We start from the raw sequence: 43,705 nt of genomic DNA on the forward strand, positions 1-43,705 counted from the left end.
TCCTTGTTTTCCCTGAATTCACTTCTTGGCAACCTTGTCAATGCGTAAGTCCTATACACTTTAATTGTTCTCAAAAAGAAAGCCCCGGCTTCTGACGGGGCAAAACGTGCTATTTTTGCTTATAGAACAATTGTACTACTAAAAAATAGTATTAATCGAGGTAGAAGCGTGTAGAGTTTTCCCTAAAATCGAAGTCTTTTGGTTGATTTAGTTAACGAGTTTCTCTCCTTTGAGCATTCGCGCTGCGGCTTCAAGTAGAGCTTCTTCGAGATAGGGCTTGGTAAAGTAGCCACTAGCACCGAGTTGAGCGGCAATTTGTCTGTGCTTGTCTGCACCGCGCGAGGTGAGCATTGCGATCGGTAAGTGGTTGAGGTTAGAGTCTTTCTGGATGCGAGAGAGTAATTCCAGACCGTCGCAACGGGGCATTTCGATATCGCAAAATACGATATCGCAAGGCAGACCAGAGCGGAGTTTATCCCAAGCTTCCTGACCGTCACGTGCCTGTTCTACGCGATAACCTGCTTTGTTAAATGTCAGGGATAGCAATTCTCGAACTGTAATTGAGTCATCGACAATCAGCACTGTTGGGTCAATCTTCGCAGGAGAGGTATCTGGAGGAGTCAGTTTTTGTTGCCAAGAATTGCCACCAGCTTGTGTAGAAATCCGTCCCTGGAAGATGTCAATTATTTCCAGTACGTCAGCAATCGGCATAATCCGACCATCACCCAGGACTGTAGCACCAGCTACACCAATGGGTTTAGGTGCTGGGCCTTCAAATTGCTTAATTACAATTTCTTGTTCGCTTAACACCAGGTCAATCTGTAGAGCAATCAGGGTATTTGCCGATCGCACCACAACCACAGAAACCATATCATCATCTCTGGTGCCGCCATAGACATTACCGCGACTGATTTGGCGATTGAAGGTTAAAAGTTCCTTCAGGGGTCGGAATGGTAGCACCGTATCGCGCCAGGAAATAAATGATTGCCCATTGGCATCATGCTGAATATTTTTGACTGGAATATCTAGCGTATCTTCTACACCATCCATTGGGAAGGCGATTCTAGATCGATCGGAGACGCAGCAGAGAGCTTTACAAATACTTAGAGTCAGTGGTAAACGAATGGTGAAGGTGGTTCCTTTGCCGATCGCAGAATCGGTGTTAACTGTTCCCCGAATTTCGCTAATTTCGGAGCGCACCACGTCCATACCCACACCACGACCAGAAATTTCATCGGCTTGGTCTTTAATCGTAAAACCAGACTGGAACAGCAGATCGTAGACTTCCAAACGAGACATCGCTTTTGCCTGCGCTTCTGTAATCATACCAATCTTCACAGCCTTAGCCTTAACCTTTGCCGAATCGATGCCTGCACCATCATCGCCGACAGAAATGATCGTTTGGTTCCCTTGGTGGAAGGCACGGATAGTAATGATTCCCGCAGGTGGTTTACCAGCAGTTTGCCTTTCTTCTGGCGTTTCAATACCGTGAGCGATCGCATTATTCAGCATGTGAGTCAACGGATCGGTCAGATGATCCAAAATCATCTTGTCAATTAAGGTATCGCCACCTTCGATCACCAACTCTACTTGTTTGCCACACTTGATGGCGTTGTCGCGCACTCCTCGCCGCCAGCGATCGATAGTTTGAGCAAAAGGCACCATTCGCGCTCTCGTTAATCCCTCTTGTAACTGGGTGGTTACTTGGCGGAACTGCCTTGCTACGCGCTCGGTTTCTTCGGTAACAAAATCAATGTCACTAGCCGACTCACGTACTCGTACAATGCGCTCAATCATCTGCTGTGAGAGTGTGTGAAAGGGAGTAAAACGATCCATTTCTAGTTCGCTAAAACCCCTGTCGGCATTGGAATCAGACGTTTGTAACCCAGGGTCTTTCTTTTTACGTCCAGCTAATAGAGAAGCTTCCAGTAGCGATCGCTCGTACAACTCCTGCATCCTTGCGCCTACATCTGAGAGTTGTTGTACCTGAATTAGCAAGTTATCTAATGACTGTCGCAGTCGTTCATGATCCTGCTCTAAAGTATTGCGGTTTACCACCAACTCCCCAACTAAATTACTCATATCGTCCAGTTGCTTAACTGGAACCTTCATCGTTTCTTCAAATCTCGCAGCCCGACGACTAGAGGGACGGGTAGCTTGGCTGGTGTTCGATTTTACTACAGTAGAATGGGATATTGTTTGATTCGCTTCTGCCAGCAATTTCTCTAAGTCACCAAATTCATCTTTTATGGCTGGTGATGGAGTAGCATTTTTAGCTGAGACTGGTTGAGTGTTGAAGGGCTGGCGTTGGCGTAGACCGTCGTAGACATCGTTGTTGTTATCTGTACTTAGCAAGTCTTCCAAGGCAGCAAAATCTACTTCTGGTATCTTCTTAACTTTAGGGATGGGTGCTACGTCCTCTCCTAATAATGCTGCCAAGTCTGCAAATTCATCTTCTTGAGCAACTATTTCAGTGGTTTCTGTAAACAATAAATTATTTTCAACAACTGTGTTTTCTCTTGTATCAAAGGTAGTTTCTAAATTATTATTTTCCTCAGTCTCTAAAAGTTCTGGGCTTGTCTGGGCTGAATCTGAATTTTCCTCAAAACTAATAGTTTCTGATAGTTCATCCACAGTATTCTCTGTGGTTTCCATCTGAATATAGGTCAATTCATTTGTCGTGACATCTTCAAACAGCAGTTGCGGATTTTCATCGAGAGAGCCGAACAAATCACCTGGCTGTGCTTCGGATAATGCTGATTCTGAATTTTCCTCAAAACTAATAGTTTCTGATAGTTCATCCACAGTATTCTCTGTGGTTTCCATCTGAATATAGGTCAATTCATTTGTCGTGACATCTTCAAACAGCAGTTGCGGATTTTCATCGAGAGAGCCGAACAAATCACCTGGCTGTGCTTCGGATAATGCTGATTCTGAAGTTTCCCCAAAACTAATAGTTTCTGATAGTTCATCCACAGTATTCTCTGTGGTTTCCATCTGAATATAGGTCAATTCATTTGTCGTGACATCTTCAAACAGCAGTTGCGGATTTTCATCGAGAGAGCCGAACAAATCACCTGGCTGTGCTTCGGATAATGCTGATTCTGAATTTTCCTCAAAACTAATAGTTTCTGATAGTTCATCCACAGTATTCTCTGTGGTTTCCATTTGAATATAGGTCAATTCATTTGTCGCGACATCTTCAAACAGCAGTTGTGGATTTTCATCGAGAGAGCCGAACAAATCACCTGGCTGTGCTTCGGATAATGCTGATTCTGAAGTTTCCCCAAAACTAATAGTTTCTGATAGTTCATCCACAGTATTCTCTGTGGTTTCCATTTGAATATAGGTCAATTCATTTGTTGCGACATCTTCAAACAAAAGTTGCGGATTCTCCTCAAAAGAGTCTAATGAATTAACTTCCAGATCGACAGCAGATATATCTGGGCTTCCATTAGTAAATTCTGGAACAAAATCTAAAGATTCTGGTTGTTGTGGCCTGAGAATTTCTTCTCCAGGATGCTGCGCGAACAAAGGCGTTTCAGGCGTGGAGGTATTGTTGATTATAGGAGAAATAGTTAAGTTACTTGATGTTAATTCATCAAATAAATTATCTCCAGAGTCTGATGATAATATTAAATCTAGCTGTTCTTGCTCCTGCAAATTAATATCAAAATCTTCTTCTATATCAAAACTGGCTATAGGAGAAGGTATGGACTGCTGATTATCAGCAAAAATGTCATCAGCCGCCGCAGTAAACAAACTTTCATCTAACGCCCTTTCTACATTCTGCTCAATTAAGGAATCGAATTCGTTCTTTTCCTCTGTGGTTTCCTGGTTCCAGAAGTTGCTCAGATCGTTTTCTGATTGAGAAAACTCAGGTTCTGTTACTGGAGGCGTATCAAATAAATCACTGATTTCTGGTTCACTTGTCGATAGTTGTGGCTGTTCTTCCATTTCAGCAAACAAGTTGTCCAAAGACAAGTCTGTTGGCTGGGGTAATTCTATGTAGTCACTAGGCGTAATTTCTTCTACCCAATTTGCATTTTTAGTTTCTAAGAATAAGTTATCAAAATTATTTTCTTGGTTAGTAGATAGTTCTACACTGGCGAACGGCTCAGTTTCTGGTTGAGTGACATTGCTAGTTGGCAATAGTTCATCATCATCTAACCCCAGTGTCAATAAATCTTCGACTACACTATTTTGGACAATCTCGCTATTAGTCTGGTTTGTATCACTAGAAATATCAATAAACTCTTGTAAAATTTCGTAAGAAGATGAGTCTAAATTTATCTCAAATTCGTTAATATCGCTCAACTCTAAAGGCGTAGCAGATGTTTGTTGATTTTGCGGTTCTGAATTATCTTTTTCTAGGAAATGGTCGCCAAATAACAAGGATAAATCTTCTGTTTTCGCGGTGGTTGTTGGGTGTAGCGCGTTGCTTATATCCTCATTAAAGGAGAGTAAGTCAGATAAATCGTTATGAGCGTCTTCAGCCTCAGTGCTGCTCAAATCAATTCCAAAGTCATCGATAGTAACAATATCTAAGGTTTCTTCTTGATGCCAGCTTTCATCTAGTTCGGGAGTCTCACCGTCAAATAAATCGGCAAGGGTATTTAACTCAGCTATTCCTACCTCTGGACCATTGGGATCGAGATTGTTACTGATTGGGTGTGCTTCGTCATGTGTGGTGAAAGTAAGACTAGTGTTTCTATTTTCGTTTAGTGGTATTCCTTGTAACTGAAGGGAGGGGCGTTCGTCGGAGACGTTGGCGTAGCTATCGCTACTATCTTTGTCTAGATTCAGTTCTTCAGTTGTCTGGGCTAACACCTTGGTGTCACCAGATAGAATTGGCTCTGATTCTGTCAGAACCGGAGATTGTTCATCAAATAAATCAGGGGTAATTTCTAATAACTCAATTTCTGCAAAGCTTAAAAGTGCCTCTAGTTGCTGACTAATTGCAATTTCGGCTTCTCTACCTTGCAGAACTAATTCTTGAGCTTGTTTGATTTCGGTAATGACAATTTTAGCTAAAGTCAGATAAGTATTTTCGGGATTGCCGATCGCACTGGCTGCTGCTTGACACAAACCACACCAGTTGGGCAAATTCCAAGTTTCACCAAGTTTGACTAACTGGTGACAGCATTGCTGGAGGTTTTGCCGAGTTGAAGGTGTTGTAGTTTGCTTAAATAATTGCAACATTTCCCGTAGTGTTTGCAGCACTTGGGCTTGAAACTCGCTCCAGTTATTATTTTCTTTAGCGGTGACTGGCGATAGCGCAGCGTTAGCGAGTCCGCGAGTGTCTAGGATCTCGTGGGGTGCTACCGAGTCTGGAGATTCCTGATGGGTGTCTTCTTCTGCCAGATCGGGAATATCTGGCCGCATGAAAATTCCTGTAAGTGTGGAGACATTCTCTATAGAGGTTGTAAGTTCTGTTGCGTCAGAACTGCTGGCTACTCCACTCTTTGCTTGTTCTACAAGTAGTTCCAGATGCTGATACAGCCATTGAAAAACTGGCTCAGTTTCTGACATCAAAGTATTAGCTGCATCTTCAGAAAGACCATAAGGCCCACTCAAATGCTCTAAAAGCGATTTTAGGGTATCTGAGACACCAAGAAATAAAGACTCTAACTTTTGGTCAATCTGAACCGGATTATCTTTGAGAATTTTGAAACAATCTTCCAGACGGTGGGAGGTATGCTGGATGCTAGTCAATCCAAGCATCGCCGCTCCTCCTTTGATGGAGTGAGCCGCCCGGAAGACCTCACTGATCATTTCCGGATCGTTCAGGGTACCCTCTAAATTCAGCAAGCCCTGCTCAATGGTATTCAGGTGATCCCTGGCTTCTTCGATAAAGTAACCCAAAATCCGCTGTTGTTGTTCCGGCAGCATAGTTTTTTAGTCAAGAGTCATTAGTCATTAGTTATTAGGCATTAGTCATTAGTCACTTGTACTGAGCGTTGCCGAAGTATTGGTCATTAGCAAATAACAAAGAACAAAGGACAAATGACAATTTATCTGGTTTCCATAGTTTCCACTCGGAAACGTTCAACGGAGGCGATCAAGTCACGGGATACACCTACTAAGTGTTGTAGGGCACCTGAAACTCGCTGTGCTTCTTGGGAAGTTTCTTGAGCGGTCAGTTCTACTGATTGCATTACATGAGCAACGGCGCGGGAGGTTTCCGTTTGTTCCACAGTGTCGCTAGTAATAGATCGCACAAGAATATCGATGCGATTCGCCACTTGAATAATGTTTTCGAGCGATCGCTTGGCATCTTCTGCCAATTTTGTACCTTTAATTACTTGTTGTGTGCCTTCTTCCATCGCGGTCATTACAGAGCCTGTTTCGCTTTGGATTTGCATCACAATTTGTTCAATTTCTTTCAGGGATTTGGCAGATTTATCTGCTAGCTGGCGCACTTCATCTGCAACGATCGCAAACCCGCGTCCCGCTTCTCCGGCTCTTGCCGCCTCAATACTAGCATTGAGTGCTAACAAGTTTGTTCTGGAAGCAATTTGAGAAATCAACGCCACAATTTTAGAAATTTCTTGGGAAGATTCCGCCAACCGCTTCACTTTGCGAGTGGTTTCGGCAACGGTTTCTCGAATTTCTAAAATCCCTGCTACGGTATTTTCTACTGCTTCGCCACCTTTCAAGGCGATCGTACTAGCATCACGAGCAACGGTTTCGGCTTCCCGCGCTGCCTCTGCTACCCGTTGAATCGAGTCGGTCATCACCTGTACAGAATTCAGCGTTACTGCCAACTCTTCTGCTTGCCGCAAAGCATCACTAGATAAAGCTCTCGCAAAGGTTTCAGAGTTGGTTGCACCTTTTGTCACATCCTTCGCCGCCACTTTTACCTGTTGCACAATATCCCGCAAGTTTTGAATTGTCAGGTTAAAGGCATCAGCTACGGCTCCTAGTACGTCGGCTGTCACTTCCGCTTGGACTGTTAAATCGCCTCTAGCAGCTCCTTCCACATCATCCAAGAGCCGAATCACCTGACGTTGAAGGTTTTCTTTGGCTTCTTCTTGTTCATCGGCTTTGCGTTGGGCTTCACTTGTGGTTGTGAAAATTACCCGCGCCATTTCATTAAAGCCAGTGGCTAAATGCCCCAATTCATCTTCGGAAAACACTGTGGCTTGAGCATTCAGATTTCCTTGACGTACAGCCTCAAACTGAGCTTGGAGGTCATCAGTTGTGCGCCGAATTTGTTTAAGCGCCAGATTCCCCATGAAGCCTGCGGTAGCAAAACCTGCAATCCCAGCGGCTAGTGACATTGCCCAACCTGTGTTTCGTACTGATTCTCGTTGTTGGGGTGGCGAAAATGTGGTAGCGACAAAACTAACTGTGGCTACAACCAGCGCCGAGACTATGCCCACACTTCCAGCAATTAGCCATTGTTTTCGTTCAATGGAGGCATTTTCTAATGGTGCTAACCATCCCTGCTCGATGCTGACGTTGGGTTCTAGTTTGGAGATATCTGTTTGGCTAAAGACTGGAACGGCTTCATGGGAACCAGTCATTGAGAAAAGTTCTTCTTCGCGATCGGCTGAATTACTTGCAAAAGCCTCTGCTACTTGAGGGCGTCCAGTGTCACTAGTTTCTGCTGGAGCAGAATGCATTGTGACATTACCGAAGTTAGAATCTCCTTCGATTAGGTCAAACCCTGGAATATTGCCTAAATCGTCAAATTCCTCAAAGTCATCTAAAAACTCGATATTGCTCTTAGAATTTTCTCCATTCAGTATATTGCTTGAGTCTTCATAAGAGTTTAAACCATCTGAGCCAAAGGCAGACTCAAATGCTTCCATATCAAAATTTTCATCATCATCGAAGCTATTTTTACCACTGAATTCACCTGATTTAAAATGCTTTTCTTTTCGAGGTAAATTACTATTAAAAGCTGATTCGTTATCGGGTAAATTCGACTGAGAATCTGATTTTGCTTCAATTTTTTTTGGTGTTAACCAGCTATGGGATTCGGTTTCAGATAAGTTATTTTGACTGCCGTATTCCAAGTTATTTGTTGTTGGCGAATCATTTCTCGGTTCTTCTGCAACAATCAGTAAAGTTTCGTCTCCAAAATTAGATTTTTTATATTCTAAATTTCCCATACTCTGATCTGGAGACTTTGGCTCACTCAACAAATCAGGGAAATGATTCTCGTTATTATCAGTTTGTGAATTAGAAGATGAAGAGTTATTATTATCAATAGTTGAATTTCCGTAAGGAGAATTTATCCCATTATCTGAGAATTGACTATTTGCTAATGATTCTTCAGAAATATCTTCTGAGATACTTTCCTGCCAAAAAGCAGGCAACTCTAATTCTGTGTTTTCCTCCCAGTTTTTATTTGGCTCTTGTTCCTGTGATTCTTCATTCATGGCAAAAGGGTCATCACCAAAAGCTATAGAAGAATCTGATATTTTTTCTGTTCCAATACTATCTTCTGTGGGCAGTTCGAATGGACTTTTTGAAGATGTATCTTCAACGCCATTCAGACTTTCTTGATGCTCTCCAAAAAAGTTCAAATCAAGATTGTCGCTGTCAAACTCTTGATTAGCGCTTAAATCTTCTAATTCTGATTCGCTATATGCCAGTGGATCGGATATCTCTGAAGAGTTTATTTCTTCTTGACTTTCTGATGGATCGAGCTGTCCACTAAATGATTCTAAATATTGATTGATATTGTCAATTCCATTCTTGGCAAAACCAATAATTTCTCGATCGTTAGTCAAGCCTAACACCTGCTGATATTCTTCTTTTGCTACATCATAGTGTTGTAAAACATAGTAGATGTGACCCCTCAACAAATGGGTATTGGGGTCATCTGGTAAATTTTGCACCACTTGGTCAATTAAAGTGGCCGCAACCTCATAATTTCTTTGAACATAGGCGGTCATCGCCTGTTGATATGTTGGCTCGTAATTATCAATACTTGCTGCCATTTCCTCCTCCAATTTCATCCTGCCCACCTAGCACTTCGTACAATTGCCATTTGATCGAGCAATCGGAGACACTGATTATTTTTAGCACCTAATGACCACTCTCCACGTAAAAAGGGAGCCATCGTATCTGGAACACTAGTTGGTGGCATGAGATTCTGGACATCCAACCAGTCCATACCACCGATTTCCTCTACTGCTAAACCCACTATTGTGTCTTGCTCTTCAATGGCAATCACCGAAATTTCAGCTCTATCCGTGTTTAATGCACCTGCTTCCCCCAGAAATTGACCCAAATCGGCCACCCAAATAACTCGACCTCGTAAATTTAGAGTACCCAAAAGTAAAGGAGAAGCATTAGGAATCGGGGTGATTCTGTCAGGACTTAGTTCAATTACCTCCCGGATGCCAGTTGCTTGTAGTGCAAACTCCTGATGCGAGGGAATGTAAAACCTCAAATGTAACTCACCTTCAGGACTTTCTACTTGTAATTCTGGTCGAAAGTGGTCTTGACCGCTGCCACTTAAAAAGTCCGGTTTGCTGACCATGTTGTTTTTATCCTTATCCTCGCAGCAGTTGTTTGACTGTTCCTACCAACTCGGTTGGTTGAAACGGTTTGGCTATGTAAGCGTCTGCACCCTGTTTCATGCCCCAATAGCGATCGAATTCTTCGCCTTTGGAAGAACACATAACCACTGGGACATTTTGGGTTTTTGGATCGGATTTTAACCGCCGACAAACTTCGTAGCCGTTCATTCGGGGCATGACAATATCTAATACCACTAAATCTGGAGGTGCTATTTGAATTGCCTCTAATGCTTCTAATCCATCACTAGCATGGGTAACTGTTAGGCCAGTTGCTTTCAGGAGGTCTGTAATCATCTCCCTTTGCGCTATACTGTCTTCCACAATCAGAACTGTGCTCATAATTGTCTATTTACCTCCTGATTTAGACGTTCCTAATTGGAACATTCCCTGATTCCTCCGCAAGTATTAACTGTATAAATTAATTTTAGGTTCTCACTATTTTCCTGGATATTGACGTTTCACTCAGTTAACTGACTCTGTGATAACATCTTTTTACTCATCTTTTAATAGATCAACAAATCTTGGATCTGTTTATTTGCCCAATGCCCCATGACGCCACTTGCTCCACTTGGGGAGACCCCAAGACCGCAGTGGCTCCCCCATGCCCAATACCCAGTGCCCTATTTTCATTGGTTGTTAATATATTTCTCTACGAGCATCAGTAACTCAGTGTCTGTAAACGGTTTTGTCAAATAATCTGTTGCCCCGACCATCCTAGCTTTGACTCTATCCATAAACCCATCTTTCCCAGTAAGCATGATAATCGGCGTGAGCCTAAATGCTGTTGAATGTCGCAGCATCGCGCAAACCTCGTATCCTTCCAATTCCGACATAGCAATGTCGCATAAAATTAAATCTGGTTTGAGTTGAAAAACCAGACTCAGTGCCTCTAAAGGATTGGTGAGAGCGATCGCTTCATAACCTTGTGGTTGTAAGATGGAATTTATAGTCTCACCGATGGCGATCGCATCGTCAATACATACTATCCGCCCCATCGGTTTTTCTTTCAATTCCCTGTTATCCGTGTGTGTATCTGGGTGATTAGTCTCTGAGTATACTAGTTGTAGCCAACTTTGTTGCACATAAGGATATATTGCCTTAGCGACTGTCAAAATGTCTCGGTTGAGATGGCGAGCTAGTTGTCGCAAGGATGTTTTACCATCAGCCCAATGTTGTAGCTTATTCACGGTTGCTTCTGGTAAAGAAGATTGTAGCTGAACTTTGTCAGATAGCACTGGCAATTGCTCTGGAGACTGAATGTGTGGATAGAGTTGTTTCCACTGTTGCAGCTGCTTAGTGATTTTTGTCACCAATGGAGCAATCTCATAAGTGTTTAATTGCGGGGCAAGTGCTGCACCCTGATGGAAAATGAAGTTACCTTGGCGTAAACTCAGCAAATCAAAGAGAGTTTCATGCACCAAACCGTAAATGATACTACCAGCTATCTTAGGGTTGATGATATTCCGCTCCAAGAGTGCCCAAAGATAGGCATACTCTGGCGCATCGGTTGGTGGTAGGGTGGCAATTTGTTTGTCGGTGAGTCGCATTTCAACTCGATAATGACGTAAATAATCACTAATTCTGGATAAACTACTCTCGCCTTCTTGGCAATAGATAATTTGACCATTCAGGAAAAAAACGAACCAAGACTGTTGTTTAGGGCGATAAATGTTTGCTCCATCTCCACCCAGTTTGTTGTTATGGTGAGAGCTATAAGCTTCCACCCATAGTTGCCCAGTTCGCTGTCCCAATTCAATCAATTGCAGGATACTGCAAATATCAATTTCATTTAAATTTCCCTGCATTTAGCTAAAAAGTACTCCTTAAGTATTGCTGAATTCTGAATCGTGAATTATGACTTATTCTTTAAGTATTGATTATGGAGTATTGAAAAGATTTTTACTCTATGTCTGATTGTCATTAGGGAATACATTAAACTATAAACCTTTATCTTTCGTAATACACTTTGACAAAGCTAGTGTTAACACGGAAGTCATCATCACTGTCATCAGTACAAAATATAAAGGCGCGACCAGATCGCTTCTATAAGTATCAAGACGTAACATCTTGCGTCTATAGTTTTGTCTGTCTTGTTCTTCTAAACCCTGGTTCAGTGAGACAAGTTAACAGAATTATTTAAGGTATATCTCAAAACACGAACTTTAAGTGCATCAATAAAGGACTAACGGTGTGCTGTATTTAGCAGAAGTACAAAAACAGAAAGGTGGTTTACTCAGTGGCGGTGGCAAAACCGAACTGAAACTGCTAGCTTGTCAGCGAACTGACCAGAATTGGAGTACTGTGTCGGAAGAGGTGATTGCCGCTGAGGACGCAAGCAAATTAAATGATGGTGCTTTGGTATTGGCTGAATTGAATCCGAATCGTCAAGTGCAGCGGATTCAAGAAGCAGGGCGTCCACTCGTCAACATTTTGCAGAATTTTTCCCGCCAGTTGGAGAAATTTAAGCTCAAGGAAGATGAGATCGATCAGTGGAAACAGTCACTAACATTTCAGGCGCAAGAGTTGAATCGCCGTGAAATGGACATGGAGGTAAGAGCAGAACAGTTGCAGCAATTGGAGGATGAGGTACAACATCTAGAGGAGCAAAAACAGGAAGTTGACACCTCGCGCCAGGAAATTGAACGATTACAAGGAGAAATTGAGCGCAACCGCCAAGAGTTGGAAGGCGCTTGGGAGCATTTACGGGGTGAGCAGCGTCGCCTGGAGGAACGCCAAGCGGATTTTCAACAAGGGACGGTTTTGGATGAGGAGCAAAGTCGAGTAATGAGTGAGTTACTCGATCGCTTGTCTAGTCGTATTACTCCTACGGAAACAGTTAGAGAACACCTGCATCTAGCCTTTGAATTAGTCGAAAAGCAGCAAGCGACTCTTACCCCACACTGGCAAAAACTGGAGGAGCATAAAAGTGCGATCGCACAACAGCAAGAAGAAGTTGAGCGCTTGTCACAAACCTTTAGCGATCGCCAAAATGCGTTGCAAGAAGCGCAAAATTCTCTAGTTCAGCAAAGAGCGCAATTGCAAATAAATACAGCAGACCTTACCAGTAAGCAAGAGTATGCTCAGCTCGTCAAAGAGCAGTTACGAAACGCCGAAGAGTTATATCAACAGATGCACTCTTTAGCTGCAACATCTGGTGATGTAGTTCTTGGCAAGGAAGCTGATGTGGAGGCTTTGGAAAAAATGCCTTTAGAAGAACTACAAAAGATAGTTCAAGACTTGCAGCATAAGTTAGAAATCGACGCTAGCTTTGTTCACGATCAAGAACAAGAACTGAAATATAAACAAGAAGCTATAGAAGAACTTCAAACTAAATTAAATCACGCATCTGACCATGACCACATCAATTTGGAACTAGAACTAACTGATGAAAAAGACCTTTATCAGATGCTAAATTCCAGTTTGGTGGGACAACGCCGCAATATGCTACAGCATCAGAAGTTTCTCAAGCAACATCAAACTGTACTGCTACGGCGGCAAGGACATACTGTTACTGAGGAAGAAAGTAACAACAAAATTAATTTAGAACCGATTCTGTTACAAATTGAAAATCAGCGACAACAATATTCACAAGAAATCCAAAAGCTGGAACGTGAAATTGAGCAGATTCGTTCTGGTGTTGAGCTAAATCAGGGAATGATTGACAATCAAACTCACGATCTAGATGAAAAGCGCCAAGAACTGAAAGCGATCGAGGAAAATTTGCTATCCCTACGAAGAACAACCGCTGAATTATCTGGTCGAGTGAATCTTTATCAAGAAGCACTGCAACCAATTCAGGATTCTCTAGATGGATTACGGCAAAAGCTGCAAGGAATTGCAGAATCTTTGGATCAATTCCAGGAAACTGGTGATTATCAAGTCCAAGCGATCGCTCAGTTGCGTCATACTCTCCAGAGTTTAATGCCTCAGCCGGAATTACTAGCTTCTTAAAAAGCAAATATACTAGGCGATTAGAAATCGCAGCTACGCAAACTCAAAGAATTTGAAACCCACGGAGGTGGGTTTTGTCTGTATAGCCGCGAATTCTATTCGCCAAGGCAGGTGTGTTTTTACAAAAGTCTGTAGACCATTTTGCTTTAGTAGCGAGCTTAGAGGATGTTTGAAAAGTTTTCTTCTCGGTAACAAAACGTTCTAGATCCCCCTAAATCCCCCGATAAATTGGGGGACTTTGATTCCGGTTCCCCCCTTTTTAAGGGGAGCCAGCGCGGTCTTGGGGGTTTCCCCCATGAGCGACTGGCGTGGGCTAGGGGGGATCGGTTAGTGCCTAAAATCACAGCCAACCACTTTTCAAACAACCTCTAAAGCTTGATAGCGCCAATTGCGTGCAGCACCTTCACTATTTACGGATAATATACAGAATCTTGTATAAATTCGCAGGTAAGTTATGAATGCATTGGAGATGTCCAAGGCAAAGCGGCGACGTTGCACCAATTGGCAATTATCTACACCAACAAAGGGGAAGTGGATCAAGCGATCGCACTTTTCAATCAGTCTTTAGAAATAAATGAACGCATTGGTAATGTCCAAGGCAAAGCGACGACGTTGGACTGTCTGGAGTATCTACGCCAACAAAGGGGAAGTGGATCAAGCGATCGCACTTTTCAATCAGTCTTTGGAAATAGATGAACGCATTGGAAATGTCCAAGGCATAGCGGGGACGTTGCACGAACTGAGAATTCTCTACGCTAACAAAGGGGAAGTGGATCAAGCGATCGCACTCTACAACCTGTCTTTAGAAATAAGTCAACGCATTGGTGCTGTCCGAACTCAAACAATGACTCTGCGGAGGTTAGGAGATTTGGCACAACAGCAGGGTGAATACACTAAAGCGATATCCTATTTGCAACCAGCTTCAGAGATTTTGCAGCGATTGCAGTCACCACACGCTGAAAGTGTGAGTGCAAGTCTTGATAGGATAATTCGTAATTCGTAATTACAGTACGGAAAGATTTTTTGTCTCACGCAGAGGCGTAGAGAAGAACGCGAGAGTGTTTTATAAATAAATGAAAATTGCTGTAATGAGTCTTTGATACTCGTTAACGAGTGTTTAATACTCGCGGACGAGTCTTTTATACTCGTGGAGGAGTCTTTTATACTCGTGAATGAGTCTTTGATACTCGTGGACGAGTCTTTGATACTTGTGAATGAGTCTTTGATACTCGTGAATGAGTCTTTTATACTCGCGGACGAGCCTTTTATACTCGTGGATGAGTCTTTGATACTCGCGGACGAGCCTTTTATACTCGTGGATGAGTCTTTGATACTCGCGGACGAGTCTTTACAGTAATTTAGGTGAGAGAATCAGGATCTATGCCGAGCGATCGCAACCGTTCTCGTAATAATTGGGTTTCTCGCTGTGCTTGTTGAGCTTTTTGTTCTGCTTGTTGAGCTTTTTGTTTTGCCTGCTGAACTTCTAGTTGAGCAAGTTTTTTGTCTTCTTCTGGTGTTAAAAACCTTTGTCCTTGTTGGTTATACCAATACATCCACTCCCGTGGTATGCCTAGATAAATTCCTCGTTCGATGCCAATTCCTAAACCTATTTCTGGCAACCAAACTGGATTTCCATCATGTAATTCATAAGTATTGTTAACTAATTTGTAAACTTCTAAACGTGGCTTACGGCGACGAAATGGGTTGTAAACTACATAATACAAAATTCCCAATCTTGCATACTCTGCTTTTTTGGTCGAGTACTCACCACGGTATGTTTTAGATACTACCTCCAAAACTAATATCGGTAGTTTCTTCTCTTCCCAAAGCACGTAACTGGGACGGAGGTTTTCATCATAAAATCGCTCTACGCCCAGACTCAAAAACCCATCTGGTACTATTGGCGGTAAGTCTGGGTCATAATAAATACCCATATCTACGCCAAAAAACCAATCCATGCGTTCAGGCCAAGCCATTGCCAAAAGCGCTTTAAGTAAACCGGGAATCAAATCTTGTAATTCGTTATCCACTGGGGTGTCGTCAGAGTCTGGTAGTTCCTCTGATGAGGGCAAACAAGCTAATGGATCGTAATTTAGCATGATGGGCTGACTGTTTTTCGGTGATTAAGCTGTTACGCATACAACTTGCATTATCAGGGCGGGCTTTTCGGCTCACCCCACAATCATATTGAAAAAATATTAGTGCAAATTAAAGGCGCAACAGCTTAGTACATCTTTATTTTATTAATAAATTTTGATAGCAATTTAGAAGAACGCGAGAGTGTGATTTAACGTGAATTCAACAAATCTCTCCCTGCTTTGCAATAGCAATACTCAAAACTATTTCAAACAAATCCAATCGCCTTGTACTTGAGCGATCGCACCACCAGGAAATGGATCGGTTTGCGATCGGTTGGGCGCTATAATTAAAGCCGTTAATTTTTCAATGTGTTCAAAACTAGGAGCATCAGTCAGTATTTGCTGCAACACCTGACGCATCACCCGGCGTTGCAGTGCCAATGGTGCTTTCTGCAATACCCGACGATTTAACCTCAAGGGAAGAAGAGTAAGAGAATCTTCTTCATCCCCAATGCCCGTTTCCATAGCCTTTTCACGCAACTGCTGGGCAGCTTTTTCCAAATATTCCACTTCCGCTTGGAGAAGTTCTGCTGTTTGGGCTAGGGCTGATTCTACTTGGGGATTGAAATTTTCCCGTAAATATGGTGTTAATTCTTGGCGAATGCGGTTGCGGGCATATTGCAAATCTTGATTGGTGGAATCTTCCCAAATTGGTAATTTAAATTCTTGACAAAATTGCTCTGTTTGTATCCGAGTAATTTCTAAAAGTGGACGTACTAACACAATGCCTGTACTTAGAGGGCGTTGCCAAGTTAGGGCTTGCAAACCATCAGCACCAGTACCGCGAATTAAATTGTAGAGGAGAGTTTCGGCGCGATCGCTCTTCGTGTGTCCTGTAACTATATATTGATAATTATTTGCTTTGGCGATCGCACTTAAAGCTTGATAGCGCCAATTGCGTGCAGCAGCTTCACTATTTATCGGTTTGTTTGCTGTTTCTAAATAAAAAGATATACCCCAAGTTTTTGCTAAGTTTTCGACGTGGTTAGCATTAGCTTCGGAGTCAGAACGCCAGCGATGATCGCAGTGAGCAATACCTAAATACCATCCCCATTTGAGTTGTAAGTCTAAAAGTAATTTTATTAAACACAGAGAATCTTGTCCGCCGGAGACAGCGATTAATAGCCGCTGGTTTCGCTCAAATAAGTGGCGCGATCGGATTGTGCGATGGATTTTTGCATGTAAGGGAGTCCATACCATTTTATGTTTTCAGCGCACACAGACACAGATAATTTTCTATTATATCTGTATATATCAACTTGGGTATTAGTTTTTACCTTCATTCAATTGCTGTCGAAGGTCGTCAAGGGGAGAGTTTTCGTGTTTAATGTCTAATCGATTATCTTCGATTTCAGTTTCGTCAGGGCAAAATTCTAAGCACACTCTAATTTTACCTGTTCGCCATTGTTGACCGGGTATTAAAATACAACATTCAAATCCTTCTCCAAATACTCTCGATCCTGACGATGTAAAGTGTTCTGCCCAAATTTTTTTGATTTCCTTGAATAACTGAAACACTATTTGAGTGCGGGGTAAATTTTCAAATGCTTCTTGATGAAAATGCACAACGTCATCATCAGGATTTAGAGGTTCCCATTCATCATTCATAATCAATTTCCTGTAACTAAATTTATAGTTCCCAAGATATTGGAATTAATTGTTTGGATTTGACTTACAGCCGCAACTTATTTAACTATCACTGCTAGTTAGGGGAAACTAATGAGGAGTCCTGAGTACAGTTAGGGACTTGGGGAGCGTTGAGCCATTGCTGAGTAGTGATAATCAGCCTGAAGATGGGGTGATAGAGATAATTTACTTAAATAGATAGTGCTAATAAAAACTTAGTATCTATCTCTTACCCAAGGGTAGGGGACATCATTATACATCATAAATTTCTGTTGTAATTAGTGCAGGGTAGAGCTAGCGTAAAGTAGACAATTTGACAATCTTTAATACTAAAACTACTTGGCGTATAGTCATAATCTGTCCACACGCAAGAAGAACGCAAGATACTTAATATATGGTTCAGAATCTCGACTGTCTGTTAATTGCTCAAGCTGTTGTACAGTGTCTGCATGGAAAGCTTATTGCAGAACAAGCTAAATTCTTAGCAACTGTTACTGATGAAAAGTCAGGCTACATAAATAAGCAGAGTCAGTCTGGTGTTTCTCAGGCTCCCAGACTGACTCCTAAGTTCAAAAACATAGAAAGGACTGTAAATGATGAAACCTCAAATTCCATCTATTATCCAACCCCATTTAAAGGTTAAACCAATGGAGACAGAAAGAAAAGCCCCAGAGGAACCCTTCTGGAAGAAACTTCCAAAACCCATTACTGTTAACGTTATTGGTTGGGTGACTGCTTTGGGAATACTCTCGGCTTCGGGAGTGTTGGCAGGAGCCAAATGTGGAAGCCTGCACGTTCAACTTAGCTCTTTTGAGTTGCAACTCATAAAAGGAAGTTGTACACCATTTGATCGACAAATGAAATAACCTACCTCTGCTACTGCTAGGGCAGGTTTATGATGCCTGCCCTTACCTGGGTGATCGCTCCTCACTTCTAGGGGGTAAATTTTCAAATGCTTCTTGGTGAAAATGCACAAATTATCATCAGGATTTAAAGATTCCCATTCATTATTTATAATCAATCTCCTATAGCTAGATTTATTACCCCGTTCACGACTGTTGTAATTGGTGTAGGATCTAAAACGCTCAAAACTAAGCTCCATAAAGGTTTGGGCATATTGCACCTTGTGATAAATGCGGGCTTGGCGTATAGTCATAATCTGTCCGCACGCAAGAAGAACGTAAGACACTTAATATATGGTTCAGAATCTCGAAAGAACACGCCAAAGTGCAAGGTTTCCAGAAACTGCACCGGCTGCTAATCCCGTATTTTTTAGAACCTATAGCCGCCGTACAAAGGCGGGACTTAGGGAAACATGGGATGAGGTATGCGATCGCACTATACTCGGCTTAGTCGAGTTGGGAAAGCTCACTCAAGAAGAAGCTGCCACACTGGATAAGATGCAGCGTAACTTGAAAGCTATGCCTAGTGGGCGCTGGCTATGGGTTGGTGGTACAGACTGGATAACCAAGCCCAAGAACTTTTCCGGCGCTTATAATTGCACCTCTACCAATCTCGAAGACTGGAGTGCCTTCGGGTTAATGATGGATCTGGCAATGATGGGCTGTGGTACTGGAGCCGTCTTAGAACCACAATTTATTAACCAGTTGCCCCCCATCCGTAATCAACTGAATGTCACTGTACAAGGTGAAATTGGCAGCACTCCTGTGCAACAGCGACGTGAATATACTCAAACTCATATACAAGGAAATAACGTCACTATTCACGTTGGAGATAGCCGTGAAGGTTGGGTTGAATCATATCAAACCCTATTAGAACTTTCCAGTAACGAACAATTCTCAAAAGAAGTTGAAGTATTAGTTGATATCAGTGATGTCCGAAAAGCAGGAGAAACTCTCAACGGCTTTGGAGGAGTTGCTAATCCTGTAAAATTACCTGTACTGTATCAAGGGTGTGCATCTATTCTCAATAAAGCTTTAGGACGACAATTAAATTCAGTTGAATGCTGTCTATTAATCGATCAAGCTGCTGTCACAATTGTTGCCGGTAACATACGAAGAAGTGCGGGGATGCGTCAGTTTATTGCTGACGATGAACAAGGAGCCACCGCCAAAGATAACTTATGGCAGCAAGATGAAAATGGCAACTGGCGAATCGATCCTGAGCGTGATGCGCTCAGGATGGCAAACCATACCAGAGTTTTTCACCGCAAGCCGACCTTAGAAGAATGTGTTGGTGCTGTCCGCAAACAATATTACAGTGGTGAGGGAGCGATTCAATGGGCTGGTGAAGCCGTAGCGCGATCGAACATTGATTTGCTGCCAACACAATCTGACAAAGTTGAGTTTTTACAAGCTTATGAACAAGGAACAGCAAAACAATGGTTACAGGAACGTCATTCAAATCTGGATGCTAATGAGTTAGAACATCGTTTAGCTCGCTATGGGCTAAATCCGTGTGGTAAGTGATTTTGCCTCACGTTAAAAACCTCGCAAAAACGGGGAAAGCTGAGATGCTAATCCCGTGGTAATCAAAGGAACTAAAAAGCCTTTGACACCGTACAGCGTAGAGAGTGAAACTAGATTGTATGAGAAATTGTTGTCTAGAATATAATCTCTCCAAGAGTGCGGGGGTGGATGTGAAAAACACTTGTGTTGAGCGGAGCCGAAACACTTTTATAATCTCAAGTCACATTTGCAAAATGTACGCGGAGCTACTGCAAATAATCAAGCAGTAGAACTAGGGGATAAAAAGCCTTTAGGGTAACAAAGAAAGGAAATCATCGGCAGTAATTTTCACTGCAATTTGTCTGAGGTTCACCTTAATCAAATCGACCCACGTAACTATAAAGAACAAGAAGAAGCTTTCACTGCTGGAGCGCTATCTGTAGCAGCACTTTTAAATCACAAATTCCTGGAACCACGCTATCAATACAGCCGTGAATTAGACCCGATTGTGGGAGTTTCTTTTACAGGTTTATTTGATTTCTTTGTCCATGCTTTTGGTGTTGATTGGCTGCGCTGGTGGGAAGCCGGAAGACCTGCAACTCCACAAGGATTAGCTTTCAAGCGCGAGGAAGAGAAATATCTCAGTTCTTGGAGAGATATTGTACATCGCGTAGTTTGGGATTACTGCGATCGCCACAATCTCAAGCGCCCAAATCGTTGTACCACAGTCCAACCGAGTGGTACTAAGGCTTTATTAACTAATGCTAGTTCGGGGTGGCATCCTCCCAAAGCGCAAAGATTCATTCGTCGCATCACCTTCGGCAAAAATGACCCAGTAGCCTTAGCTTGTATTGATTATGGTTACAACGTCATTCCCTCTCAATCTGATAAAGATGAACAAGGCAATTTGCTCAACGATCCCTTCGATCCGCGGGTGAGTGAATGGCTAGTGGAAATCCCTGTTTCTGTAACTTGGGCTGATTTACCAGGGGCTGATAAAATTGATGTTTCTAAGTTTTCAGTCTCAGCCCAATTTGATTTTGTCCTCCAGGTTCAACGTTGGTACGTGACTCACAACACATCAGCTACTTTGGAACTTCGCTCTGATGAAATTGAGCCTTTGGGACAGCGCATTTACGAAACCATTCAGAATGATGAAGGATATATTTCAGCAGCCCTTTTAGCGCGTTTTGACGATTTGCAATCATTCCCACGTTTGCCATTTGAACCAATAAATAAATCAACTTACGATCGCTTAACTCAAGAGGTGAAAGCGCGACGCAAAACAGATGATTTCTGTGCAGTACTAAGCCGCTACGATTTAGGCGAAATGACAGAGGCTGGCCCTAGTGGTTGTGATTCTGATAAGTGTATGTTTCCCGATCGGGAACCAAGCTCATAACGCGAAATGATCGGGGAGTAGGGAGTGGGGGACAAGGAGGACAAGGAGGACAAGGAGGACAAGGGGGACAAGGAGATAAACAAAACTTCTAACTCTTAACTCCTAACTCCTAACTCCTAACTCAGCACTCATTACTCATTACTCATTACTCAACACTGTTTTGCCCAATGCCCCATGCCCAATGCCTAATCCTTTAACACGTTACGATCAATTAAGAAGTAATAATTTTTTACGGCAGTGCCAGGAGTCTTTTTATGTTCATTAATGAATTGTCACCTATATTCAGAGAATTTACTCAGCATCCAGTCTCATTTGTAGGTGGGTTTTTCTCTGGTGTGCTTCGACTCAATCTTGCAGACGATCCAGTTAAAAGCTGGTTAGATAAACAGATCCGCTCAAATAGTTACACCAGCATCACAACGGATGCACATAACGGCAAAGCCAGTGGTCCTCAGCAGATTTCGATTGACTAAAAACTCCAACCTGACATAGTTTAATTTACTACAAAATAAGGAGTCAGTGCTGCCGATGGCAGCGCTGACTTTTACTTTTTATATCAAGTTCGGGTAATTAGTTATGATTTCCAGAGTCATTGCACCCCACCCCCAGCCCCTCCCCGCCTGCGGGGAGGGGAGACGAAGCGTAGCTTTGGCGGGGTGGGGTTCTTGGGGTTTAGTAAGTAATCAAGCGGACATGATATTACAATCAACATCTTGGCATTTGTTACTTTTGCAAGGTGTCTATTGTACTCCTGCAAAGAAGCAAGCTACGTAGAAAGTGTGATGATGAATTACTAATACCATTTATTTGTGAGGCTGCGCCAAATTTTCTTTCTTTGTGACGGCAGTCGCTCATGGGGGAAACCCCCAAGACCTCGCTGCCTCTCCTTTGCGCCTTCTCTAACGAGACGCTGCGCGTAGCAAGATCCCCGAAGGGGTATGCGGTTCGTTTTTCTTTATATGGTTTAGCGCATCTTCATACAGAATTGGTATAACTCCGATTAACTGCGTTGCCAAATTTTAATTGTCTTATCCAAACTGCCGCTGACTAACATTTCACCGGAAGCTGTGAAGGCTAATGCTGTGACTATATTCCCATGACCTGTAAACGTAGCCAGCAATTCCCCGGTTTGTAAATGCCACAATTTGATGGTTTTATCAGCACTACCGCTAGCGATAATTTGTCCATCGGGACTTAAAGCGATCGCATATACCCGATCTCTATGTCCTTTAAGGGTATGAAGTAATTCTCCAGTCTCCAATTGCCAAACTTTAATCGTTTGATCCCAACTACCACTCACAAGCAGTTTAGCATCTGCACTGATTGCTAAGGAACAAACGATGTGAGAATGACCCATGAGGGTATGCAGTGGTTGTGCATCTTTTAAACTTTTGATTCCCGTTTGCGGTGAGGTGCGCCAAACTTTGATTTTGCGGTAGCTACCTGTAACGAGAGTTTCGCCATCTCGACTCAAAACTAGGGAATGAGCAGCTGTATCATCTAAAGAAAGTGCGATCGCAACTTGACGATGCATCAAATCCCAAAAGAGAATTTTTCTGTCATCTCCGCCTGTCGCTAACATTCTGCCATCTGGGGTGAAAGCAGCACACCGCACTACCCCATTGTGTTTGTGCAAAATATCTATCAAGTCTAAAGCGCCTACGTGCCAAAGCTTAATTGTCGAATCTGCACCGCAACTTACTAAAGTCTGTCCATCTGAACTAAAAGCTAGGGAATTCACTTCATCCACCAGCCCAGATATTACCCAAGGATACTCTGATAATGTCTCTATTAATTCGCCCTTGCTTAAATCCCAGAGTTTCGTCTCGCCACGACTACCACTTGCCAAAATGGGTAAGGCTTTGCCATTATTACACCCGGAACTGAAAGCTAGGCAATTAATCCCTCTGGTGTGTCCTTGCAAAGTCTGCCAGCATTCCCAGTCACCGATTATAGCTTTGAGACAATGTTCTGATGGTAGAGTCTGTATTGTATCTGCGATCGCTCTCTCATTAATTACTGGCGACGTGTCTTTTTTACCCATCAGTGATTCTAAATACCAACTTAACCCCCCTGCATATAACAAATTACTCGGAGTGACATACAATTTTGGTTCGCTAAATTCAAGTTGATTTGTAGGTAAAAATCCCGTTATTATACTCTGCTTTTCGTAACCTAAATTACCTGTGGATGGATAAAATAAACAGAGAAAAATTAATACTTGGTGGTTTTTTAAATCTTCTTGAGTAACCGACCACCTAATTTTGTCTTTCTTAATACCATTAAAACTTTCTCCATCAGCAACGTAAACTTGAACACTTAGCTGAGGATGATCCTTGAGTATATAAGGAAATTTACTTTCGCCACCCAAATTTCCCTCGTCATCTAAAATCATGTTTTGCAAAGTATCTTGTGACACCTTTTTTACTAACTTGCCCAAGCGTTCGCTTATTACCCTGTCAACAATATGCTCTCGGAAAAGATAATCTTGGGCTTGTTGTTGGAAGTATTTGGGAAAAGGTATCGTCCAGTCAGGAGGCTCAGGATATTCCGGCGGCGTCGGCGGCGGATTTTTGGCGAGAACTTCTGCTTGTTGACGAGAAAGTTCTTGGAGTCTAGCCAATGGCTCGCCCCAAAAGGCTATAACTTCAGTGTGACAACCTTTAACTTGACTTTCCAGCAAAGATAAGTCATAAGTTTTAGGTTTTTTCACACGTTGAAGGAAGTCAATTTGTTGAGCTTTGAGTAAGCTAATCCAATCCATCTACATTCCTGCGGCAAACTATTGCATACCTACGGTAAGCTATACAAACGCAATTACTCAAGTTTATAACCTTAGTTAATTAAAAATTCAGTAATATTAACAGTCTAATAAAACACAGCCATTGACAAATGTTTCCGGGAAAGAGATAGATGGATAGCACTTAGACATTTCATGAACTGATGCAGTTGAAGTATATAGAATTAAATGATATCAGTCAATTCTAACGGAGATAGAGATCGAGATACTGTTTCTAGAGAAACACTTCTAGCTGCAAAGGAAAGTTAAATTTGAGACGGATTTAAAGATTGCAGTCACGTTAAGTCAGCAAATAGCTACATAAAAATCACCTAGTAACGATAATTCTCGGAAATATCCTCTGAAATCGAAATAAATGGTGAAGATTGGCTAATTTTAACCTTTGCGTTTTTGTTGTTTGGGTGTAGTACTTACATTAGATGAGTCGCCAAAAGTATCCCTTGCTTCGATTTGTTTAATTTTCATTTGTAAGTTCAAGTCATCACTGCTAACAATTGTTTCTAAATTCGCTAATCTCCGTTCTAACAGTTCTATTTGTTGCTGTTGCAAATAGTTAGTTTTGGATTTTTGCTCATCAGAACGCCAAACAGCAACTGTACCAACAGCGGCGCCACCAATTGCAACTAAAGGAAGAATAGCACCGCTTCTAGTAACGGCTGACAGTGGCACGCAAACTCCCAGAATGGCAACTGTAATTACCCAAATTCTTGTGGTAGCAGATAATCTGACATCTTGGTATTGTTCGAGATTGGGTTGAGATTTTTTAGCCATAAGTTTATCCACAGAAAAGTTATTTGCTACATTTGCACAAATGTTTACTAAATTACTTCCTACAATGGGGTTAAGTATAATTGCTATCCTAATATTATTTTTGTAATTATGATTACTCAGTTATTTGCGATCGCTAGATTAGGATTGCTGGGAGTAGTTGTACCTGGGCAATAGAATAATTTTCGGAAAATGATATTAGGAAGAACCAGATGACAGTTGATAATTTTTTCCAAGCTGCTAAAATTGAGGGTTTCCAGTCTCCTTACGATACCATTCACCTGAAAATTTTCTATCCAGCACAGATGTCGAGTCAGGTAGAAATAAATAGGGAAATTTTGCCAGTTGATTTAGAAAAGGCACCTTTTCCAGTAGTGATTTTCTTCAACGGCTTTAACTGTGATGCTCAACAATATCAATGGTTGGCGGTTAAACTCGCTGAACGTGGATTAGTGGTGATTCTCTTTAACTGGATTGCAGAAGTTATGCCAGGAATAATTAGTCTGACTCCAGGGATTGATTTTGAAAAGAGGAAACCAACAATTTATCGTACTGTTCCGACTGCTTCGGCTTTGCCTGCACTGCTAGCGAAAGTAGAACAGTTACAGTCCGAGGGGATTTTAGCTGGAATGCTCAATCTACAACGAATAATTTTAGGTGGACACTCCGCAGGTGGTAGAGTAGCAATCGAAAATGCCGATCCTGATTTTTTCCCTCAAATTGCAGGATCTTTTGGCTATGGTTTACACACTGCGGGAACGTTATTACAGGGGTACGAGGCAGATACTATCTTACCTTTACCAGATTCCCTACCACTTCTACTGATGGGAGGAACCCGCGATGGAATAATTGCGAACGGCAGCGATCGCTATGGTATAAGTCCTGGAAATGCTACCACCCCAGTCATCCGTACATTCCAAGAAGCAATTACTGGCGGACGAAATGATAGCTATCTACTACTTTTGGAAGGGGCAAATCACTTTTCGATAGTTGATCGGCTAGACTCCACCTTAAAGACACCCTTGTTGGACTTTCCCGCCACCCAACCCCAAGAAAGCTTCCGTTTGCTGATAAGTGAAATCATTAGTTTGTTTATTGACACTCATGTTCGCCATCAACCAGAAGCATCTCGGTCGCTTGAGCAATTATTAAATACTGCCAATCCTCTGATAAAATCCTTTGAGCGTAAATAATTAAATTTATTATGACAAGTGCATCTTATATTTTTCTAGCTGGAGCAAGTCGCGGGGTTGGTCGAGAAATTGCTCAATATCTCACAGCACAACAGCTAAAGGTTAAAGCACTCCTGAGAACAGCAACAGTTGCTAGTGAACTAGAAGCAATGGGTATTGAAATAGTTCAGGGAGATGCCTTGAATCTTGGCGATGTCGAACGCGCAATGCTGACAGATGCACCTATTCACACTGTTATCAGTACAATTGGCGGTGTACCATCAGATGTAGAAAGGCCGGATTATCCTGGTAACAGAAATCTGATCGATGCAGCAGTTAAAGCTGGAGTACAAAAGTTTATTCTTGTATCTTCCATAGGTGCTGGCAATAGTGTTGTTGCTGCCTCACCCCAAGTTTTAGAGGTACTGGGAAAAGTTTTAGCTGAAAAAGACAAAGCCGAACAACACTTAATTGCCAGTGGACTCACCTATACAATCATCCGTCCTGGTGGACTAAAGTCAGAACCAGCAACGGGTAATGGCGTTTTAACCGAAGATCCGCACATTATTGGTAGCATCAATCGTGCAGATGTCGCGCAGTTAGTTGGTCGCTCCTTAAATAGCCAACGTACCAATAATAAAATATTGTCAGCCGTAGACCGAAATATGCTGTTTGGGCAAAGAGAATTTGCAGAATTTAGTTTGGGTTAGTGCCCCAAAAGCTTCTTCTCAATGCCCAATGCCCCATGCCCAATGCCCAATGCCCTTTTAGATCAACTTGTCAGGTGTAATGGGTAAATCACGGATGCGCTTACCTGTGGCATGGTAAACTGCATTGGCGATCGCAGCTGAAACACCTGTGATCCCAATTTCGCCTACACCTCGTACACCTGCTGGGTTGAAGTTGAAGTCAGGTTCGCCGACGAAGGCCACCTGAATGCGAGGAATATCTGCATGGGCTGGGAAGTGATAGGTAGCAAGGTCATAAACCACGGGATAGCCGATGTTTGGATCGACTTGGCACTCCTCCATTAAGGCTTGCCCAATACCCATAATCACGCCACCACGGACTTGACTGGCTACTGTCTTAGAGTTGATAATTCGCCCGATATCCATGACTGACACCCAGCGCGTCACCCGCAAACGTCCGATTTCTTCATCCACGCTGACTTCGCAAAAATGTGCGCCCCAAGATTGGAACGCCCATTCCTTGGTTTCATCGCCAGGAGCGGAGGATGCTGTGGCCTCAATTGCCGCTTGGCCAGACTGACTCAGAGTTGCAAACGCCTCTTGTGCGGTCTTAGCATTAGCAGTTTTCAGAACTTGCTCACAAGCTGACATGACCGCCGGCAAAAGAGATGCTGTCATCATGGAACCACCCGCCATGCCTCCATCTGGTAGTAAGGAGTCGCCCAACTCTACTTGTATCTGTTCGACGGGTAGCCCCAATGCGTCTGCTGCTGTGGCCGCAACAACGGTATATGCGCCAGTGCCCATGTCATTCCCAGCGCTGAGAACATGGGCAGTACCATCTGGTAGCAGCCGTACCTTGACTGATGCTGCACCTCGCCTGCCAGGGTAGGTTGCTGCCGCCATCCCCCAACCAACGAGTTTACTATCGCGTGTCAAAGAACGCGGCTGTTTTGGTCTGTCTTTCCAGCCAAATTGCTCTGCACCCAAGAGCAAACAGTCAGCAAAATGTTTGGCTGAGAATGGCTGACCTTGGCGTTGGTGTTCTTTAGTTTGGTTTTTTAGGCGCAGTTCTACCGGGTCAATCTTTAGCATCCAGGCCAGTTCGTCCATCGCCGACTCCAACGCCCACATCCCAGGATTCTCTCCTGGTGCGCGCATGAATGTTGGTGTACCCATGTTCAGCACCGCTAGTTCCTGCTTCAGTTGCAAATTCGGCGCTGTGTACATAACTGGCGTGACCGAGGTACAGGCTTCTATAAAGACATCTACTGGTGAGGTACAGGATTTGACCTCATGGGCGATCGCAGTTAAACTACCATCAGCAGTTGCTCCCAAACGCATAGTTTGCTCGGTTTCGGAGCGATGTCCGGCGTTCGCTGTCATTTGCCGTCGGCTGAGGACGACTCTGAGAGGACGCTGAAGTTCACGGGCTGCCGCAGCACAGAGAATACCGTGGGGCCAGGGAAAGGCTTTAGAGCCGAAAGCTCCACCCAAAAAAGGTGTGACGACATGAACCTGTTCAGTTGGGAGTCCAAAGAGTTCTGCATAGGTGCGCCCAGTTGCCAACACCCACTGAGACGGCTCGTAAACAGTGAGTGAGTTTGCATCTTGCCAGTGGGCAATGGTCGCATGAGGTTCCATCGCCGCGTGCAGTTCGATGGCTGTCTTGTAGGTGGCTGTAAGTTTCGTTGTTGCACTTGCCACCCCTGCCGCAAAATTCCCTTTTTCAAACTTTAACTCTTCACCCAAGTGCGGTGGTGCCTCCTTGAAGGTGGCGAGTGCAGCTTCCACGACTGGCTTTTGGCTTGTGTATTCCACCTTGACCAAATGCGCTGCATCACGCGCCCGCTCGAAGGTGTCTGCTACTACCAAACCGATAATTTGTCCTGCATAGTGAATTTTGTCATCCGACAACGGCAGACGAGCCTCGTAGATTTTCGAGGTCATAAAGTCATTGGCTGGCATAAACACTTTAGGCGAGTTTTTATGCGTAAAAACATCTATCACACCTATTGCCTTTTCTGCCCCACTGGTGTCGATGTTTTTAATTTGCCCATTGGCAATGCTGGCGGTGACAAGATAACCGTGAACCAGACCTGGAATTTGATGTTCTGCGGCGTAGGTTGCCGTGCCCGTAACCTTTGCCCGTCCATCTTTGCGGTTGACGGCAGTCCCAATTACTTTGTTCATACTACGCCTCCTCCTTTAGCTGACACTGTGAGTGCGCGACGAATTGCCCGCTTTGCCAAGTCAACTTTGAAACTGTTATGAGTTAATGGTTTAGCTTCTTGAAGTGCAATTTCTGCCGCCTGTTGAAACGTTGCAGTATTGGCACTCTTGCCGATCAAAAACTTTTCTGCTTCCTTTGAGCGCCAAGGTTTATGGGCTACGCCACCCATTGCCAAGCGCACATTCTGAATCTGCTCGCTTGCTAAGTCAACCGCAGCTGCCACAGAGACTAACGCAAAGGCATAGGAAGTGCGATCGCGTAACTTTAGGTAAACCCCTGATTTGGCGAACGGCACTGGGGGCAAAACCACAGAGGTAATCAACTCACCTGGCTCTAAGTTTGTATCTCGCTGGGGTGTGTCCCCTGGTAGTCGGTGAAAGTCTGTCAATGGTATCTGCCGCTTACCCTTGGGGCCTTCCACAACAACAACAGCATCCAGAGCCGCAAGAGGGACACACATATCTGAGGGTTGAACTGCCACGCATTGGTCACTGGCCCCAAGGATGGCGTGCATCCGGTTGATGCCCGTTGCTGCTGGACAGCCGCTTCCCGGTTGCCGTTTGTTGCAAGGGAAGGCGGTATCGTAGTAGTAGGGACAGCGAGTGCGTTGCAGTAGGTTGCCCCCTACGGTTGCCATATTGCGGATTTGCTGAGACGCACCAGAAAGAATCGCCCGCGACAGGATTGGATAATCGCGGCGAACATCAGGATGGTCTGCCACTGCTGTGTTACTTACTAGCGCTCCAAGGCTCAGACCACCCTCATTTGTGCGTTCAATGCGCTTCATCTCTAATCGAGAGATGTCGATAAGTTGCGATGGCTCATCTAGAAAGACTTTGAGACGGTCAACCAAATTCGTACCGCCCGCAATCAATATCGCATTTTGGTCATTTGTTGCCCGTTCAACCGCATCTTTCACAGAGGTAGCACGGGTGTAAGTGAAGTTGTTCATCTGAGCATCTCCTGGGGTTCATTGACCATCACATCTGCGGCAGGAGAGGGCGGTTTTTGTCCTATTACCTGCTGGACTGCTGCCACAATGCCGTTGTAAGCGCTACATCGACAAAGATTACCACTCAGTCGCTCTTTGATTTCAGCTTCAGAGAGTTCAGCCAACTGTGGGGGACAAGTCAAATCTGGGGTGACAACGCTAGCACAGCCCCGTTTGATTTCATCAAGTAAGGCAACAGAAGCACAAATCTGTCCTGGGGTACAATAGCCGCACTGGAAGCCATCGTTATCAATGAATGCTGCCTGCACTGGATGGAGAGTATCGCCCTTGGCCAGCCCTTCAATGGTGACGATCGCCTTGTCTTCCTGCATCACTGCCAAACTCAGGCAGGAATAAACTCGCTCACCATCGATCAGAACAGTACAAGCCCCACACTGTCCGTGATCGCATCCTTTTTTGCTGCCCACTAGCCCCAAGCGATCGCGTAGCGCATCTAAGAGTGTGACACGTGGCTCAAGGTCGAGGGTTTGCTGCTCGCCGTTAACAGTAAGTTTCACATTCATCTCACCTGGGTTACTTTGGCTAGCTTCCTTTGCTATAGTTGTCTGATTGAGTAATGAGGGAGCGGCTATAGCCGTTCCGGCAGCAGTCAGTGCCTGTCCCAAAAAACCGGGTTGGGATGTTATTTCTGCCCTTTTTTTGTCTTCCATAATTCGTACTTCTAGATTGAATAATGCAGTAATTCTGAAAACTTAGGGATATGCATAGCTATTTAGTATTGTGTACATAATTAAGGTTGAGTGCAGGTAAGAGTCTGGGAAAATAAGGAAAAAATCAGACAAAGTACGCTTCTCAAAATAGCTGGATCGTCTTCTCAGCCGTGGATTTAGCATAATATTGCTGTTTGTCCCACCTCTATTGACTAGAGCGATCGTTCGCTGAGTATTTCTTAACAAAACGAAATATTTTGTATTGGGTTAAAATGCAATACGCTTGGGTTAAGGCTAAAACTCTTTATCAAAGTCAACTTTTTTAACGTAGACGCTTCTCCTGTCGGAGACGCTACGCGAACGGCTTGCCGCAGGCTACCGCAGAGGCGCAGAGAAGCCAGTGCGCCCTTGCGGGTTCCCCGACTTGTTCGCGCAGCGTCTCCCCTTGGGAGAAGCAACTGGCGCGAAACAGAGAGAAGAGATAAAAATGCTCAATGTCTATTTGAGGCTAAATTCTCAGTTTTGGTTTTTAGGCGATGTCTACGACGTGGCAAGAGAAGTAAATCTGGCATTGCAGAACAGTGGGATTACAGCTATTTTCAGGTAAATAGACCACCCAGTAGGGGCGCAAGGCCTTGCGCCCTTACAACAGATGTGGTTCAAATACTTGAATTCTGCTGTAATTTGGGCAAGCAGGGGAGGCAGGGGGAGAGATCAGCCTTAGTTGCTAAATCATCCCGCAAAGGGAGCAAGGCTGTAAATCTCAATTTTAAGCACGCCAACGGAGTATTTGACCCTTGACAGGATTGACAAATTCTCGTCTTTCAGCGACTGATCGAGCATACTCCCGCTTTAACTGGTAGTACCACTGTGCCTGCATATCTGAGTCTTTAATCAGCCGCAGCACAGGATTATATTTCAGTCCAATTTGCTGTTTTTCTACTACCGTTCGGTCTTGGTCAATGAAAGTCCGCGCCAGCACGTGTAACAGTGGCTTGAAAAAGCCTACCCAAGGAAGTGTCCAGTAAAGAGCAAAAGTTACCTCCGTTTCTGTGTCTGAAATCGGTGTAACTGCCGTCAAATTAACGACTCGATTATTACCAATGGTGGTTTCTTCAATCCTGACTCCAGGTAAACGAAAAGAAATCTCCGTTTCTGGGACACCACCGCCAATCAACCAGTATAATCGACCCCCATTCGCTGGTAATCGGTGTCGTCGCATCGTAAAGCCGTAGGGCGAAGCATCAAATTGCTTTACTTCTTCGTGCAATTGCTCATTTCGCCACCACCAAGCACGATGAACGTAGGGTGAATGAGCAGGATCCATCAGACCTACCACTGCATGATCTATAAAACAAGGAAATTTTACCACTTCTACAAACTGGTGCGATCGCCCATCAAACCCTGGAATTACCGGAATTTCCATTTCAGATGCAGGTTGAGGGTTATCGGGATCGGGCATATATATCCAGATATTCCCTTGGGCTTCGCGAACACTATATGACTGCACGTCGAAGCGACTCAAATCCATTTGCTGTTCCTCCACAAGAGAAGGTATCGCAGTACAACGCCCAGCAGAGTTAAAGCGCCAACCGTGGTAACAACATTCAACTTCTTGCCCGTTGAATCTCCCACAACTCAAGGGCACACCACGATGGGGGCAAATGTCCGTCATTGCAGACACTTTGCCATCCTGGCTGCGAACTAACAGCACTGGTTCTCCTAAGAAAATGCGGCTAATCATCATGCCTGACTTGATTTGATTGCTAGGCAGAGCATAGTACCAAGTATTACGTAATACAAAATTATCGTTATTTTTCATAGTTAATTGCGTCTGCCTTTGACACAACAAAAGTCCTGGTTTGTGGAAAGGAAGGTGATGCTGGAAAACATTCTTTCAGGTTTTTAATTGCTGTAGATAAATTCAACTGATGTACTTCTTGATTGTGTTCGTAATTCTCTCAGATTTAGGTTGTTCTCAGAGCATTGCAGGTGTGAAGTTGCATTATTCACCAGAAATTTGTACAAATACCGTTCTTTTACGCGGGCCATCTAACTCAAAAAACAACACAGATTGCCAGGTTCCCAAAGCTAATTTACCATCCACAATGGGAATTATCTCATTTGTGGTCAGCATCATTGCCATCAAATGAGAGTGAGCATTAATCGGCTCATCTTCTGGGACATCTCTTAAATGCAAATCATTATGCAAATAGCGGTCTGATTCTGGTGCGATTTTTTGCAAAAATACTTTTATATCTTCTAATAATCTGACTTCATTTTCATTGATAGATAACGCTGTTGTAGTGTGTTGAGAAAATACTAAAGCTTGTCCATTTTTAATTGATGTTGAGGCAATAAAATCTTGAATTTGTGGGGTGATATTATGAATATTAATTTTTGGCTCAGTTTCAATTTCAATTAACTTATGAATAATTGGCATCTGTTGAATTTTATATTTGGGATTGGAGGCAGGAGGCAGGGGGCAGGAATGGATGACTTTTAACTCCTAACTATAGTTTCCAAACCCTGCACTAATCTTTCTATACCTTCTTTTGCTGTCTCTTTTTGTAATGCCCCATAGGCAACGCGTAGATAGCATCCGTCATCTATGCCAAAAGTTGTACCTGGAATAACTGCGACTTTATGTTCCTGGATCAGTTGTTTGACTAACTCAAAAGCATCCATCTGGGTATGAACTTTGAGGAAAAAATAGAAAGCGCCATTGGCAGGGATAATGCTACATAAGCCTTGTAGACGATTAAGGGAGTCTAATACTAGTTGGCGTACCTGAGCTATAGCTCCTATATGACTCTTCAAATAATCCTCTTTTGTCTGCAATGCCCCTAAAGCTGCATATTGAGAAATGACTGGCGGACAAATCAAAATTGTATCTTGGACTTTTTTAACAGCGACAAGTAAGTGTTTGGGAATCACCATGTAGCCAATGCGCCAACTCGCAAAACCGTATGCTTTAGAAAAGCTATACAGAGAAATGGTGTACTCGCTGCTATTACTAAATGAGCCAGGTGAAACGTGTTTTACACCGTTATAGGTAAAGTATTCATAAGCTTCATCGCTGATGTGGTAAATACTGTGAGTAGCACAAATTTGATTTACTTGGCGCAATGCAGCTTCAGAATAGACAACTCCAGTGGGATTATTTGGTGAAATCGTCACCACAGCCCGTGTTTTAGGAGTAATTGCTTGAGCGATCGCATCTGGGCGCAATTGGTAATTTTCATCCGTCGCCACTAATACCGCACGACAACCAGCCATTGCGATCGCCATTTCGTGGTTGAAATAGTAGGGGGTATTGAGAATAATTTCGTCGCCTGGGTTAGTGATAGCAAGAATGGCATTCATAAATCCCATATTGCTCCCTGCTGTCACAACAATGCAGTTTTCCCCGTTGATTTCAATCCTGTTGAAGGCTTGCAATTTCCCTGCAAGTGCTGTCAGTAGAGGGGGAATTCCCTCAACTGCTTTGTATAAATTATTAGTTGGTTCGGCTAAGAATTTGGCTAAAAATTCTATGGCTTCATGTGGTGGGTTGTAAGAAACAACACCTTGTCCTAGAGAAATGGTTCCAGGAGAGTTTTTAATCAGTTCCCCAACCACAGGAATAATTGGCGATTGTACCGCCTGCATACGAGAGGTTAGGGATTTCATATTTTCTTGCCTATGTACCTGCTTTTAGTATCTCTTACTGTGTTGTTTTTTGCTGCATATATTTTTGTTTTTAACCGATTTGTACCTTTAAAATTTTCTTTTAAAGGCAATCAGATATACTTAAACAGGTCTAAATTTTATTTAGACTAGGACTTACGCAAGTGTCACCAAAAAATCGGATTTTTAGTTTGTAGTAAGGGCTTTAGCCCTTATTTTGTTCGCGGAGCGTCTCGCAGAGAGGACTAAAGTCTTCACTACAAACTGAAAATAATATGCCAGTTGCGTAAGTCCTGTAGACTATACTTTACGGAAAATTTATAGAGATTTTAAACTGGATTGATATTAGTGGATATCTATCTTTTAGAGTGTAAGTTAGAATGCCATTAGAAAGTTAAAGCTTACATACTATTAATTAATCAAAATATGTTTATTTCACAACGTGGCATTATCACCTATGCTTACGGAGCATCTTATTATATAGAAATGGCCAAGTCATTAGCACGTTCTCTACGTCTTCATTCACAAAATATTCCGCGTGCTATTGTTACCGATCGTGAAGATGATAAAGATTTGCTAGAGCTTTATGATTACGTTATCAATCTTAGAAAAGAATACGGTTCTAACGTAAAGCAAAAATTTCACCTTTATGATTATTCTCCATTTAAATATACACTTTGCATTGATAGTGATTGCATAGCAGTAAGGGATATTAATTTTATTTTTGATGATTTTAAAGGCAAAAGTTTTAGTGTGGCAGGTGATGTATATCTTCAAGCAGGCGATAAAGATACATTCATTAATGTAGATGACACACTCAAACGATTTAATCTGACAAAATTACCTAGATTTAATGGAGGTCTCTATTATTTTGAAAAAAACGATACTGCTAAGGCATTTTTTGAAACAGCACTAGAATTGGCAAGGGATTGGCAAAAGCTAGGTATTAGTGAATTTCGTGGTGATGGCCCTAATGATGAACGTATTTTTGGTCTAGCTATGATGCTACACAATCAAAGTATGTTTGAAGATAATGGTCTGATGATGCGAACACCTATTGGTCTTCGTGGTTCTTTTAATATAGATGCTATTAAAGGTAAATCTACTTTTCAAAAATACAATCAGGTGGTGTCTCCGGCTCTTGTACACTTTGCCTGCGTTTGGGGAGAGCATCCCGTATATCATCGTGAAGTAAGAAAGTTAAAAAACCTAGATAAAGGTGCAGCCCACCAGGTCAAGTTTAATATATTTTCCGCAATTCAATATAAGTTTGGCTATCAGATTGCTCTATTAAGATATATAGCTAAACGTGTACCTAAAAATCCTAAATATATTCAAGCTAGAGTGAAAAAACTTTTGATACAACTGTCTGAGTTGATTAAAACTAAATATAGAATTGAGCCAGTTCAGAGCAAATAAATTTTGCTAAAACCCCGCATTCCTTTGTGATTAATTTAAATTACTCAAAGGCTGTTTTGGTGACTTTCTATAAAGCTTTAAGAGTCTATAAGGTGCTGTCTGAGGTTCAGGCAGCACTAACAAAGTGTAGTAGCGATCGCGCCTTACATCCTTCGCTCCTGACAGGTACTAAAAATTATATTTTTGTGAAAACCACAAGGATTGTATCTGTGGGTTTATTCTAGAAACTACACGGTACAGCACAAATTTGTATGTACCACAAAAATCTGTATTGCCGTACTTTTATGGAAAATCAACTAGGATTAATTCTAAAACTGCTTTTACTTTCGGCTTTGTTATCAGTATTAATTAAGTATGCAGGGCCAAGTCTACCAATTCCGGCGACAGCAACCAACGCGCTGATTATAGTATTTTTGCCGATTGCGATCGTAGCGATCGCTCTACTGTGGCGATTTCAAGCAGAAAAACAAAATTAACTCAAATCATTTACGCACAAGTTCCTAAAATCAGCTAACCTAGCTTAATTACAAGAAAATTGCATCTTGCCAACGGTTGGGAGTTAGCCTGTGAACCTCGGTCAATGGATCGGCTTAATCGCCATAGTTCTTTCTTTATACATCTTGTGGCAAATTCGGGAAGTGCTTTTGCTGATGTTTGCCGCAGTTGTGTTAGCCACCACCTTAAATCGCCTAGCGAAACGCTTCCAAAGCTTTGGAATGAGGCGCGGATTCGCCGTCCTCCTAGCAGTAGCTATCTTTTTCGCAGGTGTCGTGGGTTTTTTCTGGCTAATTGTGCCGCCATTTGCCCAGCAGTTTCAAGAACTAACCTATCAAGTTCCTAGAGGGTTTGGACGCTTTAATAGTTGGCTTGATGCCCTGAGAACTCGTATTCCTGACCAGTTAGTTCCTTACATCCCAGATATTAATAGTCTCATCCAACAAGTACAGCCCTTCGCCAATCGCCTACTGGGAAACTCCTTTGCTTTTGTATCTGGTTCTTTAGAAGTCGTCCTCAAGATTTTGCTAGTGTTGGTTTTAACAGGAATGATGTTAGCCGACCCCGTGGCTTATCGCAAAGTGTTTGTACGGCTTTTTCCCTCATTTTATCGGCGGCGGGTAGATGGAATTTTAGATAAGTGTGAAGTCTCTTTGGAGGGATGGATTACAGGCGCTTTCATTGCCATCTTTGTAGTGGGCGTGATGAGTCTGATTGGCTTATCAATTTTGCATGTCAAGGCAGCACTTGCTTTAGCGGTTTTAGCGGGATTTTTTAACTTGATTCCCAATCTGGGGCCAACGATGAGTGTAATCCCAGCAATGGCGATCGCCTTCTTAGATGAACCTTGGAAAGCGATCGCTGTCTTAATTCTCTACTTTATTATTCAACAGATTGAGAGTAATTTCATCACGCCTGTTGTCATGGCGCATCAAGTCTCATTGCTGCCAGCCATAACCTTAATTGCCCAGCTATTTTTCGTCACTTTCTTTGGCTTTTTAGGATTATTTCTAGCCCTACCCCTGACTGTTGTCGCTAAGATTTGGTTGCAAGAAGTATTAATTAAAGATGTTTTGGATGAATGGGGAAATAATCATACACAAGAGACTGAGTTTGTGATAGTTTCTCAATCTCCAGAAGCAGATGATAATTGGAAAGCAGAAAATACAGACATTAAGAAGAAGCCATCGATTGATGATGACATCTTGAAACCAGAAGATTAGTCACTCACTTTTTGATTACAGAAAAAGGCGATCGCTTTGGGGTTTGATAATAAGCGATCGCAAACAAGTATATGGTGGATATCCAATCTCCGATAGACATCACAATCGCCTATCATCTTTGGAAAACTCACCTGCTAGGTGGACGCTACTAAAAATCAAGCAGACAATAGGGGGAAAATAATCAATTCATATATTGGAGGGTAAGCTTTGAAACTAAATCAAGTTATTGCGATTTTACAAACCGTTAAAGCTAACACCACAAAAGCAAAAACAGGCATATATCATCTGATTCAAAAAAGTGCAATGTTTCAAGGGATTTCGCGGACATTTCAGCCAGTGGCTGAAGATGGCTTCGTATATCCTCCAGAAAATCAGACACTGCAAATGAAAGCAGAAGATTTGCTGAGTCAATTTGAGCAAGCTTGTGCAGAATTATTTAACTTATGTGCCACCCAAGATTGGGCTAATGCGCAGGCTAAAGCAGATATAGTAGTTGACGGAACCACCATTTTACGAGAAGTACCCGTTTCTTACCTCTTGTTTTTGGAAAAGCAGTTAGTTGATGTCAAAACGTTCATCTCAACACTGCCTGTTCTAGATACTAGCGAATCTTGGGTTTACGATCAGCAGCAAGAATGTTTTGCCACTGAACCGAAACATACCACCAAAACCAAAAAAATAGTTAAACCTGTGGTGCTGTATGAAGCCACAAAAGAGCATCCCGCGCAGGTAAAAGAGTCTTCAGAAGACGTGCCAGAAGGAACTTGGCGAACAGTCAAGTTTTCTGGAGCAATTTCTCAAGCAAGACAAAATGAATTGCTGCGGCGGGTAGATAGGCTCATGCAAGAAGTGGTTTTTGCTAGAGAACAAGCAAATAGTTTAGAAGTTACTCAACAAAATCAAGTTGCCCGCTCAATTTTCGGCTACTTGTTTTCACCCTCAACATTTAGGTAAAATAGTTTTGGAGCGCAAGTTTAGTTTCAGTGTCTATAGGAGAATATGTAGGTTCGAGTCCTACTCCCTCGACTTAATTAAACCGAGGGATAGCCAAAGGGTAAAGGTACTCCTCGACACAATCAACCTTATATTTAGTCTTAGGCTATTGCTCCAAGCTAAGGTTAAAAATTCACGTTCTGTATCAACCTCTGCGAATTAATGTCAGTGGGACATGGGTTCAAATCTCGTCCGGGTCTCCAAAATCTTGACCTGGTAGTTTAGCGGTAAAACACCACGACTTAAAGATTAAATTTGCAGAAACCGGAAATTAACTAGGCAGAAATTGTGAAAACATACTGAAAGCTGTAAACTTTTGGTACCAACCCCCAGACATGGACATTGCCTGGGGGATTTTAATTGGAAGAGGTTCGTTAAAATTACTCATGAACAACAAAATCCTCAGCTTCTTAAAAAATTGGGGATTTTGCAATGCGGCTAAATCTAAAATCCAAAATTAATTAACTGATTTTGATTGATAATGCAAGGCTTTATTTATAGTAATTTTACGTAGTGATAAAAAATATTTTAGACAGATAGAGCTTGCTTCCCCCAAAAAATGTACAATTTGGACTTTACAATATTTGAATTGTTTTTTTGGAATTTTATTTAACCTTATCCAGGGTGTTAAGCTGTCACGCAGATATTGCTGGCAAATGTTTCGAGATGAATAGAGGTATGAGTAAAAATGAATGTCAAAACGTAGTCATGCTACATCTCTACAAAGGTTCTAGATAAATGTATTTAATTATACTAGATGTCTAATTTACGCTACTCCCCATTACCCCTTATCCCCAGAGGGGGCCCCACCATCCCCATTCACCAGGAAGCGCAAGCACTGATAAGATGCGAACAATTGCAGAAATTAACGAGAAAATTAGTCGCCAACGGGCGGTAGTGTTGACAACTGAAGAATTAAAAGCACGAGTTGTAGAAATCGGTGTTATTAAAGCTGCGAAAGAAGTTGATGTAATTACCACTGGTACTTTTGAGCCGATGGAATCAAGTGGTGCAATTATCAATCTGGGACATACCGATCCCCCAATAAAAATTCGCCGTTGTTGGTTAGATGGCGTGCCAGCATACTCTGGTTTTGGGGCAGTAGATTTATATTTGGGTGCGAGTTGCGCTGTGGAGACGACGGATGGGGAAGAAGTGCGAGAACGTGGTGGTGGTCATGTAATCGAAGATTTGATTGCTGGTAAATCTATACACGTGAAAGCGCAAGGACAAGTAACAGATTGTTACCCCAGAGCAAATTTTGAAACTACAATTACCAGTGACACAATTAATCAGTTTTATTTATTTAATCCGCGCAATCTTTATCAAAATTTTATTGTTGGTGTAAATGGTGGCGATCGCCCCCTTTTCACCTATCTCGGCCCTTTACAGCCGCGTTTGGGGAATGCTGTTTATTCTAACCCCGGTGCGATTTCCCCCTTACTCAACGACCCCGATTTGCAACTCGTTGGTATAGGTACTCGAATTTTTTTAGGCGGCGGTATTGGCTATGTCGCTTGGGAAGGCACTCAGCACTTCCCCTTACAAAAGCGTTTAGCTAATCGTACACCGATCGGGCCTTCCGCCACTTTAGCTTTAATTGGTGATGCCAAACAAATGGATGCTCATTGGGTGCGGGGGTGTTACTTCAAAAGTTATGGCCCCTCATTAATGTTAGGGGTTGGGGTACCACTACCTGTATTAAATGAACAAGTAATTGAACACTGCGCTGTCCAAGATAGAGACTTAGTAGCCCCAATAGTAGATTTTTCCATTCCCCGGCGCGTCCGTCCCACCTTTGGTTTAGTGAGTTACGCCCAACTCAAATCTGGGTGGATCGCCATAGAGGGCAAAGCAGTACGCTCTGCCCCCTTAGCGAGTTTGTTTTTTTCTAGGCAAGTCGCCTTAGAGTTGAAAAAGTGGATCGAAGCAGGTACGTTTACCCTGACAGAACCAGTTTCTCCAATTCCGATGGAGCGATCTTTTCTACCCCAAGACCGGCGGACGGATTTTTGATTGGAGCAGGGGAGGAGGGAGACAAGGGGGACAAGGGGGACAAGGGGGACAAGGGGAAATTATTGAACAAATCTCTCCCAAATCTCCCCCATCTTCCTTGTCTACCTTGTCCCATGCCCCATGCCCAATGCCCAATGCCCCATTCCCTACTCTTGAGTCGGTTTCGGTCGCTTGATCGGTTTAGGAGCGGGTGTTCTTGGTATAGGTTTTGACACCACTGAAGGGTCGCCACCTGTACTTGTTTTCTTGATGGGACGAGGGGTTTCGCCAGTGCGTCTGGGGGGGAATGGTTTTCTACCACCAGCACCACCAATGCCAGCACGAGGCCCACCTTTAAATGGTGGTTTGCGTTTTTTGGGTAAATCAGCGATCGCCTCAGCTTTTTCTACTACTAAAACGTCTGCTTCCCGCTTGGCTTGGAAGTCCCAGAATTTTCCCACTGCTTTGGTAGTCAGCACACCCCTCAATTTCAACTTAAAATATTTGGGTTTGTCAGTTGATTTACGTGGAGCCTGCCTAATTTTGACTACCAAGCTTTTAGCATCAAAAGATTGGTATACTACTTCACCACGAACAGAAAAACCACCATCAGTAACTTCTGATGAAGGTCTGGGGGCAGTTGTATTTAGTTCAGAGTTCTCGGATAAGCCATCATCGAGTGTCTGTAATTGCAACTCCAAATCCGATTCGTCCTCATCTGTTGAGTTTTTAGCCAGATTTTCTGGCTCCCAAACTCCGACGATTTGGATGTGCAAGGTATCATTTTCTTGTCTGGTACGTGGATATACTACCCACAAGTGTTCTTTTTCTAAGTCTAGATGATTCTTGACTAAGCTCATAATCCGGCCTAGGAGGACGGCATTGAGTTCTACACCATCTGCGGTCAGCAGCGTACCTTGAGTAAATTGTTCGCTGCTAGCATGATAGCGACCCCGGACTAAGCCGATCGCTCGATACTGCATCGGTTCGCTGGGAGGTGGAATCGGTTGCTGGCGATTAATCAAGTTTCCATTTGAGTCAGTCTCGCTGGTGTTGACAGGCAAATTGTCAACTTGTTTAGAGGACTGGGCTGCTATGCGAACATTAGCGCCTGCCTCTACGTTAGTTGGGCCCTGGTTAGAGGCAGAAGAATTGGAAGATTCAGGCAACGGCATCAGGTCGGAATTCATAAAAACTCCTTGCGGCACAGACACATCCCATTGTGGGATTTTACAAAGGCAGCTGGAAAGAGCATTTGTGCGACTGCTGAAAGTATATTGGCTTTTCACAAAATCACACTAGGGTACTCTATACAATCCTAAAGGCGCTAAATTTAATGTATAAACACTAAATGTCTAATTTAGCGGCTTTACACTAGTTTCGGAAGCATATCATAGCTACAATTCTGACGGCTCCTCCTAAAGTCATCACTTACTTTAGCAGTGTGGATAGTTAATTGTTATAAAATTCACAGGCAATTGGCGGTATTCCGCAAAGTTTTGGAAATTTTTAACTTTACGATTTGTGTAAATGATAATGTCATTAAAATTTAGGAGAAAGACAAAACCGTGTCTCAACCGCGCAATCGTTGGATAGTTCAAGTCGTCTTAGCGGTGGCAATTCTTGCTTTTGTGGGTGTTTCGGTGATTCCCATAATTGGAGCATTTAATAATACGCCACCCTCAAGTCAGAATACCGCTAGCACCAGAGGTAGTTCGCCCTCTGCTGACCAAAAATCAAAACTGGAAGACGAAGCACGGGGTTATGAACAGGTTTTGCAACGGGAACCAGAAAATCAGACTGCGCTTAAGGGTCTGTTACAGGCGCGGCTGCAATTACTGAGTCAAAAAGATAAAAGTGAGGTTAAACCAGCGGATATCCAAGTTGTCATTGAACCCTTAGAAAAGCTAGCAAAACTGAATCCCGAACAGTCAGAATATTCAGTGTTACTAGCTCAAGCCAAACAGCAAATTGGCGATCGCGAAGGAGCGGCTCAAGCTTATCGCTCGATTTTGTCCACGAAACCAGGTGATTTGAAGGCTTTGCAAGGAATGGTGGCTTTATTGATCAGTCAGCAACGCCCGGAAGCAGCCATTGGTTTGTTGCAAGAAACCCTCTCTAATGCAGCCCAAGCAAATACAATTCAGCCTGGAAGTGTAGATATAGTAGCGGTGCAGGTGCTGTTAGGTTCTGTTCATGCTTCCCAGAAACGCTACGCTCAAGCTAGCTCTGTATATGACCAGGCAATTAAGAAAGATCCCAAGGATTTTCGCCCCGTCGTGGCAAAAGCGATGCTCCTGAAACAACAGGGCAAAGATGCAGATGCAAAAGCTTTATTTGATAGTGCCGCAGCTTTAGCACCTGCTAAGTACAGAGACGAAATTAAGAAGGCAGGAACAGTTTCTCCCATTCCTAAATCTGCTACCCCTCCCGCATCTTCATTGGGAAATACTCCCAAGTAATGGGCATTGGGAAAGAAAAGGCAGGAGGCAGAAGTTCTTTAATTTTGAATTTTGAATTTTGAATTTTTAATTGATTTCTCCCCTGCTTCTTCCCCTCATGCTCCTTCAATGGCTGCAACTACACCAAAGACTAAAAACAGACATCCGCCAATCAGGGTGAGTTGACGCTCAGAAATGCGTCCGGCAATCATTTTGCCGCCGATAACTGCGATCGCAGCACAAATGGCATGTCCTAAAATTGCACCTATTGTCACTCCAATGGGATTATTACCTGCTGCTAAAGCAATGGTGGCAATTTGGGTGCGATCGCCCCACTCTGCCATAAATGTCAACGCAAAGGCTTCTATGATAATTGCCAAACCAGTCTTTTGCTTTGGTAACTGCAAATCTGCTTGTTTTACCGCAGTTTCAGCTTCTTGTACAACTTCTGTATCACAAGCAGCATTGGACATCTTACTAGCGTCATACAACAGCTTGATACCGAAGGCAATAAATAAAGCTATTTCGGCGTAATGAATATAAACTTTTGGTAACAAAGATACTGCTTGTCCAAATATCACCGAAAGGATTGTCATCGCGGCTAAAGCAGCTGTCACACCGATAAATACCAGCCGCCGTGGGTGGTGCATTGCCAAAATCACAGCAATAAAAAATGTTTTATCGCCTAACTCTGAAACCGTGATTAGTAATAAACCTGCGGTAAAAGCTGTTAACACTCTCTCAAGCTCCTGAAGAATCGTTTACCGATGTAAAGCTTGATGAGAACCAAAAGACCTCACCAAGTTTACACTTTTCGGTGTGAACTTAGTGAAGGTCTCGCTTTCAAATATTGATTATTTGCCATCTGAACCAGGCTCATCGCCAGTATGTTGATTCAGATGTACTGGCTTTTATGTTTTTATACCAGCAGCTACTCCCCTTCTATGCGATCGCAATCATACATATTTTCTATGTATCAAGTCAAGAGAGTAGACATATAGAGGTATAACTTGAGAGTGAAACAGCACATATAGCAATCCGATTTGATTTCTGAATTAATCGTAGGGACTAGGGACTGGGGA

Annotated in this window: 31 protein-coding genes and 2 pseudogenes; 15 read left to right on the forward strand and 18 right to left on the reverse strand. The window is 42.9% G+C overall.

Going from position 1 to position 43,705, the window contains the following annotated elements; translation table 11 throughout:
• Nucleotides 1-207: 207 nt before the first annotated feature.
• From RMZ42_RS31150 to RMZ42_RS31170, 5 genes are all read right to left on the reverse strand, one after another.
• A complete protein-coding gene (locus RMZ42_RS31150) occupies nucleotides 208-5,892 on the reverse strand; it encodes a response regulator (RefSeq protein ID WP_322675050.1) in 5,685 nt (1,894 codons plus the stop codon).
• 122 nt (nucleotides 5,893-6,014) lie between these two features.
• Entirely contained in the window at nucleotides 6,015-8,954 is a 2,940-nt protein-coding gene (locus RMZ42_RS31155; protein WP_322675077.1) for a methyl-accepting chemotaxis protein, read from the reverse strand.
• Nucleotides 8,955-8,968: 14 nt separating this feature from the next.
• The gene (locus RMZ42_RS31160; protein WP_094352320.1) at nucleotides 8,969-9,499 is read right to left on the reverse strand and encodes a chemotaxis protein CheW; all 531 of its coding nucleotides are present in this window, start codon (nucleotides 9,497-9,499) and stop codon (nucleotides 8,969-8,971) included.
• Nucleotides 9,500-9,512: 13 nt separating this feature from the next.
• Entirely contained in the window at nucleotides 9,513-9,878 is a 366-nt protein-coding gene (locus RMZ42_RS31165) for a response regulator transcription factor (RefSeq protein ID WP_069073698.1), read from the reverse strand.
• 287 nt (nucleotides 9,879-10,165) lie between these two features.
• On the reverse strand, nucleotides 10,166-11,344 hold the full coding sequence (locus RMZ42_RS31170) for a response regulator (protein ID WP_322675051.1): 1,179 nt from the start codon (nucleotides 11,342-11,344) through the stop codon (nucleotides 10,166-10,168).
• A gap of 385 nt (nucleotides 11,345-11,729) precedes the next feature.
• On the opposite strand from RMZ42_RS31170, the gene hmpF reads away from it, so the two are divergent.
• Nucleotides 11,730-13,490, forward strand: coding sequence for a pilus motility taxis protein HmpF (hmpF, locus tag RMZ42_RS31175; RefSeq protein ID WP_322675052.1), 1,761 nt, complete (start codon nucleotides 11,730-11,732; stop codon nucleotides 13,488-13,490).
• 574 nt (nucleotides 13,491-14,064) lie between these two features.
• Nucleotides 14,065-14,493, forward strand: a complete 429-nt coding sequence (locus RMZ42_RS31180; protein ID WP_322675053.1) for a tetratricopeptide repeat protein — start codon at nucleotides 14,065-14,067, stop codon at nucleotides 14,491-14,493.
• A 355-nt stretch (nucleotides 14,494-14,848) separates the two neighbouring features.
• Here the strand turns inward: RMZ42_RS31180 and RMZ42_RS31185 are convergent, their stop codons facing one another.
• The 3 genes from RMZ42_RS31185 to RMZ42_RS31195 all read right to left on the reverse strand — a co-directional run bounded on the left by RMZ42_RS31185 (nucleotide 14,849) and on the right by RMZ42_RS31195 (nucleotide 17,236).
• Nucleotides 14,849-15,589: a Uma2 family endonuclease gene (locus RMZ42_RS31185; protein WP_322675054.1), complete on the reverse strand. Its 741-nt coding sequence runs from the start codon at nucleotides 15,587-15,589 to the stop codon at nucleotides 14,849-14,851.
• A 240-nt stretch (nucleotides 15,590-15,829) separates the two neighbouring features.
• Entirely contained in the window at nucleotides 15,830-16,828 is a 999-nt protein-coding gene (gene tilS, locus RMZ42_RS31190; protein ID WP_322675055.1) for a tRNA lysidine(34) synthetase TilS, read from the reverse strand.
• Nucleotides 16,829-16,894: 66 nt separating this feature from the next.
• Nucleotides 16,895-17,236 carry a KGK domain-containing protein gene (locus RMZ42_RS31195; RefSeq protein WP_322675056.1) on the reverse strand — a complete coding sequence of 114 codons (342 nt, stop codon included), beginning with the start codon at nucleotides 17,234-17,236 and terminating at the stop codon, nucleotides 16,895-16,897.
• 412 nt (nucleotides 17,237-17,648) lie between these two features.
• On the opposite strand from RMZ42_RS31195, the gene RMZ42_RS31200 reads away from it, so the two are divergent.
• From RMZ42_RS31200 to RMZ42_RS31220, 5 genes and pseudogenes are all read left to right on the forward strand, one after another.
• The gene (locus RMZ42_RS31200; protein ID WP_322675057.1) at nucleotides 17,649-17,897 is read left to right on the forward strand and encodes a hypothetical protein; all 249 of its coding nucleotides are present in this window, start codon (nucleotides 17,649-17,651) and stop codon (nucleotides 17,895-17,897) included.
• A 4-nt stretch (nucleotides 17,898-17,901) separates the two neighbouring features.
• Nucleotides 17,902-18,120: a hypothetical protein gene (locus tag RMZ42_RS31205; protein ID WP_322675058.1), complete on the forward strand. Its 219-nt coding sequence runs from the start codon at nucleotides 17,902-17,904 to the stop codon at nucleotides 18,118-18,120.
• A 330-nt stretch (nucleotides 18,121-18,450) separates the two neighbouring features.
• Nucleotides 18,451-19,680, forward strand: a pseudogene (nrdJ, locus tag RMZ42_RS31210) (ribonucleoside-triphosphate reductase, adenosylcobalamin-dependent); the annotation flags it as partial.
• 310 nt (nucleotides 19,681-19,990) lie between these two features.
• Nucleotides 19,991-21,064, forward strand: a pseudogene (nrdJ, locus tag RMZ42_RS31215) (ribonucleoside-triphosphate reductase, adenosylcobalamin-dependent); the annotation flags it as partial.
• Between the two features lie 254 nt (nucleotides 21,065-21,318).
• Complete coding sequence (locus RMZ42_RS31220; protein ID WP_322675059.1) at nucleotides 21,319-21,537, forward strand: hypothetical protein; 219 nt, start codon at nucleotides 21,319-21,321, stop codon at nucleotides 21,535-21,537.
• A gap of 527 nt (nucleotides 21,538-22,064) precedes the next feature.
• Here RMZ42_RS31220 and RMZ42_RS31225 read toward each other — a convergent pair.
• Complete coding sequence (locus RMZ42_RS31225; protein WP_322675060.1) at nucleotides 22,065-23,828, reverse strand: WD40 repeat domain-containing protein; 1,764 nt, start codon at nucleotides 23,826-23,828, stop codon at nucleotides 22,065-22,067.
• Between the two features lie 411 nt (nucleotides 23,829-24,239).
• On the reverse strand, nucleotides 24,240-24,635 hold the full coding sequence (locus tag RMZ42_RS31230) for a hypothetical protein (RefSeq protein ID WP_322675061.1): 396 nt from the start codon (nucleotides 24,633-24,635) through the stop codon (nucleotides 24,240-24,242).
• A 209-nt stretch (nucleotides 24,636-24,844) separates the two neighbouring features.
• Between RMZ42_RS31230 and RMZ42_RS31235 the strand changes: the two genes are divergently transcribed.
• The gene (locus tag RMZ42_RS31235) at nucleotides 24,845-25,825 is read left to right on the forward strand and encodes a dienelactone hydrolase (RefSeq protein WP_322675062.1); all 981 of its coding nucleotides are present in this window, start codon (nucleotides 24,845-24,847) and stop codon (nucleotides 25,823-25,825) included.
• An 11-nt stretch (nucleotides 25,826-25,836) separates the two neighbouring features.
• Nucleotides 25,837-26,514, forward strand: coding sequence for an SDR family oxidoreductase (locus RMZ42_RS31240; protein WP_322675063.1), 678 nt, complete (start codon nucleotides 25,837-25,839; stop codon nucleotides 26,512-26,514).
• A gap of 57 nt (nucleotides 26,515-26,571) precedes the next feature.
• On the opposite strand, the gene RMZ42_RS31245 is transcribed toward RMZ42_RS31240, so the two are convergent.
• The 6 genes from RMZ42_RS31245 to RMZ42_RS31270 all read right to left on the reverse strand — a co-directional run bounded on the left by RMZ42_RS31245 (nucleotide 26,572) and on the right by RMZ42_RS31270 (nucleotide 34,060).
• Nucleotides 26,572-28,686, reverse strand: a complete 2,115-nt coding sequence (locus RMZ42_RS31245) for a xanthine dehydrogenase family protein molybdopterin-binding subunit (RefSeq protein ID WP_322675064.1) — start codon at nucleotides 28,684-28,686, stop codon at nucleotides 26,572-26,574.
• The gene (locus tag RMZ42_RS31250; RefSeq protein ID WP_322675065.1) at nucleotides 28,683-29,678 is read right to left on the reverse strand and encodes a xanthine dehydrogenase family protein subunit M; all 996 of its coding nucleotides are present in this window, start codon (nucleotides 29,676-29,678) and stop codon (nucleotides 28,683-28,685) included. The genes RMZ42_RS31245 and RMZ42_RS31250 overlap by 4 nt, the downstream gene beginning before the upstream one ends.
• Nucleotides 29,675-30,388 carry a 2Fe-2S iron-sulfur cluster-binding protein gene (locus tag RMZ42_RS31255; RefSeq protein WP_416211847.1) on the reverse strand — a complete coding sequence of 238 codons (714 nt, stop codon included), beginning with the start codon at nucleotides 30,386-30,388 and terminating at the stop codon, nucleotides 29,675-29,677. The genes RMZ42_RS31250 and RMZ42_RS31255 overlap by 4 nt, the downstream gene beginning before the upstream one ends.
• A 769-nt stretch (nucleotides 30,389-31,157) precedes the next feature.
• Entirely contained in the window at nucleotides 31,158-32,210 is a 1,053-nt protein-coding gene (locus tag RMZ42_RS31260; protein ID WP_322675066.1) for an aromatic ring-hydroxylating dioxygenase subunit alpha, read from the reverse strand.
• A gap of 183 nt (nucleotides 32,211-32,393) precedes the next feature.
• Nucleotides 32,394-32,831, reverse strand: coding sequence for a secondary thiamine-phosphate synthase enzyme YjbQ (locus RMZ42_RS31265; protein ID WP_322675067.1), 438 nt, complete (start codon nucleotides 32,829-32,831; stop codon nucleotides 32,394-32,396).
• Nucleotides 32,832-32,890: 59 nt separating this feature from the next.
• Nucleotides 32,891-34,060 (reverse strand): pyridoxal phosphate-dependent aminotransferase, encoded by a 1,170-nt coding sequence (locus RMZ42_RS31270; protein WP_322675068.1) that lies wholly within the window; start codon nucleotides 34,058-34,060, stop codon nucleotides 32,891-32,893.
• 423 nt (nucleotides 34,061-34,483) lie between these two features.
• Between RMZ42_RS31270 and RMZ42_RS31275 the strand changes: the two genes are divergently transcribed.
• The 5 genes from RMZ42_RS31275 (at nucleotide 34,484) to RMZ42_RS31295 (ending at nucleotide 40,203) form a co-directional block, all read left to right on the forward strand.
• A complete protein-coding gene (locus tag RMZ42_RS31275) occupies nucleotides 34,484-35,476 on the forward strand; it encodes a hypothetical protein (protein ID WP_322675069.1) in 993 nt (330 codons plus the stop codon).
• 284 nt (nucleotides 35,477-35,760) lie between these two features.
• The gene (locus RMZ42_RS31280) at nucleotides 35,761-35,952 is read left to right on the forward strand and encodes a hypothetical protein (RefSeq protein WP_322675070.1); all 192 of its coding nucleotides are present in this window, start codon (nucleotides 35,761-35,763) and stop codon (nucleotides 35,950-35,952) included.
• A 90-nt stretch (nucleotides 35,953-36,042) separates the two neighbouring features.
• Nucleotides 36,043-37,194, forward strand: a complete 1,152-nt coding sequence (locus RMZ42_RS31285; RefSeq protein ID WP_322675071.1) for an AI-2E family transporter — start codon at nucleotides 36,043-36,045, stop codon at nucleotides 37,192-37,194.
• 207 nt (nucleotides 37,195-37,401) lie between these two features.
• Nucleotides 37,402-38,148 carry a hypothetical protein gene (locus RMZ42_RS31290; RefSeq protein ID WP_322675072.1) on the forward strand — a complete coding sequence of 249 codons (747 nt, stop codon included), beginning with the start codon at nucleotides 37,402-37,404 and terminating at the stop codon, nucleotides 38,146-38,148.
• Between the two features lie 885 nt (nucleotides 38,149-39,033).
• Nucleotides 39,034-40,203, forward strand: a complete 1,170-nt coding sequence (locus RMZ42_RS31295) for a homocysteine biosynthesis protein (RefSeq protein ID WP_322675073.1) — start codon at nucleotides 39,034-39,036, stop codon at nucleotides 40,201-40,203.
• 146 nt (nucleotides 40,204-40,349) lie between these two features.
• On the opposite strand, the gene RMZ42_RS31300 is transcribed toward RMZ42_RS31295, so the two are convergent.
• On the reverse strand, nucleotides 40,350-41,372 hold the full coding sequence (locus RMZ42_RS31300) for a hypothetical protein (RefSeq protein ID WP_322675074.1): 1,023 nt from the start codon (nucleotides 41,370-41,372) through the stop codon (nucleotides 40,350-40,352).
• A gap of 378 nt (nucleotides 41,373-41,750) precedes the next feature.
• Between RMZ42_RS31300 and RMZ42_RS31305 the strand changes: the two genes are divergently transcribed.
• Nucleotides 41,751-42,644, forward strand: coding sequence for a tetratricopeptide repeat protein (locus tag RMZ42_RS31305; RefSeq protein ID WP_322675075.1), 894 nt, complete (start codon nucleotides 41,751-41,753; stop codon nucleotides 42,642-42,644).
• A 95-nt stretch (nucleotides 42,645-42,739) separates the two neighbouring features.
• On the opposite strand, the gene RMZ42_RS31310 is transcribed toward RMZ42_RS31305, so the two are convergent.
• Nucleotides 42,740-43,360, reverse strand: coding sequence for a TMEM165/GDT1 family protein (locus tag RMZ42_RS31310; RefSeq protein ID WP_322675076.1), 621 nt, complete (start codon nucleotides 43,358-43,360; stop codon nucleotides 42,740-42,742).
• Nucleotides 43,361-43,705 lie beyond the last annotated feature (345 nt).

The sequence above is a fragment of the Nostoc sp. DedQUE05 genome, from assembly GCF_034530955.1.
GTDB lineage: Bacteria > Cyanobacteriota > Cyanobacteriia > Cyanobacteriales > Nostocaceae > Nostoc.

What these genes read in the sequence shown, in the direction of transcription:
- RMZ42_RS31185 (WP_322675054.1), bottom strand. Translation starts at nt 15,589, where the DNA reads ATGCTAAATTACGATCCATTAGCTTGTTTGCCCTCATCAGAGGAACTA.
- RMZ42_RS31150 (WP_322675050.1), bottom strand. Translation starts at nt 5,892, where the DNA reads ATGCTGCCGGAACAACAACAGCGGATTTTGGGTTACTTTATCGAAGAA.
- RMZ42_RS31295 (WP_322675073.1), top strand. Translation starts at nt 39,034, where the DNA reads ATGCGAACAATTGCAGAAATTAACGAGAAAATTAGTCGCCAACGGGCG.
- RMZ42_RS31205 (WP_322675058.1), top strand. Translation starts at nt 17,902, where the DNA reads ATGGAGACAGAAAGAAAAGCCCCAGAGGAACCCTTCTGGAAGAAACTT.
- RMZ42_RS31260 (WP_322675066.1), bottom strand. Translation starts at nt 32,210, where the DNA reads ATGAAAAATAACGATAATTTTGTATTACGTAATACTTGGTACTATGCT.
- RMZ42_RS31250 (WP_322675065.1), bottom strand. Translation starts at nt 29,678, where the DNA reads ATGAACAACTTCACTTACACCCGTGCTACCTCTGTGAAAGATGCGGTT.
- RMZ42_RS31230 (WP_322675061.1), bottom strand. Translation starts at nt 24,635, where the DNA reads ATGGCTAAAAAATCTCAACCCAATCTCGAACAATACCAAGATGTCAGA.
- RMZ42_RS31195 (WP_322675056.1), bottom strand. Translation starts at nt 17,236, where the DNA reads ATGAATGATGAATGGGAACCTCTAAATCCTGATGATGACGTTGTGCAT.
- RMZ42_RS31280 (WP_322675070.1), top strand. Translation starts at nt 35,761, where the DNA reads ATGGAAAATCAACTAGGATTAATTCTAAAACTGCTTTTACTTTCGGCT.
- RMZ42_RS31180 (WP_322675053.1), top strand. Translation starts at nt 14,065, where the DNA reads ATGAACGCATTGGTAATGTCCAAGGCAAAGCGACGACGTTGGACTGTC.
- RMZ42_RS31235 (WP_322675062.1), top strand. Translation starts at nt 24,845, where the DNA reads ATGACAGTTGATAATTTTTTCCAAGCTGCTAAAATTGAGGGTTTCCAG.
- RMZ42_RS31300 (WP_322675074.1), bottom strand. Translation starts at nt 41,372, where the DNA reads ATGAATTCCGACCTGATGCCGTTGCCTGAATCTTCCAATTCTTCTGCC.
- RMZ42_RS31240 (WP_322675063.1), top strand. Translation starts at nt 25,837, where the DNA reads ATGACAAGTGCATCTTATATTTTTCTAGCTGGAGCAAGTCGCGGGGTT.
- RMZ42_RS31220 (WP_322675059.1), top strand. Translation starts at nt 21,319, where the DNA reads ATGTTCATTAATGAATTGTCACCTATATTCAGAGAATTTACTCAGCAT.
- RMZ42_RS31265 (WP_322675067.1), bottom strand. Translation starts at nt 32,831, where the DNA reads ATGCCAATTATTCATAAGTTAATTGAAATTGAAACTGAGCCAAAAATT.
- RMZ42_RS31170 (WP_322675051.1), bottom strand. Translation starts at nt 11,344, where the DNA reads ATGCAGGGAAATTTAAATGAAATTGATATTTGCAGTATCCTGCAATTG.
- RMZ42_RS31255 (WP_416211847.1), bottom strand. Translation starts at nt 30,388, where the DNA reads ATGGAAGACAAAAAAAGGGCAGAAATAACATCCCAACCCGGTTTTTTG.
- RMZ42_RS31155 (WP_322675077.1), bottom strand. Translation starts at nt 8,954, where the DNA reads ATGGCAGCAAGTATTGATAATTACGAGCCAACATATCAACAGGCGATG.
- RMZ42_RS31160 (WP_094352320.1), bottom strand. Translation starts at nt 9,499, where the DNA reads ATGGTCAGCAAACCGGACTTTTTAAGTGGCAGCGGTCAAGACCACTTT.
- RMZ42_RS31165 (WP_069073698.1), bottom strand. Translation starts at nt 9,878, where the DNA reads ATGAGCACAGTTCTGATTGTGGAAGACAGTATAGCGCAAAGGGAGATG.
- RMZ42_RS31275 (WP_322675069.1), top strand. Translation starts at nt 34,484, where the DNA reads ATGTTTATTTCACAACGTGGCATTATCACCTATGCTTACGGAGCATCT.
- tilS (WP_322675055.1), bottom strand. Translation starts at nt 16,828, where the DNA reads ATGGTATGGACTCCCTTACATGCAAAAATCCATCGCACAATCCGATCG.
- RMZ42_RS31245 (WP_322675064.1), bottom strand. Translation starts at nt 28,686, where the DNA reads ATGAACAAAGTAATTGGGACTGCCGTCAACCGCAAAGATGGACGGGCA.
- RMZ42_RS31270 (WP_322675068.1), bottom strand. Translation starts at nt 34,060, where the DNA reads ATGAAATCCCTAACCTCTCGTATGCAGGCGGTACAATCGCCAATTATT.
- RMZ42_RS31225 (WP_322675060.1), bottom strand. Translation starts at nt 23,828, where the DNA reads ATGGATTGGATTAGCTTACTCAAAGCTCAACAAATTGACTTCCTTCAA.
- RMZ42_RS31200 (WP_322675057.1), top strand. Translation starts at nt 17,649, where the DNA reads ATGGTTCAGAATCTCGACTGTCTGTTAATTGCTCAAGCTGTTGTACAG.